We start from the raw sequence: 55,648 nt of genomic DNA on the forward strand, positions 1-55,648 counted from the left end.
GGACGCCGGGCGACCTGGACCTGATGGAAATCAACGAGGCGTTCGCGGCGCAGGCGCTGGCGGTGCACAAGCAGATGGGCTGGGACACGTCGAAGGTGAACGTGAACGGCGGGGCGATCGCGATCGGCCACCCGATCGGTGCGTCGGGCTGCCGGATCCTGGTGACGCTGCTGCACGAGATGGTCAAGCGCGACGCGAAGCGCGGGCTGGCGTCGCTGTGCATCGGCGGCGGGATGGGCGTCGCGCTCGCGGTCGAGCGCGACTGAGCAGCAGCCGACGACACGGTTCGCTTGCGGCGCGGGTCGGCGCTGCGGGCGAGCCGGGCGGTTTTCGCGCAACACAGGCAGTCAACAACAAAGCGCGGTGCCGATGCGCGACGCGTCCGCGAAGCGGGCGGGGGCTGCGCATCGAAGCGGTGGGGCGGCGGCATGTCCGATGCCGTCGCCCCGCCTTTCATCGATTACTTTTTTGTCGGTAATTCATAGTATGACTAAGCGAATTGCAGTTGTGACGGGTGGGATGGGCGGCCTCGGCGAAGCGGTCAGCATCAGGTTGAACGACGCGGGTCATCGGGTAGTCGTCACGTATTCGCCGAACAACACCGGCGCGGACCGCTGGCTGACCGAGATGCATGCGGCCGGCCGCGAATTCCATGCGTATCCGGTGGACGTGGCCGATCACGATTCATGCCAGCAATGCATCGAGAAGATCGTGCGGGACGTCGGCCCGGTCGACATTCTCGTGAACAATGCGGGCATCACGCGCGACATGACGCTGCGCAAGCTCGACAAGGTCAACTGGGATGCGGTGATCCGCACCAACCTCGACTCCGTGTTCAACATGACTAAGCCGGTCTGCGACGGCATGGTCGAGCGCGGCTGGGGCCGCATCGTCAACATCTCGTCGGTGAACGGCTCGAAGGGGTCGGTCGGCCAGACCAACTATGCGGCCGCGAAGGCCGGCATGCACGGCTTCACGAAATCGCTCGCGCTGGAGATCGCGCGCAAGGGCGTGACGGTGAACACGGTGTCGCCCGGCTATCTCGCGACGAAGATGGTTACCGCGATCCCGCAGGACATCCTCGACACGAAGATCCTCCCGCAGATTCCGGCGGGCCGGCTCGGCAAGCCCGAGGAAGTCGCGGCGCTGGTGGCCTATCTGTGCTCGGAGGAGGCCGGCTTCGTGACGGGCTCCAACATCGCGATCAACGGCGGTCAGCACATGCACTGACGCGCGGCGGCCCGCACGGCGTTCGCGCCCGGGCGGGCCGCGTTCCGCACCATTCCGTGCCGAAGCGGCAGGCGCGCCGCTTCGGCCTCGCATTCCGGAGAACGCATGGGCGACACCTGGATGGGACTCGTGATCGGCGGCTCGGCACTGGCCGTCGCGCTGACGATGGCGATCGCGCTCTACTGGCTCGAGCGGCGCCGCGCGCGGCTGCTGCGGAATTTCGATCATCGCGATTGCTGGCTCGTCGCGTACGGCAAGTGCTTCGCGCGCAGGCCGGCGCGGTCGTTGCGCCGCATGCGCGGTGCACGCTGAGCGCGGCGCCGACGCGTCGCGATCGGTGAACGCTCGATCGGCGATCGATGGGCGGTCATGCCCCGCGCGCATGCCGTCGGCCACGCGCGCGGGATGCGCGATCAGTCGTTCCTTTCGCTCTTTCCGGCCGACTCGCCCGAGTCGTTCTTGTGGAAGATCCGCTTCGTCGTGCGCTTGGTGGCTTCCCAGCCTTCGCGCGACGCATGCGCGACGCCGTGCCCGACCGCCTTCGCGGCGCTCGCGGTCGCATGGCCGAAGCTGCGCGCCGCGTCGCCGGTCTTGTGCGCGGCTTCCTTCGAATCGCGCTTGATGTCCTGCTTCACTTCCGACATGTCCGCGTGGGCGAGCGGGCCGAGCAGCGCCAGAACGAGCGCGGCGCCAATGAACTGACGAACTTTCACGACCGGTTTCCTTGAGGTAAGCCTCTTCATCGAGGATTCGTGTTGCCGGCGGGCGCCGGTTGAAACGCGCCGGCGGCCGATGCGTCGAGCATCACCGCCGCGCGGCCGGACAGCAGCACGCGCTCGCCGCAGCGCAGCGCGAAGCCGTACAGCACCGAGCGGCCGTCGCCGCTCATGCGTTCCGCGTCGACGGTGAGCGGCTGCTCGAAGGTGTCGAGCCGGTCGACGAACGCGTCGACGTTGCGCACGCTCGCGAGATAGCCGGCGCGCGGGCGCGCCTCATGCGCACCGAGCAGCGCGCCGTGTACGGCCATCGCCTGCGCCGCGTACTCGATGCCGCAGACCGACGCGAGCCGCCCGTGCGCGCGCAGCGGGTTGTGCGGATCGCGGTGGCTCGTCGCGGTGCAGCGAATTCGTTCGGCATCCCACGCATCGACCGAATCGAGCACGCACATCGTGCCGGCGTGCGGAATGTGCGCGGCAATCCACGCGTGGTCGAGCGGCGCGGTCAATACGACCGTCGTGGTCATCGCGCGCGCTCCGCGAAAGAGTCGGGCATCGCGACGTCGACCTGCACGCGCGTATCGGCCAGGTAGTCGAGCACGACGCGCGTCGATTGCCGCGTGGCGAGCGCGTCAAGCAGCGGCAGCACGCGGGCGGCCGGATTGCCGGCGCGCAGTGCGTCGAGCTCGGCATGCGCGAGCGTCGTGGCGGGCGCATCGGTGAGCTGCACGTCGATGCGGGCGAGCGTGCGTTCGCTCGCTTCCGGCGCGAACACGAGCGCGACGCCGAACGCGTCGCCGATCGGCCGCACCGCACGCAGCGGTTCCGGATAGTCGGTGTCGTACGCGATCAGCAGGCTCGGCACGCGATCGACGACGACCTGGCACAGGCTTTCGAGCAGGCCGGCGGCAAAGCTGCCGTCGTGCGCGCACAGCACGTTCGACGTCGCCATCGCGCGGGTCGCGATGCTCCAGTAGCCGGCCGGGGCGTTGTGCACCGAGTTGTGGAAGCGGGTCGGCGACAGCTGGCGATCGTCGCCGGCCAGCGTTTCGCAGATCGCGTGGCAGTTCTGGCCGTCGCCGCCGGATGCGCTGAACACGGTCGCGAGCGTCGCGGCGTCGCGGCCGCTCGCGGCCACCGCCGCGTGGCCGACCGCGAGCGCGGCGCGCACGACGGGGCCCGTGCGACGCCGCTCGGCGGACGGCAGCCCGGCGGGCGGCGGCAGTTCGGTGCGGGCGGCCGCGTAGGGCGCGCGGCCCGCGAGCACGTCGGCCGCGTGCGGCCAGTCGGTCAATCCCGGCCCGACGAGGCCGATGCTCTCGATGAACGCGGTGAGTGTCATGGCGGGCCTCAACGGCGGGCGCGACCGGCCACGTGCCGGGCGCGGCCGAGGATCAGGCTGCAATTCGTGCCGCCGAAGCCGAACGAATTGGAGAGGACGGCGCGCACGCGCGTGTCGCGGCTCGCGAGCACGTAGTCGGCGACGAGCGCCGGGTCGGGCTGCGTCGTGTTGACGCCGGCCGGCACGAACTGCTCCTGCAGCGCGAGCGCGGCGACGATCGCCTCCAGCGCACCGGCCGCGCCCAGCGTGTGGCCGGTCGCGCCCTTCGTCGAGCTGCACGGCGTGCGGGCGAACAGCGCGCCGAGCGCGCGGCTTTCCGCTGCATCGTTGCTCGGGGTCGCGGTGCCGTGCAGGTTCACGTAGTCGATATCGTGCGCGCCGAGGCCGGCGGATGCGAGCGCCTGCTCGATCGCGGCGCGCGCGCCGAGCCCTTCCGGATGCGGCGACGACATGTGATGCGCATCGCTCGATTCGCCGATGCCGAGCAGCAGGATCGCGTCGTCGTCGAGCGCAGCGGGCGGGTCGGGCACACGTTCGACGAGCGCGAACGCGGCGGCCTCGCCGATCGAGATGCCGTCGCGTGCCGTGTCGAACGGCCGGCATGGCCGGCGCGACAGCAGTTCGAGCGAATTGAAGCCGTACAGCGTCGTCAGGCACAGCGAATCGACGCCGCCGACGACGGCCGCGTCGATCAGCCCGGCCTCGATCATGCGGCGCGCGGAGCCGAACGCCTTCGCGCCGGACGAACACGCGGACGAGATCGCCATCGCCGGCCCGCGCAGCGCGAAATACGCGCGCACGAACGCGGCCGGCGAATACGGGTTGTGCGTGTGCGCATAGCGGAAATCGGCCGGCAGCGCGCCGCTCGCCGGATCGCGGCGCTGGTACGCGCGTTCGGTTTCGAGGATGCCGGCCGTGCTCGTGCCGACGAACACGCCGATGCGTGCGGCGCCGTAGCGCGCAGCGGCCGCCGCGACGCGGGCGTCGAAGCCGTCCTGCGTCAGGCCGAGTTGCGCGAGGCGGTTGTTGCGGCATTCGAAGTCGGCGAGATCGGCGCGCACGGGGTGCGCATCGACGCCGTCCACCGCGCCGATCCACGTGTCGAGATCCGCGCGCTCGAAGTTGCACGGCACGAGCCCGCCGCGGGCGCGGCGCAGCGCATCGAGGGTCGCGTCGAGGCCGCGGCCGATGCAGCTGGTGGCGGTGAAGTGCGAGAGCAGGAGAGGGTTCACGAGGGTCGCATCCGGTGGCCGGAACGGGCGCCGCAGCAGAGCTGGCAGGCGCGCCGTTCGCGGTCAGATTTTATCAAACGGGGGTGCCGGCACGCGCGGCTGGCCGGGCGGTTCGGGCGGTTCAGGCGCGAGCGCCGCGCGCAACGTGGTCCAGTGCAACTGCGCGTCGGCGGCCGCGCGCAGCACCGCGTGCAGCACGTCGAGCACGACCGGTTCGCCGCGCGCATCGCGTGCGGCATGACCGTCGTGGACCAGCAGGATGTCGCGCGCCTCGAGGCCGTGCAGCAGGCGGCGCGTGACGGTCGCGGCGTCGCGCGCCCGCGTGTCGAAGCCGCGCCGCGTCCAGCTCGCCAGTTGCAGCCCGAATTCGCACAGCACCGGTTCGAGAAACGGATTGCGCAGGCCCGCCGGTGCGCGGAAGAACAGCGGGCGCGTGCCGGCGATGTCGGTCAGCGTCTGCTGCGCGGCCGCGATCTCGCGCCGCAGTGCGGCCGGCCCCGACAGCGAGAACGTATGGCGGTGCCGCTGGCTGTGGTTCTCCACCGCGTGACCACGCGCGACGATCGCCTCGATCCACCGCGGATGGCGGCGCGCGAGATCGCCGATGCAGAAGAACGTCGCACGCGCGTCGTAACGGTCGAGCAGGTCGAGCACGCGCGGTGTGACGTCCGGGTCCGGGCCGTCGTCGATCGTCAGCGCGATGCGGCGGCCCGCGCCGGCCGGCAGGCGCGTCCAGTTCGGGCCGAGCAGCGTGCTGCGCGGCCACAGGCCCGCCGCGGTCAGCGCGAGATGCGATGCGACCGCGCCACCGACGGCCCACGGCCACGTGGCCGGTTGCGCGACCACGGCGGCGGCCGCGCCCGCGTGCAGTGCGGCGGCGCCCGCGATCAGCGGCGTCGGCTTCCAGCGGCGTGCGTCGCCGGCGTGGCGCGGCGGCATGGACGACGACGCGTTCATGCGCGGCCTCCACGTTCACCATGACCGATCGTCGCCGCGGCGCGCGGCGCGAGAATCGCCGCGAACGCGAGCGCGAGCATCGCGCCGGGGCCGACGGTCAGCCCGAAGGTTTCGAGCAGCGGCACGCGCGACAGCGCGAGCAGCCCGAAGCCGGCGACCGTCGCGAGGTTCGCGATCAGCAGCGATACCAGCGTGTACGGCGTGACGGGCTGCGCATCCGCGCGCCGGCAGAAGAACAGCGCGTAGTTCGAGCCGACCGCGACGATCAGCAGCATCCCGACCAGGTGCAGGATCGTCAGTTGCACGCCGGCGAGCGCGAAGCCGGCCGTCACGACCAGCACGGCCGCGACGAGTGGCGCAAGGGCGCGCGCGGCGCGGCGCGGCGATCGCAGCGCGATCAGCAGCAGCACGGCGATCGCGGCGAACCCCGCGAGCGACAGCCGGATGTCCTCGTGCACGTAGCTCACGTACAGGCGATCGGCTTCGGCCTTCATGTCGACGAACAGCGCATCGGGCACGCCCGCGCGCGCGACGGCGGCGCGAATCGGTGTCGCATCGAGGCTCGACGCCGGTTGCGCGGTGCGTGCGGCGTCCGGCGCACGCAGCGGCAGCATCGCGCTCCAGCGGTCGTCGCGTTCGGTCAGCAGCGCGTCGACGGCGAGCGCCATCGACGTGCCGTGCAGGTCCGCGCGTGTCAGCAGCGGCGCGTGACGCGCGGCGTCGACGTCGGTGAGGAACGGCGCGAACAGGTCGGGCTTCACCGCGATCGGCTGGTGCGCGACGGCATCGCGCATCCGCGCGGCAAGCGTGTTCGCATCCGGCAGGCTCGCCTGGCGGGCGCGCTGCGCGGCGTCGCTCGGCAGGTAGCGGGCCGGATTGTCGAAACCGCCGAGCGTGCCGCGCTCGACGAGCGGCTGCAATTGCGCGGCCACTTTTTCCGCGCCTTCGAGTGCGGCCTGTTCGGTCGGCGCGGTAATCACGACGAGGTAGCGCACGTCGGGCGCGCCGACGTCGGCGCGCAGCCGGGCGTCGAGCGCCTGCGCCGGTGCCGGTACGGGGCTGAGCGCGGCGAGCTCGCGGCTCCACAGGCCGTCGCGATGCAGCGCGAGCGTCGCGCAGGCGGCGACCACGAGCACCGCGAGCGGCCAGCGCAGCCGCGGCGCGGCGTCGGCCGCGCGCGCGAGCACGGCGCCGACGCGCGAGACGTCGCGGATCGCGACATGCTCGCCGCGCAGGTGCGGCAGCACGAAGCGCGTGACGAGCGCGGCGGCCGTCAGGCCGACGATCGAATACAGCCCGAGCTGCACGAGGCCCGGGAAGCCGGAGAACAGCATCGACGCGAACCCGCACACCGACGTCAGCACGCCGAGCCGGATCGTCGGCCAGTACGCGGCGACCCACGCGCGCTTCGCGTCGGCCGGGCGTGCCGTGCCGCGCGTACCGGCCTGCGCCGATTGCACGAACAGGTAGATCGAATAGTCGACGGCTTCGCCGATCAGCGTCGTACCGAACCCGAGCGTCAGCCCGTGGACCGTGCCGAACGCGACGCTGACCGCCGCGATCCCGGCCGCGACGCCCGTCAGCACCGGCAGCAGGCCGAGCGCGAGCGTGCGCGGCGACCGGTACAGCGTGAGCAGCAGCGCGACGATCAGCACGACGCTCGCCGTCGACAGCCGCTCGACGTCGTGCCGGATCGTGTCGCGCGTGTCGACCGAGAACACGCCGGGGCCGGTCATCGCGAGCGTGGTGCCGGCCGCATTCGGTACGGCCTGCGTCGCGGCCGCGAACGCGCGGCGCACCGCGTCGATCGCGCGGGCCTGCGCATCGGTATCGGAGCCGGCGGCGGCCGTCTGCACGACCAGCACCGCGCGCGTGCCGTCGCGCGATGCCCACACGCCGTCGCGGCTCGCCGGTTCGGCCGCGCTGTCGAGCCCGTCGACAAGCGCGGCGACTTCGCCGGTCGGGTCGCGCGGCAGCATCGCCTTCGCGACGAGGCCGGCCGACGAACTCAGCAGGTCGAGGCTGTCGCCGAGCGCCTGGTGCAGGCCGTCGGCGCTGAAGCGCTGCGGCGTGACGGCCGGGCTCAGCAGGTAGCGATGAGCGAAGACGAATTGCCGGTCGCGCGCGTCGTTCGCGGCTTCGCCGTTGTGCACGGCCGCGAACCGCGGATCGGTGCGCAGCGTGCCGGCGACGCGCCGCGACAGCGCGGCGCGCGTGCCGGCATCGCCGCCATCGATCGCGACGAGGATCAGGCGCGACACGATGCCGTCGCGCAACTGGTCGACGAGCACGCGCTGCCCGGCGCTCGGCGCATTCGGCAGGAACGCTGACAGGTCGGCGGTGAACTGCGCGCGCCCGATCGCGACGCCGCACGCGACGAGCGCGAGCAGCCACACGAGCACCGCGCGCTGCCGCCACGCGGGTGGGCGACGCGTGACGGGCGAGGGGCGCGTACGATCGTCCATCAGTTCGCGTGCGCCGCGACGGGTTGCAGGCGCATCACCGAACGATCGCCGTCGGCCTGCCGGATCGCGACGCTGCGCAACACGTCACGCGTGCCGTCGAGCGTGATCGTGCTGACGACCTTCAGCATCCGCGAGTCGAGCGGCGTGAGCGTCAGCGTCCAGTCGTCGCCGCGTCCGGCAAGGGCGACCTTGTACACCTGTTCGAGCGCGAAGCGGTTGCCGGCGAGCGTCGCGCGGATGCTGTCGATGAACGCGCCGAGTTCCGGATAGCGCGCGAGCGCGAGCGTGTATTTGCGGTTGTTGCGCTCGACGGTGAGCATGTCGCCGTCGACGACGAGGTGTTCGGGCGTCGGGCGCAGCGTGTGCTTTTCCAGATGATCCGGCGCGACGAACACCAGTTCGCCCGACGATTCGATCGGCTGCGTGGCGATCGACAGGGTCTTCGTCTCGGTGAAGGTCGCGCGGCCCGACTTGTGCTGCGCGAGCGTCGACATCAGCCGGTCGAGGGTCCAGGCCGTTCCGGTATCGGCCGCGTGCGCGGGCACGGCCAGCGCGATCGCGGCGGCGGTGGCGGCGACCACGCGGATAACACCGGCGATGCGGGGCGACGAAAACGGGAGCAGGCAGCGGCGAACGGCGGTCATGCGTCGGAATCCCTCGTGGTGGTCAGGTCGGCGCCGGCGTGCGCCGCCTCGCGGCGCGCGGTTGCGGCCGTGGCATCGCCGCCTTGCCAGAAATCGAAATAGTTGAACCAGTTGTACGGCGCCGCGCGGCAGTACCGGTCGAGCAGCGCGACGTAGCGCGCGAGCGCCGCGTCGACCGCCGCCGCGCGCGCATCGCGCCGCACGTCGGAGAAATCGGCGAGCGTCTCGAAGTGCACATCGTAGCGGTTGCCGTCGCGATAGAGGCCCGTCATGAAGATCACCGGGCGCTTCAGCATCGCGGCCATGTAAAGCGGCCCGAGCGGGAACGCGGCCGGCGCGCCGAGCAGCGGCACGCGCCGCAGCGACGCGGCCGCGTCGTCGAGCAGCGTGCGGTCGGCGAGCATGCCGACCATGCAGTTCGCGTCGAGGCGCTCGCGTACCTTCAGCATCGAGTCGACCTGGCCGAGCGGAATCACCTCCGGCTGCGCGGCCGGGTTCACCGCCGCGAGCGTCGCGTTGATCTTGCGCGCGTTCTTCTCGTACATCGTGACGACCACGCGCAGGTCCGGATGCGTGCGGCCGATCGCGCGCACGACTTCGAAGCTGCCGAGATGCGCGCCCATCAGGAACGCGCCACGTCCGCCCGCGAGCGCATCGTCGACGAGCGTTTCGCCGTGCAGCCGGATGTCGAACAGGTCGAAGCGCCCGTTCATCAGGTACACGCGATCGTGGATCGTCGCCGCGAACGTGAACACGTGCCGATAGACGTCGCGCCAGCGCGCGGGGCGCCCGAGCACGCGGCGCAGGTAGTCGCGCGACGCCGCGCACGCGGCCGGCGAGAACAGCACGAAATACGTCGCGATCAGGTGCAGCACGATACGCGCGCGCGGCCGGCCGAAGCGCAGCGAGATCCACGTCATCACGCGCAGCAAGCCCGCGTTGCTGCGCTCCTGGCGTTCGGCCCATGCGGTGCGCTTCATGGCTGCGCGCCATCCTGCACGGACGGTGGTGCGGACAGCACGCCGGTCGCGACCTCGCGCGACCCGGTGCGCACCGTGAAACGGATCGCGCCGCTGGCCGCCGCGTCGTACGCGAGATCGAGCGGTTCGCCGGGCGCGACCGGGCTCAGGAATTTCGCGGACCCGAGCCGCCACGCATGCAGCGGACGGTTCATCGCCGCGCCGATCATGTGGATCGCGTGATCGAGCAGCACGACGCCCGGCACGACCGGATGGCCGGGGAAGTGGCCGGGCAGCGCGGGGTGATCGGCGGCAATCGTGAACGCGAGCGCGGACGAGGGCGTGCGGGCCGGGTCGCGCCCGGCCGGCGGCGTGGGCGTCGCGCCCGTGGCACGCGCATGTTGCGCCACGAGCGCCGCCAGCACGTCGCGCGGCAGCTTGCCCGTTTCGTTGCGCGGCAGCGCATCGACGAACACGAGTGGGCGCGGCATGAACGCCGGATCGATCCGCTCGCGCAGCGCGCGTTGCAGATCGGCGGCCGAGAGCGTCGGCGCGACGACCAGCGCGACGAGCCGCGTGACCGGCTCGAGGGCGGTGTCGCCGTGCGCCGGCGCGGCTTCGTCCGGCATGAAGAACACGCCGTCGACCACCTCCGCGATCGCGTTGAGCTGATGGTTCAGGTACGCGAGCGACGTGCGCTTGCCGGCGATGTTGACGAGGTCGGCCTTGCGGCCGTGCAGCAGGAACCGGCCGTCGCCGAGCAGTTCGAGCGCATCGCCCATCGGCACGGGCGCCTCGACGTGCCCGCCCGATACCCACACGGTCGGCCCGCTGTCGTCGCCGTCCGGTGCGTCGCGGGCATCGAGCCGGATGTCCGGGAACCGTTCCCACGCCGCGCCTTGCGACGTGCGACGGGTCGCGATCTGACCGGTCTCGGTGCTGCCGTAGATCTCGACGAGCGGCGCGTCGAGCGCGGCCTCGGCTTCGCGCGCGAGCTTTTCCGACAGCGGCGCGGTGGCCGACAGCACCAGCGCCGCGCGCGGCAGCGCATGGCCGGCGGACAGCAGCGCGCGCAGGTGGATCGGCGACGTGACGAGCACACGCGGCTGCGGGAGCGCGTCGAGTTCGTCGCGAATGTCGCTCGGGTAGAACGGCTGGCGGTTGCTGAACGCGAGGCCGCCGATCAGCGCGAGCAGCACCGTCGACTCGAAACCGTACATGTGTTGCGCGGGCACTGTGCCGATCAGCGTCGCCGCACGGCCGTCGAGCAGCCCGAGCCGCTCGGCCGCCGCGCGCACGCAGCCGACCAGGAAGCCCCAGGTCTTGCGGTGCGGCACCGGCGCGCCGGTCGAGCCGGACGTGAACACGTAGGCCATGATCCGCGCCGCGTCGATTTGCGGGACGGCGAACGGCGCATCGGCCGCCGGTTTGCCCGGCGCGGCGTCGGGATACGCGAAGCGCGGCAGGTCGATCGCGCAGTCGGGCGCATCGTGCAGGCAGAACGCATCGGGCGCGAACGACGCGAGCTGGCGGACCATTTCCGGCGTGTGCGTCGACGGCAGCAGGCTGATCTTGCCGGCGACGAGCGCCGCGCACAGGCTGACCGCGAAGCGATAGCGGTCGCGGCACACGTTGAACACATGGCCGCCGGCGGGCAGCGCGGCGGCCACGCGCGCGACGTCGGCGACGAACGCGCGCACGGTGACGGGCGAGCCGTCGCGCCAGGCGATCGTCCGGTCGGGCGAGGAATGGAATACCAGCGGGTGAGTCGGCATAAATCGGTCAAGACGGGAACGAAGGCCGGCGCGGCCATGGAGCCGCGCCGGTCATGAATTCATCGCGAGGCCTGCGATGCGTGGGTCGACGCGCGATACGCGCGCACCGCGTCGACCATTCGCGGCCGCGGCTCGTGCGGCAGCGCGACACGCCGGCACGCATGCTCGGCGGCGAACATCACGGCGACGAGCGGCAGCGACAGGTAGTTCGCGAAGGTCGACCACGTGACGATCGGCGCGGTCGCGAACAGCAGCGTCGACACGGCGGCGGTCGCGACGAAGAACAGCGTCCACGCGAGCGTGATCCGGCGCGTGTAGCGCGCGACGGCCGGCGTGACGGTGCCGTGGATCATCGCGGCGAAGCGGGTGCACAGCGGCACGTCGCCGGCCACGAGCGTGCGGCCGAACAGCAGCGCCATCGCGACGTTGAAGCTCGCGTGCTCCAGATACAGGCCCCATTCGAAGTGCTGCGCGAGCGGCGCGCGCGCGGTCCACAACGCGGCGGCGGCCAGCAGCCATGCCGGCACGAGCCACGCGCGCCGCGGCGAGCGCAGCGCCACGCCGAGCGCGAGCAGCAGCGGCGGCACGAGCGCCATCGCGAGGCCGACGCCGTGCGCGCCCGGTGTCGCGCTCGCGTAGTGCGCGCCAACCTGGTACGCGGCCACGGCGCCGACCGCTGCGACGCCGCGCACGACGGGCAGCAGCCGGCTCATCGACGGCCTCCGGGCGCACGGCGCGCGCACCGGCCGGCGGCCGGGCTGCAGCGGCTGACGGGCGGGCGAACCGGAACGGGGCGCAAGGGCGGACGCGGCATCACTGGAAACATCGGGCGGATCGTGGCCGGACGCGGGGTCGGGCCGTCAAACATCATATGAATGGCGGCCGGGACGCGAGTCCGGGCCGATGGTCGGGCACGCACATTTTAGGGCCGCGGCGGGGCGGCTTCGGGCCGCCCGCGACCGGGTTTTGTAACCGATTGTATGGCACCGGACGAACGGTTTCGCGGGGTCGGTCCATTTCCATCCAAAGCGGCTCAAGCGTCTCGTCCATTCCCGTGCGCAACGGGCCGCGGCGCCGGCTAGCGAGTCTGTAACCATTCGCGGTATACGACCCGATACCCATCGTCTAGAATCCGCGTAACTTTTACAAACGATCCCCACATGACGCAGGCGGGGAAGCCGGCAGACGCCGGAGGGACGGAGATTTGCACGCGCCGGGCGTGCACGACGGTTGCCGTTTCCGGGCGCCTCCCGCTGCCATGGGCCGCCTGCCCGCACGCATGATGAACGCACTGGAACAAGAGCTCGCCACGCTGATCATCGGCGAACTGAATCTCGAAGACGTCCCGCTCGAAACAGTGACGGCCGACACCCCGCTGTATGGCGAAGGTTTCGGGCTCGACTCCATCGACATCCTGGAAATCGCGCTGCTGATCTCGAAGAAATACGGCTTCGAACTGCGCTCGGACAATCCGGACAACCAGACGATCTTTGCGACGCTCGGTGCGCTGGCTGCCTACGTCGCCGCGCATCGCACGAAGTGACGGCGTCGCTCGGCGGACGATGCGCGACGGCATCGATCGAGGGGAAAACGCGATGAACGGAGCAAGGCGATGCGGGCGCTCGTGACGGGCGGCAGCGGTGTGCTGGGGCAGGCGATCTGCACGGCGCTCGCGCAGGCCGGCCATGAAGTGTGGGTGCATGCGAACCGCCATCTCGCGCAGGCGGAGGCGGTCGCGCAGCAGATCGTCGCGGCCGGCGGCGCCGCGCACGCGATCGCGTTCGACGTGACCGACGCCGACGCGACGCTCGCCGCGCTGCAGCCGTTCATCGACGATGCGCCGGTGCAGATCCTCGTCAACAACGCGGGCATCCACGACGACGCGCCGATGGCCGGCATGTCGCGCCGGCAATGGCACAGCGTGATCGACGTGACGCTCAACGGCTTTTTCAACGTCACGCAGCCGTTGCTGCTGCCGATGATCCGCACGCGGCGCGGACGGATCGTCAACATCGCATCGGTGGCCGGCGTGACGGGCAATCGCGGGCAGGCCAACTACGCGGCCGCGAAGGCGGGGCTGATCGGCGCGACGAAGTCGCTGTCGCTGGAGCTCGCGTCGCGCGGCATCACCGTGAACGCGGTGGCGCCGGGCATCATCGCGTCGCCGATGGCCGAACAGGCGTTTCCCGCCGAACGCATCAAGCAGCTCGTGCCCGCGCAGCGCGCGGGCCGGCCCGACGAAGTCGCGGCGATGGTCGCGTATCTCGTGTCCGACGCCGCGGCCTATGTGACGGGGCAGGTGTTGTCCGTCAACGGCGGGCTCGCATGACGAAGCGCGCCGCGTGGGCCTGACGTAACGCAACGCGGTGCAGGGCCGCGTGATCGCGCGGCCCGTGCCGCATCGTGAGGAAATCGAAGTGTCCGTGCATCCAGTCGACGCCGAACGGCGTCCGTGTCCGATGTTGCCCGCCGCCGCGCCTGCGGCCGCGCCGTTCGCGCACGGCGGCGGCCGCGCGCTGCGGCTCGTCCAGGCGAGCCATGCGAGGCTCGTCGCGCTGCTGCACGATGCGCGCGGCCGGGCTGACGGATTCGATCGCGTGTTTCCCGGCGCGCTGGGCGCGGTGTGCATCGGCGCGGCGGGAACACCGGACGCATCGCGCGCGGCCGCCATGGCGCGGATGCTGACCGATGCCGCGCCCGGCCTGCCGGTCGCACCGGTACAGATGGCGCTGCTCGGCGCCGACGTCGCACCGGACGATGCGGTCTGCGAAGTGTGGCAATGCGATGCGCACGACCTGCGCAGCGAGCGGCGCGGTGCGCTGCACTACCGCTACAGCGAAGCGGCGGGGCTCGTGTTCGGCAGCCTCGTCGTGCACGAGACGGACGCGGCGGACGACGCGCCGCGCGACGGCGGCACGCCGCTCGAACGCGCGACGTTCGACGCGTACCGCGCGCTGTTCGAGCTGCTCGATACGCTGGGCATCCCGCATCCGCTGCGGATCTGGAACACCGTGCCGGCAATCAATGCGGTGCAGTTCGGGATCGAGCGCTATCGTCAGTTCAATATCGGCCGTCAGCAGGCGTTCGACGCGTGCCGCCGCGCACTGACGGGCGGCGTGCCGGCCGCGTGCGCGCTCGGCTCGGTCGTGCCGGTCGCCGGCGATGCGTCGCCGGCCGCGCCGCTCGCGATCCATTTCCTCGCGAGCCGCACGCCGGCCGATTCCATCGAGAATCCGCGCCAGGTGAGCGCCTATCACTATCCGGCGCAGTACGGCCCGCGCGCGCCGACGTTCGCGCGCGCCGCCGCGTGGGCCGACGGCGACGCGACGCCGGTGCTGTTCGTCTCGGGCACCGCGAGCATCGTCGGGCACCGCACCGTGCATCGCGGCGACGTCGTCGCGCAGACGCGCGAGACGGTCGCGAACCTCGCGGCGGTGCTCGAGCAGGCCGCGCGGCAGGGGCACGGCCCGTTCTCGCTCGCGGACCTCGGCTATCGCGTCTACGTGCGCGATGCAGGCGACCCCGCGGCGCTGGCCGCGATCGGCCGCGTGCTGCGCGAGGCCGCCGGTCCTCACGTGCGGCCGCTGTTCGTGCATGCGGACGTGTGCCGCGACGACCTGCTGGTCGAGATCGAGGCCAGCGCCGGTCATGCGATGGAGTGGCTGTCATGAAGCGCGAGAGCCTCACGATCCGGCCACCGGTCGGGCAGGCGGCCGGGGTCGACGAAGCGTGCCGGCGTTCGTCGGCCGGTCATACACTTTTGTCAGGATCCCCGTCTTCGTCATCGGCTGTTTCCATGTTCAAGCTGCACGCGTCGCCCACTCATCTCGTCCTGATTCCGAGCTACAACCCGGGCGCCAAGGTCGACACGACCGTGCGCCATGCGCGCGCGCAGTGGAACCCGGTGTGGGTCGTCGTCGACGGCAGCACCGACGGCAGCGCCGAACGGCTGCAGGCGATGGCCGAGCGCGATCCCGGCTTGCGCGTGATCGTGCTGCCGGAGAATCGCGGCAAGGGCGCCGCGGTGCTCGCGGGGCTCGACGCGGCGGCCGCGAGCGGCTTCACGCACGTGCTGACGATGGATTCCGACGGCCAGCATCCGGCCGACCTGATTCCCGCCTTCATGGCGGCATCGCAGGCCGCGCCCGATGCGATGGTGCTCGGCGTGCCGAAGTTCGACGCGAGCGCGCCGCAGTTGCGCGTGCAGGGGCGCCGGCTGTCGAACGCGTGGGCCGACCTCGAGACGCTGTGGGCCGGGATCGGCGATTCGCTGTACGGTTTTCGCGTGTATCCGGTCGCGCCGCTGGCGGCGATCATGCGGCGCCAGCCGTGGATGCGCGGCTTCGACTTCGATCCCGAAGCCGCCGTGCGGCTGTGCTGGGCCGGCGTGCGGCCGATCCGCATCGACGCGCCGGTGCGCTATTTCGGCCGGGACGAAGGCGGCGTGTCGCACTTTCACTACGGCCGCGACAACGCGCTGCTCGCGTGGATGCACCTGCGCCTGTTCGCCGGCTTCGCGATGCGGCTGCCGATGCTGGTCGCCCGGCGTCTGACGCGGCGGCACGACCAGACGGCCTGAGCGAAGAGCCGGCCGTTTCCTTCGCGGTCGCCGCCCCGCGTGCGGCGATTACCCTGCTTTTCGTCGCCAATCCGGTGCCGGATCGCCGCGTCATGTCAATCCACCGAGTAATGAACGTGTCATCCGATGTAAACATCTGGTAATTTTCTGCCGGATTATGCAAAATCGCCGCTCCCAAATACAACTATCGAGGGATTCCGGGATGCAACTCAAGAAAGCGGTGGCGGCGTGTGGCGTGGCGTTTCTGTTGAGCGCATGCGGCGGGGTACAGAGCCTTGACGCGAACAGCCTGACGTCGGCGGGGACCAACCTGTACAAGGCAGCGACGCTGTCGGACAGCGACATCGCCGCGCTGTCGAACGAATCGTGCAAGTCGAGCGACGCCGAATCGAAGATCGCGCCGGCGAACAGCGCCTACGCGAAGCGCCTGACGAAGGTGATGAAGGGCTTCGGCGACATGACGCTGAACGGCCAGAAGATCAACTACAAGGTCTACCTGACCAAGGACGTCAACGCGTGGGCGATGGGCAACGGCTGCGTGCGCGTGTACAGCGGCCTGATGGACATGATGAACGACGACGAGCTGCGCGGCGTGATCGGCCATGAAATGGGCCACGTCGCACTCGGCCACTCGAAGAAGGCGATGCAGACCGCATACGCGGTGAGCGCGGCGCGCAGCGCGGCCGGCGCGGCCTCGCCGGGCGTGGCGGCACTGTCGAGCTCGCAGCTCGGCGACATCACCGAGAAGTTCATCAACGCGCAGTTCTCGCAGTCGCAGGAAAGCGCGGCCGACGACTACTCGTTCGACCTGATGAAGCAGAAGGGCATGAGCCAGAAGGGCCTCGTCACCGGCTTCCAGAAGCTCGCGCAGATGGACGGCGGCCAGAGCTCGATGATGAGCTCGCACCCGTCGTCGGCGAGCCGCGCGCAGCACATCCAGGATCGCATCGCGAAGGGCAGCTGATCGCGCGGCGGAGCGCCGGCCGTTCGCGCCGGCGATCGGCAAGCGACATGAAAAACCCCACGCTCGTGGTTCGGGCGTGGGGTTTTGTTTTGGGCCGTGCCTGCGCGCCGCTTACGGCACCATCCCCGGCAGCACGTACGCCTGCACGAGCGTGATCAGCCCGACGATCACCGCGAACAGCAGGCTGTGCCGCACCGTGAAGCGGAACAGCTCGGATTCCTTGCCGACGAGGCCCGTCGCCGCGCACGCGACCGCGATCGATTGCGGCGAGATCATCTTCGCGGTCACGCCGCCCGTCGTGTTCGCGGCGACCGCGAGCGTCTCCGGCACGCCGAGCTGATGGGCGGTGGCCTGCTGCAGCGAGCAGAACAGCGCGTTCGACGACGTGTCCGAGCCGGTCAGGAACACGCCGAGCCAGCCGAGGAACGGCGAGAAGAACGGGAACGCGGCGCCGGTCCCGGCCAGCATCAGCGCGAGCGTCGACGACATCCCCGAGTAGTTCGCGACGAACGCGAACGCGAGCACGAGGCCGATCGACAGGATCGGGCGCGTCAGTTCCTTCAGCGTCTCGCCGAACGTGACGCAGGCGTCGCGCGGCTTCATCCGCAACAGCGCCATCGAGATCAGCGCGGTCACGAGAATCGCGCTGCCGACCGCCGACACGAGATCGATCTTCAGCACCGCGTCGAGCGCCTTCGGCGTCGCGGCGATCGGCGCGGTCTTCACGACGAGCTGGTCGAGCCCGGCCACGTGAAATTTCAGCACGGTCGACGCGAGCGCGCCGTGCGCGGCGAACAGCGCCTTGAACGGTGCGATGCTCCACACGGTGACGACGGCCGTCAGGATCAGGAACGGCGACCACGCGCGCACGGTCTGCGCGAGCGTGTACGGCGACGGCTGGCGGCTCGTGCCGGAGCCGTTGCCGCCTGTACCGAACCCCGCGAGCGCCGCACCGCCGCCGGACGCGACGATGCCGCCCGCCGTCTGCTTCGCGCGGCTCGGCTGCCAGACCTTCAGGAACGCGGCGAGCGCGACGAGGCTGACGAGCGACGACGTGATGTCCGGCAGCTCGGGCCCGATGTGGTTCGACGTGAAGTACTGCGTCACCGCGAAGCTGCCGCCCGCCACGAGCGCGGCCGGCCAGGTCTGCCGCACGCCGCGCAGCCCGTCCATCATGAACACGAGCCAGAACGGCACCGCGAGCGACAGCAGCGGCAACTGGCGGCCGGCCATCGCGCCGATGTGGAACGCATCGATGCCCGTCACCTGCCCGGCGACGATGATCGGGATGCCCATCGCGCCGAACGCGACCGGCGCGGTGTTCGCGATCAGGCACAGCCCGGCCGCGTGCAGCGGCTTGAAGCCGAGGCCGACGAGCAGCGCGGCGGTGATCGCGACGGGCGCGCCGAAGCCGGCCGCGCCTTCGAGGAACGCGCCGAACGAGAAGCCGATCAGCAGCATTTGCAGGCGCTGGTCGTCGGTGATCGACAGCACGGACGCGCGGATGATGTCGAACTGGCCGGTCTTCACGACGATCTTGTACAGGAACACGGCCGCGACGATGATCCACGCGATCGGCCACAGGCCGTACGCGAAGCCGAAGCCGGCGGCCGCGAGCGCCTGCGGCACGGGCATCCCGTACGCGAGAATCGCGACGCCGAGCGACAGCAGCAGCGTGATCGCGGCCGCGACGTGGCCCTTCATCCGCAGCGCGGCCAGCGCGACGAAAAAGAAGATGATCGGAATCGCGGCGACGAACGCCGACAGCCCGAGGCTGCCGAGCGGGGTGTAGATCTGGTGCCAAACCTGCATGGGTGTCTCCTCCATGGATTTATCGGGGTACGGGTTTGAAAGCGGGTGCTATTCGGGCTGGCCGCGTGCGCGCAGCAGGTCGGACAGGCTGCGCGGCGCCGGTGCGAGCGGCGTGCGGTGCTGCGTCCAGCCCATCTGTTTCGCGGGCGTCAGCGCGCGCAGGCGCGTCGCGGTCCAGCGGAAGGCGCGGTACGCACGCGGATGCGCGAACGCACCCGACCAGAAGCGCCACACGAGTTCTTCCGCGCGGTGGTAGTTCGCGCCCTGGCCGCGCAACGGATGCGCGACCGGCTCGTCGGGCTTGCGGTTCGCTTCGGTGCGCAGCCGCACGAGCAGTTGCGGGATCGGGATCCGCACCGGGCACACCTCGCCGCAGGCGCCGCACAGCGTCGACGCGGTCGGCAGGTCGGCCGTCGCGTCGAGGCCGAGCAGGTGTGGCGAGATGATCTTGCCGATCGGGCCCGGGTAGGTCGTGCCGTACGCGTGGCCGCCGATGCGCGTATAGACGGGGCAGTGATTCATGCACGCGCCGCAGCGGATGCACTGCAGCGTCGCGCGCAGTTGTTCGTCTGCGTACGCCTGCGTGCGGCCGTTGTCGAGCAGCACGAGATGCAGCTCGCGCGGGCCGTCGCGTTCGCCGTCGCGGCGCGGGCCGGAGATCAGGTTGAAGTAGGTCGTGATCGCCTGGCCGGTGGCCGAGCGCGTGAGCAGGCTCGACAGCGGCACGATGTGCTCGAGCTTCTCGACGACCTTCTCGATTCCCATGATCGCCACGTGCGTGTCGGGCACCGTCGTCGACAGGCGGCCGTTGCCTTCGTTCTCGACGAGCCACAGCGTGCCCGTGTCGGCGGCCGCGAAGTTCACGCCCGACAGGCCGATGTCGGCCTCGGCGAACGCACGGCGCAGCGCGCGCCGGCCGGTCTGGATCAGTTCGTCGACGTCTTCCGTGTAGCGCGTGCCGGGCAGGTGCGCCGCGAACAGTTCGGCGATGTCGCCGCGGGTCTTGTGGATCGCCGGCATCACGATATGCGACGGCTTTTCGCCCGCGAGCTGCACGATGAATTCGCCCATGTCGGATTCGATGCAGTCGACGCTGTGCTCCGCGAGGTAATGGTTCAGCTCGATTTCCTCGCTCGCCATCGACTTGCCCTTGATCACGCGGCGCGCCTTCTTTGCCTGCGCGATGCCGAGCACGATCGCGTTCGCGTCGGCGGCGGTCTCGGCCCAGTGCACGTGCACGCCGGCTTCGGTGAGCTTCGTCTCCAGCCGTTCGAGCAGCACGGGCAGTTGCGCGAGCGCATGCTGCCGCACGGCTTCGCCGAGATCGCGCAACCGTTGCAGCTCGGTGTCGTCGGGGAACTGCGTCGCACGCTTGCCCTGCAGGAAGTCCATCGCGCCGCGAAAGCTCTGGCGCAGCGCCGGATCGTCGAGCGCGGCGCGCGCACGGGTCTTGAAGTCGCCGGGGGCGACGAATTGCAGCGGGTGGTTGCTCATCGCGGCAGGTCCTCGCAGGCGGGGGCGGCCGGCGGCGCGGCCGAATCGGTGACGATCACGACCCACAGGCGGCGCGGGCCGTGTGCGCCATAGGCGAGCGTCTGCTGGATGTCGGACGTCTTCGACGGGCCCGATACCAGCACGAGATTGGTCGGCATGCCGGCTTGCCAGCGCTCCGCGTGCACGGCGGCGTGCAGGTCCGCGTGCAGCGTGTTCGCGTGAACGAGCGCGATGTGCAGCGGCGGCACTAGCGACACCGTGCGCGGCGTGCCGGCATCGGGCGCGAGCACGACGGTGCCGGTGGCCGCGATGCCCGAGCGCGCGACGGTGAAGCCGGCGTCGATCGTGTCGAACAGTTCGGCCTTCCATGCGTCGATCGGCCGGTCGAACGGTACGGGTGCGACCGTCTCGGGCAGCGCGCGGGCGAGGGCCGCGGATTCGGCGCGGACCGGGTCGAGCAGCAGGCGGCGCACGCCGGCGTCGGCGAGCCGCGCGGCCAGCTGCGCGGGCCATGCGTCGGCGCTCGCGCACCAGACGTCCGCGTGCGAGGCGGCGAGCGCGGTCTGCATCGTCTGCGCGAGCGCCAGAGGATCGGGCGCGACCCGCGTACGCCGTGCCGCGTAGTGTGTGTCGATGCGCGCGTCGAGTGCAGCGGCCGCGTTCGTTGCGACATCCGGGGCGGCCGCGCGCAGCCGCGCGAGGATCGCGTTGCGCGCGCTCATTGCGACTCTCCGCGCAGCGAGCCGGCGCCGGCCGTGCGGCGCCACAGGAAGCTCGCGAGATGTTCGACCGGCAGCGGCGCGCCGGCCTTGGCCGCGGCGTGGCCGATGTTCAGCAGGCAGCCGCAGTCGGCGGACACGAGCCGGTCGCAGCCGGTCGCGCAGGCCGACGCGACCTTGTCGCGCACCATCGCGCCGGAGATGTCCGGATGCTTCAGCGAGAACGTGCCGCCGAAGCCGCAGCATTCGGATTCGCGTTCGTGTTCGATGCGCGTCACACCCGGCAGCGCGTCGACGAGCGCGACGCCGTGCACGCGCGTGCCCATCTCGCGCCGCGCCGCGCACGACGTGTGCAGCACGACGCGTTCGTCGGGCCCGGCGCCGGCCGCGATCGCGTCGAGCCGTACGTCGAGCACGTGGACGAGGAATTCGGCGAGTTCGTAGGTCCGCTCCGCGATCGCGCGCGCCTTCGGGCCGTGAACGGGATCGTCGGCGAACAGCGCCGGCCAGTGGTGCCGGATCATGCCCGCGCACGAGCCGGACGGCACGATCACCGGCCACGGTTGCGCGAACAGGTCGAGCTGCGCGGCCGCGACGCGGCGCGCTTCGTCGGGGTTGCCGCTGCTGTAGGCCGGTTGCCCGCAGCAGCTCTGGCCGCGTGGATAGTGGACCGTCAGGCCCTCGCGTTCCAGCAGGCGGACCGCGTCGAGTCCCGCTTCGGGGACGAACAGGTCGACCAGGCAGGTCGCGAACAGATAGACGTGCGCGGGGGCGGTGGGGTACGGCCTTGGGTTCATGTCTCGCTCCAGAGGCGACGGCCCGGCATGCGGAGCGTCGATTTCGCTGCATAATTCCCGCGTCCGCGCCGTAGCTCAAATTGGTTGGGCCAATCGGCGCGGCACGCATTCCGCGGGGAGACGCGACGATGGCAGCGATGACGGCACGGGGCCGGACCGAAGTGGTGATGCGCAAGATCGAGACGGCGCTGCTCGACGGCACGTGGCCGGCCGGCGCGCGGCTGCCGGCCGAGCGCGTGCTCGCGCAGCAGTACGGCGTCGCGCGCAATACGGTGCGCGAGGCGACCCAGCGGCTCGTCGCGCGCGGGCTGCTGCAGAGCCGGCGCGGCGCGGGCGTCTACGCGACGGACCAGTTGCGCGCCGGCATCGCGTCGCCGTGGGGCCAGCTGGTCGCCGACCATCCGGCGCTGCGCGACGACATCCTCGAATTCCGCCGCGTGCTGGAAGGGGCGACCGCCTATTTCGCCGCGCTGCGGGCCGATGCGAACGACCGGCGCCGGATCCGCGCGCTGCTGCGCGAGCTCGAAACCGCGCACGCGAACGACGACGCGGCCGTCGAGGCCGCGACCGACGCGAAGCTGCACGAGGCGATCGCGCTCGCGTCGCACAACACGATGTTCCTGCACCTGCATACGAGCGTGATCGGAATGTTGCGCGAGCACATTTCGATCAACGTGGCCGGGATGACGATGGAGGACGAGCAGGCATCCGAGTTGCTCTTGCTGCAGCACCGGGTCGTGTGCGAGGCGATCTGCGCGCAGCGGCCCGAGGAGGCGCGCACCGCGATGCAGACGCATATCGACTATGTGCGCAGCCATTTCGAACGCAGCGGCGATACGTCGTGAGATTGGTCGGACCAGTGACGGCGGCAGCCCGCGCGGCGGCCGGTCGCGCATCGCGCGCCACCCTGCCCGGCGCGCGGTGCGGCTGCGCGGCCCGCGCGATTGACCGGTTCGTCGGGCGCCTACTAGAATCGACCGGAACCGCTTGTCAGCCGCGCGCCGCGGCGATGACGTGCCCATTGATCCGACTGTCGAGGAAGCTTCCGTGCTCACGTCCTTGATCCGGCGCGCACCGGTCGCGCTGTCGTGGCGCGCCGCCTGCCGCCAGGCCCGCGCGCTGGTCGTCTGCGCGCTGCTGCCGCTCGCCGCGTGCGCGACGCATCCGCCCGCCACCTCGCTCGATCGCCCGGTCTCCCACGCGTTGTCCGCCGATACCGCGACGCCGCTGCGCGATGCGCTGGCCGCGCCGGAAGCCGCGCATCCGGGGCAGTCGGGCTTCCGGCTGCTCGCCGACGGCGCCATCGCGTTGCAGATGCGCATCGCGCTCGCGCGAGCGGCGACGAAGACGCTCGACATGCAGTACTACATCGCGACCGAGGATACGACCGGCAAGCTGCTGCTCGGCGCCGCGCTGTACGCGGCCGATCGCGGCGTACGCGTGCGGATGCTGGTCGACGACCTGAACTTCGACGATATCGACCGCGTGATGGCCGCGCTGAATACGCACCGGAACATCGAGATCCGCGTGTTCAACCCGTTCGGCGCGTCGCAGCGCGGCATGGTCGAGCGCACGACCAACTTCTTCACGCGGATCGACAGCTTCACGCGCCGGATGCACAACAAGGCGATGATCGCCGACAACCAGATCGCGATCGTCGGCGGCCGCAATCTCGGCGACGAATACTTCAGCGCGAGCCCGACGCTGCAGTTCCGCGATCTCGACGTGCTCGCGGCCGGCCCGGTGACGAACGACATCTCGAAGAGCTTCGACGACTACTGGGCGAGCGCGAGCAGCTATCCGTTGCGCGTGCTCAATCATCAGACGTTCGATCCGAAGGATCTCGACGCGATGCGCGACGAGCTGCGCAACCACTGGCGCAAGAACGCCGATCCGTACAACGCGAAACCGCTGAACGCGACGCCGCTCGCCCGGCAGATCGCGCGCGACGAACTCGAGCTCGTGTGGGCGCCGGCCGAATTCGAGGTCGATGCGCCGGACAAGGTCGCGCGGCCGACCGGCACCTACGTGAGCCCGCCGATGCAGCGCCTGGCCGAGCTGACGCGCGGCGCGCAGAAGGAATTCCTCGCGTTCTCGCCGTACTTCGTGCCGCACGACGCCGGCGTGAAGATCCTCGGCGACACGACCGCGCGCGGCGTGCGCGTCGCGATCGTCACGAATTCGCTCGCGGCGACCGACGCGGTCGCGGTGCAGGCCGGCTATGCGCCGTATCGCGTGCCGTTGCTGCAGCGCGGCGTCGAGCTGTACGAATTCAAGTCGCAGCCGGACCAGCAGCCCGCGCGGCTGTTCGGTTCGCGCTCGCGCGCGAGCCTGCATGCGAAGGCGTACGTGATCGACCGGCAAATCCTCGTGATCGGCTCGCTGAACCTCGACCCGCGTTCCGCGTACCTGAACACCGAGCTCGCGCTCGTGATCCACAGCCCGGTGCTCGCGCAGCAGGCCGCGGCGATCTTCGCGCGCGTGACGCAGCCGGACGAAAGCTACCGCGTCACGCTCGCGAAGCGGACCGACGGCAGCCCGCCCGCGCTCGAATGGACGGGCACCGACGGCGGCCAGCCCACCACCTATCACGTCGACCCGCATGCGGGGCTGCTGCGCAACGTGATGACGGGCATCTTCACGCTGCTGCCGGTCGACGACCAGTTGTAAGGGCGGGAACGGCTCCGGCAAAACCCGCGATACCGGTGCGCGGGGAAAGGTGATATGGTTGTGCGCGCAACGATATGTGAATCGTGAGGGCGCCGCCGGTCCGCTCGCACCATGCGGGCCGGAACGCGCCGAACGGCGTGCCGCCGCACGGGCGTGTACGCACCGCGCGCGGCGCCGGCACACGATGGACGATGCGCGCCGCCATTCGCCCCGGGGCCGCGCGCCCCGCAACCGGAGTTCCTCATGCAACGTGTACCGAACCAGCCGTTCACGCGTCCCGCGCGCTTCTCCGAAGCCGAATGGCAGGCGCGGGTGCAGCTCGCGGCCGCCTACCGCATCTTCGATCATCTGGGCTGGACCGAGCTGATCTACAACCACATCTCGTTGCGCGTGCCCGGCGAGGACGGTCATTTCCTGATCAACCCGTTCGGGCTCCATTACCGCGAGGTATGCGCGTCGAATCTCGTGAAGATCGACATCGACGGCAACGTGATCGGTCACTCCGACTGGCCGATCAATCCGGCCGGCTTCACGTTCCACAGCGCGATCCATGCAGCGCTGCCCGATGCGCACTGCGTGATGCACGTGCACACGACGCCGACGATGGCCGTGTGCTGTTCGCGCGACGGGCTGTCGTTCTCGAATTTCTATTCGGCGCAGCTGTACGGGAAGATCGCGTATCACGACTTCGAAGGCATCACCGTGCATCTCGAGGAAGGCCGGCGCATCGTCGAGAGTGCGGGCGGGCGGCCCGTGCTGCTGTTGCGCAACCACGGACCGGTGACGATCGGTGCGACGCTCGCGCAGACGTTTTCGCTGATGTGGCTGCTCAACCGCGCATGCGAGGTGCAGGTCGCGACGCATGCGATCGGCGACGCATTGCCGATCGCGCCGCCGGTGCTCGAAGGGTGCGTGCGCGATTCGCTGAATTTCGATCCGAAGCATGGCGCGGGACAGGACGCGTTCGACGCGCTGCAGCGTATCGTCGACCGGATCGATCCGGGCTACCGCGCGTGACGCGGGCGGTAGCCCGGTGAGGGCGCCGGGCTAGAACCGGTAGCCGACGCCGGCCTGGATCACGTCGGTGTCGCGGTCGTAGCGCGTGACCACGCGGTTCCAGGTGACGCGCGTGAGCCAGCGGTCGGAGATCCGGTAACTGGCCGAGATCGACACGATGCCGGAGAACCGGCCGTCACCCGGGCCCGGCTGGCCTTCGCGGTTGCGCTGGTTGACGGTGAAATACGCGCCGGCGCCGGCCGACAGCGTGACCTTGTCGTTCAGGAACGCGCGCGTGAGCCACAGCTCGGACGCGATCCCGTTGCGGCGAACCGACTGCTTCGCGCCTTCGTACATCCACGTCGCGGTCCAGTCGAGCGAACGCGTGAGGCCGCGCCGGTATTCGATGCTGCCGCCGAGCGTCGACGGCGACGAGCGGCTGTTCAGAATCGTCTCGCCGAGCATCGCCGTGACTTCGTTGTGCGTGACCTTGCGCGTGCGCGGCAACGCGGTGTCGCGCGGGCCCGGCGTGTCGGGCGCATCGAGCTGATAGCCGACGCCGAACATCACCGACGTCGTGTCGGGCCCGCCGAACACCTGCGCGCGGTTGACCTGAAGCTGCGCGATCCAGCGGTGCGACGTGTAGTACGCGGCGCGCACGCTCATCAGCACGCCCCAGCCATGCGTATTCGAGTAGCCGCGGCCTTCGGCGGCCGGCACCGTGTCGAAGTAGCGATACGGGCCCGCGCCGGCCGACAGCACCAGGCGGCGGTTCGCGAGCGGCACGCGGCCCCAGAACTGCACTGCCTGGCCGTCGCGGTGATGATTCGGAATGTGCCCTTCGTTGTACCACGTGAAGCCGAGCGCGGTATGCGGGCTCAAGCCTTCCTGGTAATCGAACGCCCAGGAATACGTGCGTTGGCCGCCACCCCACAGCGGGCCGGTGAACAGCGCGAATTCCTGTGCGTCGGCGGGCGCGCCGTAGAGCGCGGCGACGGAGCAGAGACCGGCCACCAGCGGGCGGACACGGGCGGGGCGGGTCGGGCAGGGCATCGGGAGACGGGCCGGCACGGTTCACTTCTTTCCAGTCACGACAACACGCGGTCATTGTCCTGCGCACGAAAACACGTGTCGACCCGGCTGCGCGCAATAACGTATTACGCACATCGGGACAACATGCGGGTTGCGGTACTGGTCGACACGCGTTTCGATCGCGACGTGTGCGCGACGAAGCATGATTCGTCCTGCTTGATGATGAGCAGGGCCAAAGCGCGGCGTTCGCGCGCGGCATTCCGCTTGCCGTTCGAGACACGCAAAAAAAACGCGGCCGGGGTGGCCGCGTGAATACTCGCAGACTCCTTCGGACGAAGGAAACAAGCAACTGTGAAACGAAGTGTAGCGAAAGCCCGTGCACGGATTCAGGGGCCGTGCTGCAAAGGTCTCTTCCAGGTTTCGGCAGGCTGCCGGACCGGGCGCCGATCGACTACCATCACGAGTGACGCCGCCGCCCGGGCGGCGTACCACGTCGTACAAGGAGAATCCATGCTCAAGCTGCGTTTGCTCCAGGTCGCGTTATGCGCGGGCGTGCTGGCGGCCGGCAGCGCCGCTGCCGAAACGGTGCGCCTGTCCGCCAGCCTGCAGCCGTCGAGCGAAGTGCCGCCGACGGCGACCAAGGGCTCGGGCGCCGTCGCCGCCACCTACGACACGGCCACCCACATGCTGCAGTGGACGGTCACTTACGAACACCTCACGGGGCCGGCCACGGCCGCGCATTTCCACGGGCCCGCGCCGGTCGGCCAGAACGCCGGCGTGCAGGTGCCGATTCCGAAGGACGAGCTGGCGAGCCCGATCAAGGGTTCGAAGGCGCTCACCGACGCGCAGGTCACCGACCTGATGGGCGGCAAGTGGTACTTCAACATTCATACGAAGGAACACCCGTCCGGCGAGATCCGCGGCCAGGTGATGCCGGCGAACTGAGCGCCGGCGTTTGATATAGAGGCACCTGTCGAGCGACGCGGGAGCGTTCGCACGTACCATCGTCACACTGCGATGACGGAGTGCGTCCGATGAGTTGGCAAAGCAAGTTCGCCTGCTGGCTGCTGCGCTGGCAGTTTCGTCCGGAAACCATGCGCGAGGTGCTCGACCCCGCGCGCGCCCGGCGCTTCACCGACCTGCGGATGTTCGTGCCGCGCCGCCCGCCGTCGGGCTACCGGCTGCGGCAGTGCTATGGCGCCGGGGACGCGCCGCTGCGCGGCGAATGGCTCGAGCGCACCGACACGGGCGCGGGCCGCGGGCCCGGCCGCACGCTGCTGTATTTCCACGGCGGCGGTTACTACTTCTGTTCGACGAAGACCCACCGACCGCTGGTGTTCGGCCTGACGAAGCGCGCGGGCGTCCGTTCGTTCTCGCTCGACTACCGGCTCGCGCCCGAAAACCGTTTCCCCGCCGCGCTCGACGATGCGCTCGCCGCCTATCGGCAACTGCTGGCGCTCGGCACGCCGCCCGAGTCGATCGTGCTCGGCGGCGATTCGGCGGGCGGCGGCCTCGCGCTCGCGACGCTCGTCGCGTTGCGTGATCGCGGCGAGCCGCTGCCGGCCGGCGCGATCCTGTTCTCGCCGTGGACCGACCTGGCCGGCACCGGCGGCACGATGCGCAGCAACGACGGCGTCGATCCGATGTTCGCGGCCGCGGCGCTGCCGAAGGCGGCGAAGCTGTATCTCGGCGACGAGCCCGCGACGAATCCGTACGCATCGCCGCTCTACGCGGACTTCACGGGCCTGCCGCCGCTGTACATCCAGGCCGGCAGCACCGAGGTGCTGCTCGACGATTCACGCCGCGTCGCCGAGAAGGCAAAGGCGGCCGGCGTTCAGGTCGAAATCGAGGTGTGGCCCGACATGCCGCACGTGTGGCAGCTGTACGCACCGATGGTGCCGGAAGCGCGCGACGCGCTCGACCGCGCGGCCGCGTTCCTGCGCCGCGTCGCGGTCGAGCGCGCGGTTCAGCGCGTGGGCGAGGCGTCGATCGCCTGATAGGCGGCCTTGACGGCCACCGAGCCGTACTTGCGTTCGAGCCGGCGCACGGTGAAGTGGCCGTGCGCCATCTGCTGGAAGTGGTCGATGAACAGCGTGTTGACGGTCGCGCCGAGCACGGCGCCGATCGCCGGGATCGACTTCGCGGCCATCTGTTCGGTCACCTGCACCGAGAAGCGCGAGGCCACCGTCTGCACGAGCTTGAACACGGCCGCCGAGCTGTGCGCGGCGATGCCTTTCGCCGTGATGTCCGACGACGCCTTCGAGATCGCCTGCGCGAGCGCGCCGCGCAGCACGAAATAGCCGAGATCGGCGTCTTCCTCCTGCTTGTCCGGGTTGCCGCCCATGCCGAGCACGGCCAGGCACTGCAACTGCGTATCGACCGACGTCAGGTCCTCACCCTCGCTGCGCGCGATGTCGCACACCGAGCGGAAGATCAGCGTGGTCGTCACCGGCAGCTCGACCGGCAGCGCGAGGAAACCGAACGCGCCGCCCGCCGCGCCGGTCGTCGCGACCGCGAGCTTGTGCAGCAGGTTGCTGGGTTTCTCGGGCTCCGCGTCCGGCGCCTGCGGCTTGCCGAGCGTGCGCAGCGCGATGTTCAGGCACTTGCGCAGCGCGAGCTGCGTCGCGTCGTTGATCTTGCCGGTCGCGAAGTCCGGCAGCCGCGCGATCATCTTCTCGACCGGCGCGCCGAGCACGCCCGTCAGCTTCATCGTCAGCGACGGGCTTTCCAGCACCTGTTTCGCGCGCCGCAGCGCGTCCCGATCCTCCGGCGACAGCGCCGTCGCGGGGGTGATTGAAATCGGTTCCATCTTTCTCCTTGGCCTGAGCGGGCCCTGAACCATCGCCAGCCTAGATTACTCCGGCATGCTAGAATTTTGAGATTCTTTGACTCGGCAAAAGTTGCATCGACAAAAAATGGCCGTTCACACCGCCGCCCACCATTCGAGCGGGCAAGTCCTGCCGTTCCGCGAGTCGCTGCTGGCGATGATCGGGATCTCGTTCGTCACCATGCTGGTCGCGCTGGACCAGACGGTCGTCGGCACGGCGCTGCCGACCATCGTCGCCGAACTCCGCGGCTTCGACCTGTACGCGTGGGTCGCGACCTCGTACCTGCTCAGTTCCGTGATCACGGTGCCGATCTTCGGCCGGCTCGGCGACTATTACGGCCGCAAGCCGTTCGTGATCGCGTCGATCGTCGTGTTCACCGGCGCGTCGGTGCTGTGCGGGATGGCCAACGACATGCTGACCCTCGTGCTCGCGCGCGGACTGCAGGGAATCGGCGGCGGGATGCTGGTCGGCACCGCGTTCGCGTGCATTCCCGATCTGTTCCCCGATTCCGTCGTGCGGCTGCGCTGGCAGGTGCTGATGAGTTCCGCGTTCGGCATCGCGAACGCGGTCGGCCCGTCGCTCGGCGGGTTCCTGACCCAGTCGTTCGGCTGGCGCTCGGTGTTCTACGTCAACCTGCCGATCGGCATCCTGTCGCTGATTTTCGTGTGGCGCTACCTGCCGCACCTGCGCCACGTCGAACACGATCGCAAGATGCGGCTCGACTGGCCGGGCGCGCTCTTGATCGCGCTGTCGCTCGGTGCGCTGCAACTGTTCGTCGAATGGCTGCCGAAGTACGGCGTCATGAGCTGGGCGTCGCTGCTGCTCGTCGTCTCGGTCGCGGCGGGCGTCGGCCTGTGGCACTGGGAGAAACGCTGCGCGCAACCGATTTTGCCGTTCGACATGTTCGGCAACCGTGCGCTGTCGGCGCTGTTCGTGCTCGCGATCCTCGCCGGTTTCTCGATGTTCTCGCTGCTGTTCTACGCGCCGCTGCTGTTCCAGGGCGGCTTCGGGATGTCGCCGAAGGAGGCCGGGCTCGTGATCACGCCGCTCGTCGTGTTCATCACGATCGGCAGCATCATGAACGGCCGCGTCGTCACGCGCATCCGCAACCCGAACGCAATGCTGCACGTCGGCTTCGTGCTGTTCGCCGTCGCGTGCGCGGGCATCGTCGTGGCGACCCACACGACGCCGGCCTGGATGCTGATGGCGCTGATGGTCGCAGGCGGCATCGGGCTCGGTTTCGTGTTGCCGAACCTCACCGTGTTCGCGCAGCAGACGGCCGGCCGCGAGCATCTCGGCATCGCGACGGCGCTCTTGCAGTCGCTGCGGATGGTCGGCGGGATGCTGGGCACCGCGCTGACGGGCACGCTCGTCAACCAGATGTATTCGAGCGGTGTACGCAACGCGCTGTCGGCCGACCACGCGATGCAGTGGCACGCGCGGCTCGCCGATCCGCAGATCCTGATCGATCGCGCGGCGCAGGGCGGTCTCGTCGCGGAGTTGACGCGTGCCGGGCATAATGGCGCGCTGCTGCTGGAAGCGGCCCGCGAATCGCTGGTCGGCGCGATTCACCTGGGGGTCGCGATGGCGGCCGTCGTCGCCGTGGTGTCGGTGTGGCAGTGCCGTCGCGTGCCGCCGATCGCGCTGCGGCGCAAGATCGAACCGCACGTCGCGGCCGACTGACCGGTCAGGCGATCGAGCGATTCGACGACTCAACGATTCACCGGAACGAAATCAGCGCATGGAAGAACAGGACCGCGTCGCGATCTTGCAGCAATTCGGACGCACGTATCGCGCCTTCATGACCGCGTTCGAAGCGCACGTCGGGCAGCCGATGCCGCGCTGGCGCATCATGGTCGCGCTGCACACGATGGACGGGCATGCGTCGCAGAAGAAGCTCGTCGAAGTGCTGCGCATCGATCCGGGCGCGCTCACGCGCCAGTTGAAGTCGCTCGACGCGCTCGGCTGGATCGAGCGCGAATCGGACGCACGGGACAACCGCGTGACCAACGTCACGCTGACGGAAGCCGGCCGCGCGGCGTTCGACGCGTGCCTGCCGCGCCGCAAGGCGTTTCTCGACCAGACGATGGCGCAGTTGCCGGACGATGTGCTGAATGCGCTGTCGGGTGCGCTCGCGATGCTGGAATCGCGGATCGCGGACGTCGGGTCGACGCCGGTCGCGCGTTGATGCGCGGGGCCGGCGGTACTTGAGCGCCGCCGGCCGCCGCTTCATTTCATTCTGATCAGGTGACGGTTTACAGCTCGATGCGCGTGCCGAGCAACGCGAGGAACTGCGCGAGCCAGGCCGGATGCGCAGGCCACGCGGGCGCGGTGACGAACGGTGCGTCGGTCACGGCCGCGTCGACCGGGATGTCCGCGTATTCGCCGCCCGCGAGCTTCACTTCCGGCGCGCAGGCCGGGTAGGCCGAAATGCGCTTGCCGCGGATCACGTCGGCGGCCGCGAGCAGTTGCGCCGCGTGGCAGATCGCCGCGATCGGCTTGCCGGCCTCAGCGAACTCGCGCACGAGCGAGATCACCTTCGGATCGAGTCGCAGGTATTCGGGCGCACGGCCGCCCGCGATCGCGAGCGCGTCGTAGCGCGCCGCATCGACGTCGTCGAATGCCGCATTCAACGTGAACTGGTGGCCGGGCTTCTCGGTGTAGGTCTGGTCGCCTTCGAAATCGTGGATCGCGGTCTTGATCTTGTCGCCCGCACGCTTGCCCGGGCAGACTGCATCGACGTGGTGGCCGACGGCCTGCAGCGCCTGGAACGGCACCATCGTTTCGTAGTCTTCGGCGAAATCGCCGGTCAGGAACAGGATCTTCTTCGCGGCCATGGCTTTCTCCAGTGAAGCAGCGTTGAAGGCCCGGTCGCGCCGTGCATGACGGCGGCGACGGGCCCTGAGGACGAAAGCGCAGTGTACTCCGGCAGATTGAAGCGCGCGTGACGGCCGCCGCGCGCGAGCGGCAGGGCGGCGCCGCGCGCGACGTGCGTCAGAAGAACGTTTCGACGACTTCCGTCACGCGGAATTGCGGATCGAGCACGAGCACCTGGCGCCACTTGTCGAACGTCAGGCACGGGTGCGAGATGTCGAACGCGACCATGTCGCCGACCTTCACGTCCGCGCCCGGCGGAATCTGCAGGTACGCGTGCTGGTCCATCATCCCGGTGACGGCCCAGCCTTCGGTGGCGGCGACGTCGCGCGGCGCGCTGTCGCGGCCCGGGCGGAAGTGGCGCGCCGGCTCGGGCAGGCCCGCGTCGAACGCCGCGTCGCGCTTGCCGAGCGCGACGATCGCGCGATCGGGCTCCGGCACCGACTGCACGTATGCCCACAGCTGCAGCGCCGGCAGCAGCCCTTCGCCCATCGAGCGGGCGATCGGGTTGCGCGCGAACACGTCACTCTGCGCCTTCTTGTAGATGCCGACGTCGTGCGTCAGGTAGCAGCCCGGACGCAGCACGACTTCCGCGAAGCCCGCGTCGGACGCCTTCCGGAATTCTTCCGCGACCACGTCGTACCACGCCGAACCGGCGCCGGACAGGATCGCCGGCGTGCGCGCGAAGCGGCCGGCTTCGGCCAGCTCGCGCGTGAGCGCGACCGCCTGCTGCAGGAACGCGCGGATCTCGCCTTCCTCTTTCAGCACGCCTTCATAGAGCTCGATGCCGGCCAGCTTCAGCGTGTCCGGATAGCGCGCGATCGCGGCCAGCACGGCCTCGCGCTGCGCGGCATCGCGCACGCCCGCGCGGCCGCCCGGCACGCCGAGCTCGATCAGCACGTTCAGCGACTTCTGCGCGGCGCCGAAGAAGCGGCCGAGCTGGTCGACGCTCTCCGCGGAATCGACGAGACAGAAGAACTCGAAATCGGGATCGGACAGCAGCCCCGCGATGATCGTCATGTTCTGGCGGCCGACCAGCTGGTTCGCGAGCAGCACGCGCCGCACGCCGCCGTGATACGCGGCCTGCGTCTGGTGCGCGGTCGCGAGCGTGATGCCCCACGCGCCGGCGTCGAGCTGGCGGCGGAACAGTTGCGGCGCCATCGTCGTCTTGCCGTGCGGCGCGAACTTGACGCCGTATTTCTGCACGAACGCCTGCATCCAGTTCAGGTTGTGCTCGACGCGATCCTCGTAAAGCACGGCGGCCGGCAGGCTGACGTCTTCCGCGAGCAGGTTCCATTCGAGCCGGCCCGCGTCGCCGAGCGGCACGCTCGCGCTCGGCAGATTGCCCAGGCCCTTGCCGAACGGATCGATCGTCGCTTCCTGATAGTTTGTAACTTTCATGTCATCCCGCTCCATCATCACTAGGCATTGCACTGAAGTTGACATGCAGATGGTACAGAAAGTAGCATCGGCGCGGTGATGTTATTTAATAACATCCGGCCTCGCACCCTTTTCCGCAGATGAATACGCCCGCTTCCCCGTCCGCTCCGCCAGCCGCCGAGCCCTATCCGGCTCAGGCCGCTCCGCCGGTCCTCGACATCGTCGCGCGGATCGCCGAATGCGCGCCCGAGTTGCGCGAGGCCGAGCGCAAGGTCGCCGCGTTCATCCTCGCCGATCTGGCCCGCGCCGCGCATGCGAGCATCGGGGCGCTCGCGCGCGACGCGGAGGTCAGCGTCGCGACGGTCACGCGTTTCGCGAAGGCCGTCGGCTGTCGCGACGTGCGCGAACTGAAGGTGCTCGTCGCGCAGGCGGCGGCCGTCGGCCAGCGCTTCCTGGTGCCGTCCGACGACACGCCGGCCGACGACGCGAGTCCCGCGTCGATGGTCTACGACGAGATCCGCGTGGCGCTCGCCCACAATCACCAGCTGTTGCGCAACACGTCGTTCGACGCGGCGGCCGACCTGCTCGCCGGCGCGAAGATGACGTACGTGTACGGGCAGGGCGGCGGCTCGACCGCGCTCGCCGACGAGCTGCGCTTCCGGCTCGTGCGCTTCGGCCGGCCGGTCGCGAGCTACCAGGACAGCCTGCTGCAGCGGATGGTGGCCGCGACGCTGTCGGGCGACACCGTCGTCGTCGCGTTGTCGGTGAGCGGGCGCGTGCCCGAGCTGCTCGAGAGCTGCCGGCTCGCGAAGCGCTACGGCGCGAAGCTGATCGCGATCACCGCGCCGGCGTCGCCGCTCGCGAAGCTCGCCGACCACCTGATCCCGGTCGTCGCGTTCGAAACCGATTTCATTTACAAGCCGTCGACCTCGCGCTACGCGATGATGATGGCGATCGACGTGCTCGTCACCGGCGTCGCATTGCGGCTCGGCGATGCGGGCCGGGAATCGCTGCGCCGCATCAAACACGCGCTTGACGCGCACCGCGGCGGCGGCGACCGTCAACCGGTAGGAGACTGACCATGCATTCGCATCCCGAAGCGGCCGATACGCTGATCGTCGGCGCGCAACTGTACGACGGCACCGGCGCGCCGCCCGTCACGCGCGACGTCGCGATCCGCAACGGCCTGATCGCGGCGATCGGCAACCTGTCGAACTGGCTCGCGGAGCACGTCGTCGACGCGAACGGCCGGGCGCTCGCGCCGGGTTTCGTCGACGTGCATACCCACGACGACACGCACGTGATCCGTGCGCCGGAGATGATCCCGAAGATCTCGCAGGGCGTGACGACCGTGATCGTCGGCAACTGCGGGATCAGCGCATCGCCAGTGACGCTCGCGGGCGACCCGCCCGACCCGATGAACCTGCTCGGCGAGCGCGGCGCGTTCCAGTACCCGACCTTCGCCGCTTACGTCGCGGCCGTGAACGACGCGCGCCCGGCCGTGAACGTCGCGGCGCTCGTCGGCCACACGGCGCTGCGCAACAACCAGATGGACCGCCTCGACCGCGCGGCGACCGACGGCGAGATCGCCGGCATGCGCGCGCAGCTCGAGGAGGCGCTCGCGAACGGCGCGCTCGGCCTGTCGTCGGGTCTCGCGTACGGTTCCGCGTTCGCGGCGCCGACCGAGGAAGTGATGGCGCTCGCCGAGCCGCTCGCCCGCTCCGGTGCGCTGTACACGACGCACATGCGCACCGAGTTCGACGCGATCCTCGACGCGATGGACGAAGCCTATCGCGTCGGCCGTCACGCGCAGGTGCCGGTCGTGATCTCGCACCTGAAATGCGCGGGCCCGTCGAACTGGGGGCGCAGCACCGAGGTGCTCGCGTCGCTCGAAGGCGCGCGCCGCTACCAGCCGGTCGGCTGCGACTGCTATCCGTACAGCCGCAGTTCGTCGACGCTCGACCTGAAGCAGGTGACGGGCGACATCGACATCACGATCACGTGGTCGGAGCCGCACCCGGAAGTCGCGGGCAAGCTGCTGAAGGCGATCGCGGCCGACTGGGGCGTGACCGAGCAGGAAGCCGCGCAGCGCATCCGTCCGGCCGGCGCCGTGTACCACAACATGTCCGAGGACGACGTGCGCCGGATCCTGTCGCATCCGGCGACGATGGTCGGCTCGGACGGCCTGCCGAACGATCCGCTGCCGCATCCGCGGTTGTGGGGCGCGTTTCCGCGCGTGCTCGGCCATTACGTGCGCGACACCAACCTGCTGCCGCTCGAGGAGGCGATCCGCAAGATGACGTCGCTGTCCGCGCGTCGCTATGGCATCCCGAAGCGCGGCGAGGTGCATGTCGGCTATCACGCGGACCTGGTGCTGTTCGATCCGGCGAGCGTGATCGACGCCGCGACGTTCGAGAAGCCGCAGCAGCCCGCGCACGGGATCGACGCCGTGTGGGTGAACGGCGTGCTGACCTATGAAAACGGCCAACCGACCGGCGAGCGCGCCGGCGGTTTCGTCGCGCGCGGCGAGCGCGTGCCGGCCAGTGCCGATGCGGCGTTCTGAACGCACGCATTCCGATCTTCCGTGCGCGCCGCAGCAGCCGGCGCGTGCATCCGTAACCGAAATGTGAGGAGTGAAACGATGAAGCGATATGGCGTAGGCGAAGCGAAGGGCACCGGCGGCCAGGTGATGCCGTTTGCACGGGCGGTCGAGGCCGACGGCTGGCTGTACGTGTCGGGCCAGACGCCGATGGTGAACGGCGAGGTCGTCGAAGGCGGGATCGTCACGCAGTCGAAGCAGGCGATCGAGAACGTGATCGCGATCCTGAAGGAAGCCGGCTACGGCCTCGAGCACGTCGTGCGCTGCGGCGTATGGCTCGACGACGCACGCGATTTCGCGTCGTTCAACAAGGTGTTCATTTCGTACTTCGGCGAGAACCCGCCGGCGCGCGCGTGCGTGCAGTCGAGCATGGTCATCGACTGCAAGGTCGAGGTCGATTGCATCGCTTACAAGGCGCCGGCGAAGTAACGCGGCGAGGGCGATTTGTTGTGTGACGAGGCCGGCGTAGTGGTGTGCGCCGGCCTCGTTGCGTTGGCACTCGATTTTTACACTTCGAATGAGATCGTGTCGACGAGAGCGCGACACGATACGTACGTCTGGCGGGCGGTGGAAGTGATTGGCGCGTAATTCGCGACGGGCATCGTGAAATTCGAACGAGCAGATTAAGTGGATTGCTGGGTATGGTCTTCTTCCCGAACAACGATTTCGTGAAGTCGCACTATGACGAGCCATACATACCGCTACGGCGTTCATTCGGATCTCACGCCCGCCGAGCTTTTCTTTTTCGTTGCCGTAGAGGAGACGTGCGCACGGGTCGGGATCGACGATGTCGAAGCCGTGATCCTGATTCTGGCGGGCTGGCCCATTTTGCCGACACGGCAGAAATTCGGTGGCGCGACGAAAGGAACGTCCGTCGCATCTGTGATGGCGCGATCGATTTTCCGCTACCAGTTGAACAGGAATGTTTTACCCACCGTGACGCTGCAGAGTATCAAGTCGTTCCGGATTATCCTGACCCGGAAGCTCAGCGTGTTCGTCGGACGTGCCGTTCCTGGCGTGGGTTGGGCGCTGCTTGCGCGTGACGTGTTCGCGATCGTTCACGGCACGGTCTCCAGGTACAACAGCCTGGTCAAACGCGAGGATAGAGTGTTCTGATGGAAAACGTGAGTTGGGACAAAATCGAGGCGTTTGTCAGGTCGGAGGTAGGGCTCGGTCCATCGAAGCCGCTCGCCGCTGACACTCGGCTCTGGGAAGACCTGGGTCAAACCGGCGACGAAGCCAACGATTTCATCGGGCATTTTTTCGAACGGTTTGCCGTCGACACGGGTGATTTCGATTTCCACAGATATTTTCTGATGGAAGGCGAAGGGTTGCTCTATTCGTTATTCCGGCGATGGGTGCTTCGGAAGCCACATGATCTCAAGCGTGAACCGATTACGCTCGGGATGTTGCATCGTGCCGCCGTAGAAGGGAAATGGGACGCCGCGCTATTAGCCGCGCTGCCGTGAAAGATTGCACCACGGTGCGCATCGATCTACTGGCGGGCTTCAACATGCCCGCCAGCATCGCTTCATTTACTGCCGCGCCGTCCGCGCGTTGTCCGGCATCGGCTGGTTGTAGTTGGTGCGGAACGGGTTGATGTCGAGCCCGCCGCGGCGCGTATAGCGCGCGTACACCGCGAGCTTCACCGGTTTGCACGCGTGCATGATGTCGAGGAAGATCCGCTCGACGCACTGCTCGTGAAAGCCCGTGTGATTGCGGAACGAGATGATGTAGCGCAGCAGCCCCGCGTGGTCGATCTGCGGCCCGACATAGTGGATCTGCACGCTGCCCCAGTCGGGCTGGCCCGTGACCGGGCAGTTCGAGCGCAGCAGGTCGGACACGAGCGTCTCCTCGACCGGTGCTTCGTCCTCGCCGTCGGCCGCCGACAGTAGCGACGGATCGGGTTCGTACACGTCGGCGTCGAGGTCGAGCCGGTCGAGCGACAGCCCGTCGAGCTCGTCCATCTCCAGCTTGCGGAAATCGTGCGCCGACACCAGCTGGACCGACACGCTCGCGCCGCACGCGGCCGACACGTCGCGCTTCAGCACGTCGCGCACCGCGTCGACCGAGTCGAACTTCGACTGTGCGAACGAGCCGAGATACAGCTTGAACGACTTCGATTCGACGATGTTCGGCGATTCGGCCGGCACGTAGAACGTCGCGATCGCGACCTGCGGCTTGCCGCGCGCGTTGAGCCACGACAGTTCGTACGCGTTCCAGATGTCGGTGCCGAAGAACGGCAGCGCCGACGTGATGCCGAGCTGCTCGCGCGCGCCGGCGCGCGGGATCGGGAACAGCAGCGACGCATCGTACTGCGCCGCGTAGACGGTGGCCTTGCCGAGCGGGGATTGTTCGGGATTCATTGCACGCAGCCTTTACGACAGGAAGAGGCGGTAAGCCGGGTTGGCGCTCTCTTCGACATACGGATAGCCGAGCGCCGCGAGGAAGCGTTCGAATTCGGCGCGGTCGGCCTGCGGCACCTGCAGCCCGACGAGGATCGAGCTGTAGTCCGCGCCCTGGTTACGGTAGTGGAACAGGCTGATGTTCCAGTCCGGCGCCATCGACGACAGGAACTTCATCAGCGCGCCCGGCCGTTCCGGGAATTCGAAGCGGAACAGGCGCTCGTCGAGCGCGAGCGGCGAGCGGCCGCCGACCATGTAGCGGATGTGCTCCTTCGACAGCTCGTCGTGCGTCAGGTCGACGCTCTTGAAACCGTGCGACTCGAAGTTCGCGGCGATCTCCGCCGATTCGCCGCGACGGCGGATCTGCACGCCGACGAAGATGTGCGCGGACTTCTCGTCGGCGATCCGGTAGTTGAACTCGGTGACGTTGCGATCGCCGACCAGCGAGCAGAAGCGCTTGAAGCTGCCGCGTTCCTCGGGGATCGTGACCGCGAACACCGCTTCGCGCGCTTCGCCGACCTCGGCGCGCTCGGCGACGAAGCGCATCCGGTCGAAGTTCATGTTCGCGCCGGACGTGACCGCGACGAGCGTCTGGTTCTCGATGCCTTCGCGTTCCGCGTACAGCTTCGCGCCCGCGACCGCGAGCGCGCCCGACGGCTCGAGCACGCTGCGCGTGTCCTGGAACACGTCCTTGATCGCCGCGCACAGCGCGTCGGTGTTGACCGTCACGACGCCGTCGAGGAATTCGCGGCACAGCCGGAAGGTTTCCTCGCCGACGAGCTTCACCGCGGTGCCGTCCGCGAACAGGCCGACCTCGCTCAGCTCGATGCGCTCGCCCGCGTCCAGCGACTGCTTCATCGCGCACGAGTCCTCGGCCTGCACGCCGATCACCTTGATCTCCGGACGCACCGCCTTCACGTACGCGGCGACGCCGGACGCGAGCCCGCCGCCGCCGATCGGCACGAAGATCGCATGGATCGGGCCCTGGTGCTGACGCAGGATCTCCATCGCGATCGTGCCCTGGCCGGCGATCACGTACGGATCGTCGAACGGGTGAACGAACGTGAGGTCGCGCTCCTGCTGGACCTTCACCGCGTGCGCGTATGCATCGCTGTACGATTCGCCCGCCTGGATCACCTCGACGCTCGGGCCGCCGTGCGCGCGCACCGCGTCGACCTTCACCTGCGGCGTCGTGACCGGCACGACGATCACGGCCTTGATGCCCATCCGGGCCGCCGAGAACGCGACACCCTGCGCGTGGTTGCCGGCCGACGCCGTAATCACGCCGCGCGCGAGCGCATCCGTCGGAATGTGCGCCATCTTGTTGTACGCGCCGCGCAGCTTGAACGAGAACACCGGCTGGTTGTCCTCGCGCTTCAGGTAAACGGCGTTGCGCAGCCGGGCCGACAGGTTGCGGGCGGGTTCGAGTTCCGTCTCGATCGCGACGTCGTAGACGCGCGCGGTGAGGATTTTCTTCAGGTAATCGTGGGATGCCATGGGCGCTCGCGTGCAGTGCGGATGCAGACGGTAAAGGGTCAATGATAGCGCCAAGGGTCCGCCCGTACGCAAGCGGCATGCCGGGCGGCCGGCTGCGGGCGGCCGGGTGGGCGTGCCGGCAGGGGAGGCACGCCGCCGGGCGCCGCTTTTTATCGGCTTAACCGCGTGGTTACCGACCGGACGGACGGCGAATGATCGCATGAAACCGCGCCGAGCCCCGCCCGGCGCGGCTCGCGGCGATAGCCCCACGACCTGTCCGGCGTGTCACGGACCGCCCGATCATGGGTTAGAATTCCGTTTTGAATCAAGGATTCGGAAGATGCAGAGGCACCCTCGGATCGCACCGTTGAAGCCGACGCCGCGCGCAGCCAGCCCCGCGGCCGAACGGCATGCGCGCCGCGCGCGATCGTGCTGATGATCCCGAGTGCCGCCAGGCCCTGTCGCCGGCCAGGAGGGGCGAGTCGCCCGCTCCGGCCCCATGAAGGACAGCCGCGCGCCTGGTAACAGAACAGATTTCCCCAAGATTGCGCCCACGCGCTTGCCGACGCCCGTGCACGGTGTATCGGCCCTCCGAGTCGTCCGAACATGAACGCACCACAAGTTTTCGATCCGCATGGCGCGGCCGCCGCCGTCGCCGCCGACCCCGCGCCCCGCTTGCGCGAGATTCCCTACAACTACACGTCCTTCTCGGATCGCGAGATCGTGATCCGCCTGCTCGGCGAAGAGGCGTGGTCGGTGCTCGACGAGCTGCGCGCCGAGCGCCGTACGGGCCGCTCGGCGCGGATGCTGTATGAAGTGCTCGGCGACATCTGGGTCGTGCGTCGCAACCCGTACCTGCAGGACGACCTGCTCGACAACCCGAAGCGCCGCGCGCTGCTGATCGAGGCGCTGAACCACCGTCTGACCGAGATCGGCAAGCGCCGCAGCGCGGATCTCACCGAGCATCGCGACGACGCGGGCCGCGAGCGCGCGTCGCGCGTGGAGATGCTCGAGACCGCCGCGCAGCGTGCGGTCAACGAGTTCGCGGACGAATTCGACAAGATGGCCGAGCTGCGCCGCCGCGCGACCAAGGCGCTCGGCCGCTGCACGCAGAAGGACAACATCCGCTTCGACGGGCTGTCGCGCGTGTCGCACGTGACCGACGCGACCGACTGGCGCGTCGAATACCCGTTTGTCGTGCTGACGCCCGATACCGAAGCCGAGATCGCCGGCCTGATCAAGGCGTGCTTCGAGCTCGGCCTGACCGTGATCCCGCGTGGCGGCGGCACCGGCTACACGGGCGGCGCGGTGCCGCTCACGCCGTTCTCCGCGGTGATCAACACCGAAAAGCTCGAACAACTGGGCGCGGTCGAGCTGACCGAGCTGCCCGGCGTCGCGCACAAGGTGCCGACGATCTTCTCCGGCGCGGGCGTCGTCACGCGCCGCGTGACGGAAGCGGCCGAGGCGGCCGGCTACGTGTTCGCGGTCGATCCGACGTCGCTCGACGCCTCGTGCATCGGCGGCAACGTCGCGATGAACGCGGGCGGCAAGAAGGCCGTGCTGTGGGGCACCGCGCTCGACAACCTCGCCTGGTGGCGGATGGTCGACCCGGACGGCAACTGGCTCGAAGTCACGCGCCACGAGCACAACCAGGGCAAGATCCACGACATCGCGGTCGCGCGCTTCGAGCTGAAGTGGTTCGACGGCGCGTATGCGCCGGGCGAGAAGCTGCTCAAGAGCGAGATGCTCGAGATCGAAGGCCGCCGGTTCCGCAAGGAAGGGCTCGGCAAGGACGTGACCGACAAGTTCCTCGCCGGCCTGCCGGGCGTGCAGAAGGAAGGCTGCGACGGGCTCATCACGTCCGCGCGCTGGGTGCTGCACAAGATGCCCGCGCACACGCGCACCGTCTGCCTCGAATTCTTCGGCCAGGCGCGCGAGGCGATCCCGAGCATCGTCGAGATCAAGGATTACCTGTTCGAGACGTCGAAGCAGGGCGGCGCGATCCTCGCGGGCCTCGAGCACCTCGACGAGCGCTACCTGCGCGCGGTCGGCTACGCGACCAAGAGCAAGCGCAACGCATTCCCGAAGATGGTGCTGATCGGCGACATCGTCGGCGACGACGCCGACGCGGTCGCGCACGCGACGTCCGAAGTGATCCGGATGGCGAACGGCAAGAGCGGCGAAGGCTTCGTCGCGGTCAGCGCGGAGGCGCGCAAGCGCTTCTGGCTCGACCGCAGCCGCACGGCCGCGATCGCGAAGCACACGAACGCGTTCAAGATCAACGAGGACGTCGTCATCCCGCTGAACCGGATGGGCGAGTACACCGACGGCATCGAGCGGATCAACATCGAGCTGTCGCTGAAGAACAAGCTGCAGCTGGTCGATGCGCTCGAAGCGTTCTTCCGCGGCGGCAACCTGCCGCTCGGCAAGACCGACGACGCGAACGAGATCCCGAGCGCGGAACTGCTCGAGGATCGCGTCCAGCAGGCGCTGGAACTGCTCAAGCGCGTGCGTGCGCGCTGGGAATTCGTGCGCGACCGGCTCGACCAGCCACTGCGCGAGGCGCAGCACTACCTGGTGCAGCTCGGCTACGAGGCGCTCGCCGAGAAGTTCGCGGATCGTGCGGACGAACAGCCGGGCGCGACCGTGTTCCACATCACGCAGGACCGCACGGTCCGCATCTCGTGGAAGCAGGAAATCCGCGCGGAATTGCGCGCGATCTTCAACGGCGGCGCATTCAAGCAGATCCTCGACGAGGCGCAGGCGATCCACAAGCGCGTGCTGCGCGGCCGCGTGTTCGTCGCACTGCACATGCACGCGGGCGACGGCAACGTCCACACCAACATCCCGGTCAACTCCGACAACTACGAGATGCTGCAGGACGCGCACGCGTCGGTCGCCCGCATCATGACGCTCGCGCGCTCGCTCGACGGCGTGATTTCCGGCGAACACGGGATCGGCATCACGAAGCTCGAATTCCTGACCGACGACGAGATCGCCGAATTCCGCGCGTACAAGCAGCGCGTCGACCCGAACGGCCGCTTCAACAAGGGCAAGCTGCTCGACGGCGCCGACCTGCGCAACGCGTACACGCCGAGCTTCGGGCTGATGGGCTACGAATCGCTGATCATGCAGCAGTCCGACATCGGCGCGATCGCCGATTCGGTGAAGGACTGCCTGCGCTGCGGCAAGTGCAAGCCGGTGTGCGCGACCCACGTGCCGCGCGCGAACCTGCTGTACAGCCCGCGCAACAAGATCCTCGCGACGTCGCTCTTAGTCGAGGCGTTCCTGTACGAAGAACAGACGCGCCGCGGCGTGTCGATCAAGCACTGGGACGAGTTCAACGACGTGGCCGACCACTGCACGGTGTGCCACAAGTGCGCGACGCCGTGCCCGGTGAAGATCGATTTCGGCGACGTCACGATGAACATGCGCAACCTGTTGCGCAAGATGGGCAAGAAGAAGTTCAACGCCGGCAACGCGGCGGGCATGTTCTTCCTGAACGCGACCAATCCGCAGACGATCAACGTCGCGCGCGGCGTGATGATGGGCGTCGGCTACAAGGTGCAGCGCTTCGCGAACGACATGCTGAAGAAGGTCGTGACGAAGCAGACGCAGCACCCGCCCGCGACGACCGGCAAGCCGCCGGTGGTCGAGCAGGTGATCCACTTCGTCAACAAGAAGATGCCGGGCAACCTGCCGAAGAAGACGGCGCGCGCGCTGCTGGACATCGAGGACAACAAGATCGTGCCGATCATCCGCAACCCGAAGTCGACGACCGTCGATTCGGAGGCGGTGTTCTACTTCCCGGGCTGCGGCTCCGAGCGCCTGTTCTCGCAGGTCGGGCTGGCCACGCAGGCGATGCTGTGGGAAGCGGGCGTGCAGACGGTGCTGCCGCCGGGCTACCTGTGCTGCGGCTATCCGCAGCGCGGTTCGGGCCAGTACGACAAGGCCGAGAAGATCGTCACGGACAACCGCGTGCTGTTCCACCGCGTCGCGAACACGCTGAACTACCTCGACATCAAGACGGTCGTCGTGTCGTGCGGCACCTGCTACGACCAGCTCGCGGGTTACGAATTCGACAAGATCTTCCCGGGCTGCCGGATCATCGACATCCACGAGTTCCTGCTCGAGAAGGGGATGAAGCTCGACGGCGTGACGGGCACGCGCTACATGTATCACGACCCGTGCCACACGCCGATCAAGACGATCGACCCGGTGAAGCTCGTCAACGAGCTGATGGGCGCCGAGAAGGACGGCTACAAGATCGAGAAGAACGATCGCTGCTGCGGCGAATCGGGCACGCTGGCGGTCACGCGGCCGGACATCTCGACGCAGGTCCGCTTCCGCAAGGAGGAAGAGATCCGCAAGGGCGCCGCGAAGCTGCGCGCGATTCCGGTGGTCGCGGGCGACGCGCCGGCGCCGGCCGCCGCGGCCGCGAACGGCCCGGACGTGAAGATCCTGACGAGCTGCCCGTCGTGCCTGCAGGGCCTGTCGCGCTACAGCGAGGACGCGAACCTCGAAGCCGACTACATCGTGGTCGAAATCGCGCGTCAGGTGCTCGGCGAGAACTGGATGGCCGATTATGTCGCACGCGCGAACCATGGCGGGATCGAGCGCGTGCTGGTCTAATGCGGGCATGACGAGCGCCCGACCGGGCCGGGAATGAGCGGGCGCCGGCGCGGCATGCCGGCGCCCGTCCACATGGGAGCGACGATGGAATGCGTGTTTTGCCGTGAAGACGGCGGCGAGGTGCTCTGGCAGGACGATGCGCTGCGCGTCGTGCTTGCCACCGGCGAGCACGAGTATCCGGGCTTCTGCCGGGTCATCTGGGCCGCGCACGTGGCCGAGTTCTCCGATCTCGGCGAGCCCGAGCGGGCACATCTGATGCGCGTGGTCTACGCGGTCGAGCGGGCCGTGCGCCGCGTGATGCAGCCGAACAAGGTGAATCTCGCGAGCCTCGGCAACATGGTGCCGCACGTGCACTGGCACGTGATTCCGCGCTTTTCCAACGACGCCCATTTTCCGCAGCCCGTGTGGGCGCCGCGCCAGCGCAGCGTGTCCGAGGCGCTGCTGCGTTCGCGCGCGGCGCAGGCCTCGCTGCTGCACAATGCGGTGCGCGAGGAAATTCAACGCATGACCGATTCGAGGCAAGCATGAGCGGTTTGACTTCCACGACGCCGATTCCGTCCGGCGTCGTCGTGCACGCGGTGTCGCGCGTGCTCGAATTGCAGTACCCGAACGGCGAGAGTTACCGGATTCCGTTCGAGCTGATGCGCGTCTATTCGCCGTCGGCCGAGGTGCGCGGCCACGGGCCCGGCCAGGAAACGTTGCAGACCGGCAAGCGCGAAGTGACGATCACCGCGCTCGAGGGCGTCGGCAACTACGCGCTGCAGCCGACGTTCTCCGACGGCCATTCGACCGGGATCTACTCGTGGGACCTGCTGTACGAGCTGGCGACGCAGCAGGACGCGCTGTGGCGTGACTATTTCGACAAACTGAAGGCGGCGGGCGTCGAGCGCGACGCGCCGATGCAGGCGGCCGGCGCGCCGCACGGCCACTGCCACTGAAATCGACGGCGCCCGCTCGGCGCCGTCTTGCCATTTACTGAGGATCAACGCGATGAGCAAAACCCACTTCGGCTTCGAGAGCGTCGAGGAAAACGAAAAAGCGAAGAAAGTGGCGGGCGTGTTTCATTCGGTCGCGAGCAACTACGATCTGATGAACGACCTGATGTCGGCGGGCATGCACCGCGCGTGGAAGGCGTTCACGATCGCGCAGGCGAACGTGCGCCCCGGCTTCAAGGTGCTCGACATCGCGGCCGGCACCGGCGACCTGACGAAGTCGTTCGCGAAGGCGGCCGGGCCGACGGGCGAGGTCTGGCATACCGACATCAACGAATCGATGCTGCGCGTGGGCCGCGACCGGCTGCTCGACAAGGGCGTCGTGACGCCGTCGCTGCTGTGCGACGCCGAGAAAATTCCCTTCCCGGACAACTACTTCGACGTGGTCACGGTCGCGTTCGGGCTGCGCAACATGACGCACAAGGATGCCGCGCTGGCCGAGATGCGCCGCGTGACGAAGCCCGGCGGTCGCGTGATGGTGCTGGAATTCTCGAAAGTCTGGGATCCGCTGAAAAAAGCGTACGATCTGTATTCTTTCAAAGTATTACCGTGGCTTGGCGACAAGTTCGCGAAAGATGCCGAAAGTTATCGGTATCTTGCTGAATCTATCCGGATGCACCCCGATCAGGACACGCTGAAGACGATGATGGAACAAGCGGGCCTCGACGCCGTCAAATATTACAATTTGTCAGGTGGCGTGGTAGCTTTACACCTAGGGACCAAGTACTAAGGGGTTCTTTCCCTACATTTGTCTTACATTCGGAGAAGCTGATGTCTGAATCGCGTTCGTTGTTCAACCGTAGCAAGCCGTCGAAGCCGTGGGCTCGACGGGTCGGCACGCTGCTGATGGTCGGCCTGCTCACGGCCGGCACGTTCGCATCGCTCGACGCTGAAGCGAAGCGCATGGGCGGCGGGCGCAGCATCGGCCGCCAGAATTCCACCGTCACGCAGCGCCAGGCCACGCCGCCTGCGCAGCAGCCGATGCAGCAGGCCGCGCCGTCGCAGGCGCAGCGCACGAACCCGGCTGCCCCCACGCCGGCCGCGCAGCCCAACCGCTCGCGCTGGCTCGGGCCGATCGCCGGCCTCGCGGCCGGTCTCGGTATCGCGGCGCTGCTGTCGCACTTCGGTCTCGGCGGCGCATTCGCGAGCATGATGGCGAACGTCATCGTGATTGCGTTGCTCGCCATGGTCGGCATCTGGCTGATCCGCAAGTTCATGAACCGCCGTCGCCCGCAGGAGCCGGCGTATTCGGTTGGTGGCGCCGCATCATCGTCGGGCGGCTACTCGCAAAGCCCGTCGTTCCAGCAAGGCAATGCCGGCAGCAACTACGCGGGCAGCGGCAGCAGCTATGCGAACGAAGCGCAGGGCGTGTTCGGCGGCGGTGCGGCGGCCGCCGGCGCGGCTGCGGCGGCAGCGGCGCCCCTGCAGGTGCCGGCCGGCTTCGACACCGAAGCGTTCCTGCGCAGCGCGAAAGTCTATTTCGTGCGCCTGCAGGCCGCGTGGGACCAGGGCAACCTGGCCGACATCCGCGAGTTCACGACGCCCGAAATGTTCGCCGAGATCAAGATCGACCTCGATTCGCGCGGCAACGACGCGAACCAGACCGACGTCGTACAGCTCGACGCGGAACTGGTCGCGATCGAGGATCGCGGCATCGAGCAGTCGGCGAGCGTGCGCTTCCACGGCCTGATCCGCGAATCGGCGAATACGTCGGCGGCGCCGTTCGACGAGGTGTGGAACCTGTCGAAGTCGGGCAGCCAGGGCTGGCTGCTCGCGGGTATCCAGCAGATCAACACGCACTGAGCGTGGCCGGCGGCCCGCGCCGCCGGGCACCCGGGCGACGGCCGCCCCACTGCGACCGCTTGCCGCCCGGGTGTACGGTCAGGCACGGTCCGCCATCGATCCGACGTTACAATAGAAACCCGCGTGGGCGCCCGGCCTGCGCGGGTTTTTTCTTTCCCAGCCCGATGACCTTTGCCGCCAAGCCTTTTGCTGCTGCCGTCAATCACCTGCTCGCGCGCGAATCGTGGGCACGCGACCGCCTGATTCCCTATGCGGGCAAGACTGCCCAGATCGACGTGCCTCCCGTCACGCTCACGCTGCTGGTGCAGCCCGACGGTTATCTGTCGGCCGTCGACGCGCACGATGCGCAACAGGTCGACGTGTCGATCGCGCTCGCCGGCGACACGGTCGCCGCGTTCCTGCAGGGCGGCCAGGCGGCCGTGATGAAGCACGTGAAGATCGAAGGCGACGCGGAATTCGCGACGCAGATCGCGAAGCTGGCCGAGCACCTGCGCTGGGAACCGGAAGAAGATCTCGCGAAGCTGGTCGGCGACGCGGCGGCGTACCGGATCGCGACGGTCGTGCGCGACGCCGGCGCGCGCGCGCGCCGCACCGGCCGCAACGTGCTCGATTCCGTCGCCGAATACTGGCTCGACGAGAACCCGCAGGTCGTCCGGCGCGCGTCGCTCGGCGGCTTCGATGCCGAGCTGGCGCGCGCACGCGATGCGCTCGCGCGGGTCGAAAAGCGGGTCGAGCGACTCGAACAAAAAATCTGCGCGCGCACGGGCTCCGGCCCGCGCGGCGCGCACTGAGGGCCGCAGGGCATGCGCATTTTCCGTTTCATCAAGATTGTCTACACCGTCATCCGCTTTGGTCTCGACGAAGTGATGCTGTCCCGGATCGACGACCGGCGGGTGAAGCTGCTGCTGCGGATCACGACGATCGGTCGCCGCTTCTCCGATCCGCCGGCCGTGCGGTTGCGTCACGCGCTCGAAAGCCTGGGCCCGATCTTCGTGAAGTTCGGCCAGGTGCTGTCGACGCGCCGCGACCTGCTGTCGGTCGATTTCGCGAACGAACTCGCGAAGCTGCAGGACCAGGTGCCGCCGTTCGATTCGGCCGTCGCGATCGCGATCATCGAGAAGTCGCTCGGCGCGCCGGTCGACGAGCTGTTCGACGAATTCGAGCGCGAGCCGATCGCGAGCGCGTCGATCGCGCAGGTGCATTTCGCGAAGCTGAAGCAGGGCGTGCACGCGGGCAAGGCCGTCGCCGTCAAGGTGCTGCGGCCGAACATGCTGCCGGTGATCGATTCCGACCTCGCGCTGATGCGCGACATCGCGACGTGGACCGAACGCATGTGGGCCGACGGCCGGCGCCTGAAGCCACGCGAGGTCGTCGCCGAATTCGACAAGTACCTGCACGACGAGCTCGACCTGATGCGCGAGGCCGCCAACGGCAGCCAGCTGCGCCGCAACTTCGCGGGCCTCGACCTGCTGCTCGTGCCCGAGATGTTCTGGGATTTCTCGACGTCGCAGGTGCTCGTGATGGAGCGCATGACCGGCGTGCCGATCAGCCAGGTCGAGACGCTGCGCTCGGCCGGCGTCGACATCAAGAAGCTCGCGCGCGAAGGCGTCGAGATCTTCTTCACGCAGGTGTTCCGCGACGGCTTCTTCCACGCGGACATGCACCCCGGCAACATCCAGGTGAGCCTCGATCCGAACACGTTCGGCCGCTATATCGCGCTCGATTTCGGGATCGTCGGCGCGCTGTCCGATTTCGACAAGAACTACCTCGCGCAGAACTTCCTCGCGTTCTTCAAGCGCGACTACCACCGTGTCGCGACGCTCCACCTCGAATCGGGCTGGGTGCCGCCCGAGACGCGCGTCGAGGAGCTCGAAAGCGCGATCCGCGCGGTGTGCGAGCCGTATTTCGACCGCGCGCTGAAGGACATCTCGCTCGGCCAGGTGCTGATGCGCCTGTTCTCGACGTCGCGCCGCTTCAACGTCGAGATCCAGCCGCAGCTCGTGCTGCTGCAGAAGACGATGCTGAACGTCGAAGGGCTCGGCCGCTCGCTCGATCCCGAACTCGACCTGTGGAAGACCGCGAAGCCGTATCTCGAGCGCTGGATGACCGAGCAGATCGGCCTGCGCGGCTGGTACGAGCGGTTCAAGGTCGAGGCGCCGCAGTGGAGCAAGACGCTGCCGCAACTGCCGCGCCTCATCCACCATGCGCTGGCCGCGCGCCACGATGCGCCGCGCGCCGCGAGCGAGGAACTGATGCGTCAGGTCCTCGTCGAGCAGAAGCGGACGAACCGGCTGCTGCAGGCGTTGCTGATCTTCGGCCTGGCCGTCGGCGTCGGGGCGCTCGTCGCGCGCGTGCTGCTCGCGCTCGCGTACGGCGCTTGATCGAAAGGAGCACGGCGATGTCCGATCCGAAGCAACCGGCCGCACCGTCGGCCACCGATTTCGCGACACGCGACCCGGGCAGCGCGTCGTTCTGGAACGAGCGCTTCGAGCGCGGCGTGACGCCGTGGGAATTCGGCGGCGTGCCGGACGGCTTTCGCGTGTTCGCGCAGCGGCTGGCGCCGCGCGCGGTGCTGATTCCCGGCTGCGGCAGCGCGCAGGAGGCCGGCTGGCTCGCGCAGGCCGGCTGGCCGGTGCGGGCGATCGATTTCGCCGCGCAGGCGGTCGCTGCGGCGAAGGCGCAGCTCGGCGCGCATGCGGACGTCGTCGAGCAGGCCGATTTTTTCCAGTACCGGCCGCCGTTCGACGTGCAGTGGGTGTACGAGCGTGCGTTCCTGTGCGCGTTGCCGCCGAGCCTGCGTGCCGATTATGCGGCGCGGATGGCCGAGCTGCTGCCCGCGGGCGGATTGCTGGCCGGCTATTTCTTCGTGGTGGCGAAACCGAAGGGGCCGCCGTTCGGGATCGAGCGCGCGGAACTCGATGCGCTGCTCGCGCCGCACTTCGAGCTGGTCGAGGATTTGCCCGTGACCGATTCGCTGGCCGTGTTCGACGGGCACGAGCGCTGGCTCACGTGGCGTCGCCGCTGAGGCACGGGCGTCGCGGCCATTGCCGGAGCGCGCCAGGGTTTCGGCTATAATTCAAGGTTTTGCAAGCCGTTTCCAGTTTCTGCGGGAAAAATATCATGCCGATCTACGCCTATCGATGCGAAGCGTGCGGTTTCGCGAAGGACGTGCTCCAGAAGATGAGCGACGCGCCGCTGTCGCAATGCCCTGAATGCGGGAAGGATGCTTTTCGCAAACAGGTGACCGCCGCCGGTTTCCAGCTGAAGGGCTCGGGGTGGTATGTCACCGATTTCCGCGGCGGCTCGGGCGGCACCAGCGCGCCGGCGACGGCGTCGGGCGACGCGGCGCCGGCCGCACCGGCGGCTGAAGCCGCACCCGCCGCGGCCGCGCCGGCTGCGGCGAGCAGTTCGGGCAGTACCTCGACGACGAGCGCCGCGCCGGCTCCGGCCGCAGCGCCCGCCGCCGGTAGTTGACCGTCGCGGCCCGTCCGGGTCGCGACCAACCCGCGCCGCCGGCGCGGTTCATTGACGGCAGATGATGAAAAAGACGACCCTGAAAACGGTGTTCCTGACCGGCCTGCTGGTTCTCGTCCCGCTCGCGATCACGCTGTGGGTGCTCGGCCTCATCATCGGCACGATGGACCAGACGCTGCTCCTGCTGCCCGAATCGTGGCAGCCCGAGCGGATGCTCGGCTTCCATCTGCCGGGGATCGGCGCGGTGCTGACGCTCGCGTTCATCTTCGTCGTCGGGCTGGCCACGCAGAACTTCATCGGCCAGAAGCTCGTCACGTGGTGGAACGCGGTCGTGCGTCACATCCCGGTCGTCGGGCCGATCTACACGAGCGTCAAGCAGGTGTCCGACACGCTGCTGTCGAGCAGCGGCAATGCGTTCCGCAAGGCGCTGCTGATCGAATACCCGCGCCGCGGCTCGTATACGATCGCGTTTCTGACCGGCACGCCCGGCGGCGACGTGGTCAACCATCTGACGGAAGAGTACGTGAGCGTGTACGTGCCCACGACGCCGAACCCGACGTCGGGCTTCTTCCTGATGCTGCCGAAGAGCGAAGTCATCGAACTCGACATGTCGGTCGATGCCGCGCTCAAGTACATCGTCTCGATGGGCGTCGTGGCGCCTTCGGCGCCGGCTCCGGCGCCCGCCCGCCGTCCCGTCGAGCCGCCGCTGTAAGTAAAGAATCATCGCCCGGGCCGCGCGTTGCGGCGCCCGTTGATCAAACCGAACGAAAGCAAACATCATGTCGATGCGTACTGAATACTGCGGTCTCGTGACCGAACACCTGCTGGGCCAAACCGTGTCGCTGTGCGGCTGGGTGCAGCGCCGCCGCGATCACGGCGGTGTGATCTTCATCGACCTGCGCGATCGTGAAGGCCTCGTGCAAGTGGTGTGCGACCCGGATCGCGCCGAGATGTTCGCGACCGCCGAAGGCGTGCGCAACGAGTTCTGCGTGCAGATCAAGGGCCTCGTGCGCAACCGTCCGGAAGGCACGGTCAACGCCGGCCTGAAGAGCGGCAAGATCGAAGTGCTGTGCCACGAACTGAACGTGCTGAACGCGTCGGTCACGCCGCCGTTCCAGCTCGACGACGACAACCTGTCGGAAACGACGCGTCTCACGCACCGCGTGCTCGACCTGCGCCGCCCGCAGATGCAGCACAACCTGCGCCTGCGCTACCGCGTCGCGATCGAGGCGCGCAAGTACCTCGACGAGCAGGGCTTCATCGACATCGAGACGCCGATGCTGACGAAGAGCACGCCGGAAGGCGCGCGCGACTACCTCGTGCCGTCGCGCGTGAACGCGGGCCAGTTCTTCGCGCTGCCGCAGTCGCCGCAGCTGTTCAAGCAGCTGCTGATGGTCGCGAACTTCGACCGTTACTACCAGATCACCAAGTGCTTCCGCGACGAAGACCTCCGCGCGGACCGTCAGCCGGAATTCACGCAGATCGACTGCGAGACGTCGTTCCTCGGCGAGCAGGAAATCCGTGACCTGTTCGAAGACATGATCCGTCACATCTTCAAGACGACGATCGACGTCGAGCTCGACGCGAAATTCCCGGTGATGCCGTACTCGGAAGCGATGGCGCGTTTCGGTTCGGACAAGCCGGACCTGCGCGTGCAGCTCGAGTTCACCGAGCTGACCGACGCGATGAAGGACGTCGACTTCAAGGTGTTCAGCACGCCGGCCAACGCGAAGGACGGCCGGGTTGCGGCGCTGCGCGTGCCGAAGGGCGGCGAGCTGTCGCGCGGCGACATCGACGGCTACACGGAATTCGTGCGTATCTACGGCGCGAAGGGCCTCGCGTGGATCAAGGTCAACGAGAAGGCGAAGGGCCGCGATGGCCTGCAGAGCCCGATCGTCAAGAACCTGCACGATGCATCGATCGCGGCGATCCTCGAGCGCACCGGCGCCGAAGACGGCGACATCATCTTCTTCGCGGCCGACCGCGCGAAGGTCGTCAACGATAGCCTCGGCGCGCTGCGCCTGAAGATCGGCCATTCGGAATTCGGCAAGGCGAACGGTCTCGTCCAGGCCGGCTGGAAGCCGCTGTGGGTCGTCGACTTCCCGATGTTCGAATACGACGACGAAGATGCGCGCTACGTCGCCGCGCACCATCCGTTCACGAGCCCGAAGGACGAGCACCTCGAGTACCTCGAGACCGACCCGGGCCGCTGCCTCGCGAAGGCGTACGACATGGTGCTGAACGGCTGGGAAATCGGCGGCGGCTCGGTGCGTATCCACCGCGAGGAAGTGCAGAGCAAGGTGTTCCGCGCGCTGAAGATCGGTGCGGAAGAAGCGCAACTGAAGTTCGGCTTCCTGCTGGACGCGCTGCAGTACGGCGCGCCGCCGCACGGCGGTATCGCGTTCGGTCTCGACCGCATCGTCACGATGATGGCCGGCGCCGATTCGATCCGCGACGTGATCGCGTTCCCGAAGACGCAGCGTGCGCAGGATCTGCTCACGCAGGCGCCGAGCCCGGTCGACGAGCGTCAGCTGCGCGAGCTGCACATCCGTCTGCGTCAGCCGGAGCAGCCGAAGGCGTAACGCGCTTCTCGCCCCGGTCGTGTGCGTGGTCACGCGCACACGACGCCCATGAAAAAGGCGCAGTGATGCGCCTTTTTCATTTTTTGCGGTACAGTCGCAGCACTTGCCGCACGTTCGGGCGCAGGCCCGGCGCACGGCCCTGTGCCGCATGAAACAAAGATGACGAAGCCGCCGAAAATCCCCGAATCCGTTCTCGTCGTGATCTACACGCCCGACCTCGATGTGCTCGTGATCAAGCGTGCCGACCAGCCCGATTTCTGGCAATCGGTCACCGGCTCGAAGGACGCGCTCGACGAGCCGCTCGCGCTCACCGCCGCGCGCGAAGTGGCCGAGGAAACCGGCATCGCGGTCGGCACGCCGGACGTGCCGGCCAGCGCGCTCGTCGACTGGCACCACCGGATCGAATACACGATCTATCCGCAATACCTGCATCGCTATGCGCCGGGCGTCACGCGCAACGTCGAGCACTGGTTCGGCCTGTGCGTGCCGCATCGCGTCGACGTGACGCTGTCGCCGCGCGAGCATGTCGACCATGCGTGGCTGCCGTTCCGCGAGGCGGCCGCGCGCTGCTTCTCGCCGTCGAACGCCGAGGCGATCCTGCAATTGCCCGCGCGCGTGGCCCTCGCGCGTGCGCCGCACGGCTCGTCCGCATGAATGCGGAGACCCGCAAGCGCTTCGCGCAATTGCGGCAGATGTTTCTGCAGGAGCGCGGCTCCGCGTCGCGGCTCGCGTTTACGGCCGGCAACACGGTGCGGCTGTGCGAAACCGGCGGCGAATTCTTCCACGCGCTGATCGATCGGATCGATGCCGCCCGCGAGCAGGTGATGCTCGAAACCTACATCTTCTGCGACGACGCGGCCGGCCGCCCGGTGTCGGACGCGCTGATCCGCGCGGCGCAGCGCGGCGTGCGCGTGCGGGTGATCACCGACGGCATCGGCACCGCACGCCTGCCGCTGTTCGACACGTGGGCCGAGTCCGGCGTCGAGCACTGCATCTACAACCGTTTCCTGTTCGGCCGCTTCGGCTTCTCGCGCACGCACCGCAAGCTCGCGGTGATCGATCATGCGGTTGCGTTCTGCGGCGGCATCAACATCGTCGACGACTACACGCAGGGCAGCGCGACGCTGCCGTTCCCGCGCTGGGATTTCGCGGTCGAGATGGCCGGGCCCGCGGTGTCCGACGTGCGCGCCGCGTTCGAGCTGCAGTGGCACCGGATCCAGTTCGGCCACAAACCGTACGCGCAGTACGCGGCCGGGCTGCACGGCGGCGAAGCGTTCCCGGACATGTTCCGGCGCTGGATGCGCAGCCACCGGTGGATCAAGGCCGGCGCGCTGCGGGTCGTGACGGAGCCGAGCGTCGCGTTCGTCGCGCGCGACAACGTCGTGAACCGCCGCGCGATCGAGAAGGCCTATCTCGCGGCAATCGGCCAGGCGCGCCAGCGGATCCTGCTCGCGAATCCGTATTTCATGCCGGGCCGCAAGCTGCGTCGCGCGCTGACGGGCGCGGCGCGGCGGGGCGTCGACGTGCAGGTGCTGATCGGCCGCAAGGAATTCGCGGCGCTCGATACGGCCGTACCGTTCCTCTATCACACGCTGCTGCGCGCGGGCGTGCGCGTCGCCGAATACGACAAGACGATCCTGCACGGCAAGGTCGCCGTGATCGACGACAACTGGGCGACGGTCGGCTCGTCGAATCTGGACGCGCTGAGCCTGATGCTGAACAATGAAGCGAACGTCGTGCTGGTGCGCTACGATGCAGTGACGAACCAGTTGCGCGACGCGATCGCCACCGCGTTCGCCGAAGGCCGGGAGATCGATGCCGCGCACTACGCGGCGCGCCCGCGCGTCGAGCGGCTGCTGAACTGGCTCGCGTACACGACCTACCGTGTCGTGATGAAGGCGCTGACGGTCGGCGGTTACGACTGACGCCGACTAAGTATTTGCTTCAAAAAATCTGTCCGCACGTTCGTGCGGAAAAGCCGCTCCGGTCCCGCCGGAATCGCGCAAAATAGCGGCTCGGTTAGACACCGGTTTCTAATAATTTCCTTGTTTCGCGAGCGGCCGCACTCAATAATAGTACGGCCGTTCGATTTTATTCGAACCCCCGAACGGTTACAGAAATAGCTATGCGAAAAGGCGAACAGACGCGTGCCGCGATACTTGAAGCTGCTTTGGACCTCGCCAGCCGTGACGGGCTGGAGGGGCTGACGATCGGCCTGCT

General features: G+C 68.7%; 54 protein-coding genes and 1 pseudogene (1 of these 55 cut by a window edge). 35 read left to right on the top strand and 20 right to left on the bottom strand.

Annotated elements, in window-relative coordinates; translation table 11 throughout:
* The 3 genes and pseudogenes from H0X95_RS11145 to H0X95_RS11155 all read left to right on the top strand — a co-directional run.
* Positions 1–266: pseudogene (locus tag H0X95_RS11145) on the top strand (acetyl-CoA C-acetyltransferase); the annotation flags it as partial.
* A 220-nt stretch (positions 267–486) separates the two neighbouring features.
* Entirely contained in the window at positions 487–1,230 is a 744-nt protein-coding gene (gene phbB, locus H0X95_RS11150) for an acetoacetyl-CoA reductase (RefSeq protein WP_012492403.1), read from the top strand.
* 105 nt (positions 1,231–1,335) lie between these two features.
* On the top strand, positions 1,336–1,542 hold the full coding sequence (locus H0X95_RS11155) for a hypothetical protein (RefSeq protein WP_006481510.1): 207 nt from the start codon (positions 1,336–1,338) through the stop codon (positions 1,540–1,542).
* Positions 1,543–1,643: 101 nt separating this feature from the next.
* Here H0X95_RS11155 and H0X95_RS11160 read toward each other — a convergent pair whose 3' ends face one another.
* The 10 genes from H0X95_RS11160 to H0X95_RS11205 all read right to left on the bottom strand — a co-directional run bounded on the left by H0X95_RS11160 (position 1,644) and on the right by H0X95_RS11205 (position 12,033).
* Complete coding sequence (locus H0X95_RS11160; protein WP_012492404.1) at positions 1,644–1,973, bottom strand: hypothetical protein; 330 nt, start codon at positions 1,971–1,973, stop codon at positions 1,644–1,646.
* The gene (locus H0X95_RS11165; RefSeq protein WP_006481514.1) at positions 1,970–2,473 is read right to left on the bottom strand and encodes a hotdog family protein; all 504 of its coding nucleotides are present in this window, start codon (positions 2,471–2,473) and stop codon (positions 1,970–1,972) included. Before H0X95_RS11165 ends, H0X95_RS11160 begins: the two co-directional genes overlap by 4 nt.
* On the bottom strand, positions 2,470–3,288 hold the full coding sequence (locus H0X95_RS11170) for a beta-ketoacyl synthase chain length factor (protein WP_046337479.1): 819 nt from the start codon (positions 3,286–3,288) through the stop codon (positions 2,470–2,472). The genes H0X95_RS11165 and H0X95_RS11170 overlap by 4 nt, the downstream gene beginning before the upstream one ends.
* An 8-nt stretch (positions 3,289–3,296) precedes the next feature.
* The gene (locus tag H0X95_RS11175) at positions 3,297–4,520 is read right to left on the bottom strand and encodes a beta-ketoacyl-[acyl-carrier-protein] synthase family protein (protein ID WP_006497414.1); all 1,224 of its coding nucleotides are present in this window, start codon (positions 4,518–4,520) and stop codon (positions 3,297–3,299) included.
* A gap of 63 nt (positions 4,521–4,583) precedes the next feature.
* Positions 4,584–5,477: a polysaccharide deacetylase family protein gene (locus tag H0X95_RS11180; protein ID WP_006497413.1), complete on the bottom strand. Its 894-nt coding sequence runs from the start codon at positions 5,475–5,477 to the stop codon at positions 4,584–4,586.
* Entirely contained in the window at positions 5,474–7,942 is a 2,469-nt protein-coding gene (locus H0X95_RS11185) for an MMPL family transporter (RefSeq protein WP_059720732.1), read from the bottom strand. The genes H0X95_RS11180 and H0X95_RS11185 overlap by 4 nt, the downstream gene beginning before the upstream one ends.
* Positions 7,942–8,586: an outer membrane lipoprotein carrier protein LolA gene (locus H0X95_RS11190; protein ID WP_034201364.1), complete on the bottom strand. Its 645-nt coding sequence runs from the start codon at positions 8,584–8,586 to the stop codon at positions 7,942–7,944. Before H0X95_RS11190 ends, H0X95_RS11185 begins: the two co-directional genes overlap by 1 nt.
* Complete coding sequence (locus H0X95_RS11195; protein WP_006490863.1) at positions 8,583–9,566, bottom strand: LpxL/LpxP family acyltransferase; 984 nt, start codon at positions 9,564–9,566, stop codon at positions 8,583–8,585. Before H0X95_RS11195 ends, H0X95_RS11190 begins: the two co-directional genes overlap by 4 nt.
* Positions 9,563–11,320: an acyl-CoA synthetase family protein gene (locus H0X95_RS11200; RefSeq protein ID WP_059720731.1), complete on the bottom strand. Its 1,758-nt coding sequence runs from the start codon at positions 11,318–11,320 to the stop codon at positions 9,563–9,565. Before H0X95_RS11200 ends, H0X95_RS11195 begins: the two co-directional genes overlap by 4 nt.
* A 59-nt stretch (positions 11,321–11,379) precedes the next feature.
* Positions 11,380–12,033, bottom strand: coding sequence for a hypothetical protein (locus H0X95_RS11205; protein ID WP_059720730.1), 654 nt, complete (start codon positions 12,031–12,033; stop codon positions 11,380–11,382).
* A 545-nt stretch (positions 12,034–12,578) separates the two neighbouring features.
* Here H0X95_RS11205 and H0X95_RS11210 point away from each other — a divergent pair.
* The 5 genes from H0X95_RS11210 to H0X95_RS11230 all read left to right on the top strand — a co-directional run bounded on the left by H0X95_RS11210 (position 12,579) and on the right by H0X95_RS11230 (position 16,863).
* Positions 12,579–12,863 carry a phosphopantetheine-binding protein gene (locus H0X95_RS11210; protein WP_006490634.1) on the top strand — a complete coding sequence of 95 codons (285 nt, stop codon included), beginning with the start codon at positions 12,579–12,581 and terminating at the stop codon, positions 12,861–12,863.
* A gap of 69 nt (positions 12,864–12,932) precedes the next feature.
* Positions 12,933–13,649, top strand: coding sequence for a 3-oxoacyl-ACP reductase FabG (gene fabG, locus H0X95_RS11215; protein WP_006497407.1), 717 nt, complete (start codon positions 12,933–12,935; stop codon positions 13,647–13,649).
* Between the two features lie 37 nt (positions 13,650–13,686).
* Positions 13,687–14,991: a chorismate transformation enzyme, FkbO/Hyg5 family gene (locus H0X95_RS11220; protein WP_059720729.1), complete on the top strand. Its 1,305-nt coding sequence runs from the start codon at positions 13,687–13,689 to the stop codon at positions 14,989–14,991.
* 125 nt (positions 14,992–15,116) lie between these two features.
* Positions 15,117–15,899 carry a glycosyltransferase family 2 protein gene (locus tag H0X95_RS11225; RefSeq protein WP_059720728.1) on the top strand — a complete coding sequence of 261 codons (783 nt, stop codon included), beginning with the start codon at positions 15,117–15,119 and terminating at the stop codon, positions 15,897–15,899.
* 202 nt (positions 15,900–16,101) lie between these two features.
* Positions 16,102–16,863 carry a M48 family metalloprotease gene (locus H0X95_RS11230; RefSeq protein WP_006477817.1) on the top strand — a complete coding sequence of 254 codons (762 nt, stop codon included), beginning with the start codon at positions 16,102–16,104 and terminating at the stop codon, positions 16,861–16,863.
* 111 nt (positions 16,864–16,974) lie between these two features.
* Here the strand turns inward: H0X95_RS11230 and H0X95_RS11235 are convergent, their stop codons facing one another.
* Genes H0X95_RS11235 through H0X95_RS11250 form a run of 4 tightly spaced genes read right to left on the bottom strand, consistent with a single transcriptional unit; the run spans position 16,975 to position 21,685 of the window.
* The gene (locus H0X95_RS11235; RefSeq protein WP_006488730.1) at positions 16,975–18,675 is read right to left on the bottom strand and encodes a lactate permease LctP family transporter; all 1,701 of its coding nucleotides are present in this window, start codon (positions 18,673–18,675) and stop codon (positions 16,975–16,977) included.
* Between the two features lie 48 nt (positions 18,676–18,723).
* Positions 18,724–20,169 (bottom strand): LutB/LldF family L-lactate oxidation iron-sulfur protein, encoded by a 1,446-nt coding sequence (locus H0X95_RS11240; protein ID WP_196446047.1) that lies wholly within the window; start codon positions 20,167–20,169, stop codon positions 18,724–18,726.
* Positions 20,166–20,891, bottom strand: coding sequence for a LutC/YkgG family protein (locus H0X95_RS11245; RefSeq protein WP_006491603.1), 726 nt, complete (start codon positions 20,889–20,891; stop codon positions 20,166–20,168). The genes H0X95_RS11240 and H0X95_RS11245 overlap by 4 nt, the downstream gene beginning before the upstream one ends.
* Complete coding sequence (locus H0X95_RS11250) at positions 20,888–21,685, bottom strand: (Fe-S)-binding protein (protein ID WP_059720727.1); 798 nt, start codon at positions 21,683–21,685, stop codon at positions 20,888–20,890. Before H0X95_RS11250 ends, H0X95_RS11245 begins: the two co-directional genes overlap by 4 nt.
* A gap of 128 nt (positions 21,686–21,813) precedes the next feature.
* Between H0X95_RS11250 and H0X95_RS11255 the strand changes: the two genes are divergently transcribed.
* From H0X95_RS11255 to H0X95_RS11265, 3 genes are all read left to right on the top strand, one after another.
* On the top strand, positions 21,814–22,530 hold the full coding sequence (locus H0X95_RS11255; protein ID WP_012492411.1) for a FadR/GntR family transcriptional regulator: 717 nt from the start codon (positions 21,814–21,816) through the stop codon (positions 22,528–22,530).
* Positions 22,531–22,732: 202 nt separating this feature from the next.
* Positions 22,733–24,355 carry a phospholipase D family protein gene (locus H0X95_RS11260; RefSeq protein ID WP_059720726.1) on the top strand — a complete coding sequence of 541 codons (1,623 nt, stop codon included), beginning with the start codon at positions 22,733–22,735 and terminating at the stop codon, positions 24,353–24,355.
* A gap of 243 nt (positions 24,356–24,598) precedes the next feature.
* On the top strand, positions 24,599–25,372 hold the full coding sequence (locus tag H0X95_RS11265; RefSeq protein ID WP_006497398.1) for a class II aldolase/adducin family protein: 774 nt from the start codon (positions 24,599–24,601) through the stop codon (positions 25,370–25,372).
* Positions 25,373–25,402: 30 nt separating this feature from the next.
* Here H0X95_RS11265 and H0X95_RS11270 read toward each other — a convergent pair whose 3' ends face one another.
* Entirely contained in the window at positions 25,403–26,404 is a 1,002-nt protein-coding gene (locus tag H0X95_RS11270) for a hypothetical protein (RefSeq protein WP_012492412.1), read from the bottom strand.
* A 75-nt stretch (positions 26,405–26,479) separates the two neighbouring features.
* On the opposite strand from H0X95_RS11270, the gene H0X95_RS35945 reads away from it, so the two are divergent.
* The 3 genes from H0X95_RS35945 (at position 26,480) to H0X95_RS11285 (ending at position 28,380) form a co-directional block, all read left to right on the top strand.
* Positions 26,480–26,695, top strand: coding sequence for a hypothetical protein (locus H0X95_RS35945; protein WP_226245082.1), 216 nt, complete (start codon positions 26,480–26,482; stop codon positions 26,693–26,695).
* A 198-nt stretch (positions 26,696–26,893) separates the two neighbouring features.
* Positions 26,894–27,328: a CHRD domain-containing protein gene (locus H0X95_RS11280; protein ID WP_006487921.1), complete on the top strand. Its 435-nt coding sequence runs from the start codon at positions 26,894–26,896 to the stop codon at positions 27,326–27,328.
* An 89-nt stretch (positions 27,329–27,417) separates the two neighbouring features.
* The gene (locus tag H0X95_RS11285) at positions 27,418–28,380 is read left to right on the top strand and encodes an alpha/beta hydrolase (RefSeq protein ID WP_006497395.1); all 963 of its coding nucleotides are present in this window, start codon (positions 27,418–27,420) and stop codon (positions 28,378–28,380) included.
* On the opposite strand, the gene H0X95_RS11290 is transcribed toward H0X95_RS11285, so the two are convergent.
* A complete protein-coding gene (locus H0X95_RS11290) occupies positions 28,350–29,192 on the bottom strand; it encodes an EcsC family protein (protein ID WP_006497394.1) in 843 nt (280 codons plus the stop codon). The two genes, H0X95_RS11285 and H0X95_RS11290, sit on opposite strands and share 31 nt — an antisense overlap.
* 106 nt (positions 29,193–29,298) lie before the next feature.
* On the opposite strand from H0X95_RS11290, the gene H0X95_RS11295 reads away from it, so the two are divergent.
* Positions 29,299–30,894 (top strand): MDR family MFS transporter, encoded by a 1,596-nt coding sequence (locus H0X95_RS11295; protein ID WP_006497393.1) that lies wholly within the window; start codon positions 29,299–29,301, stop codon positions 30,892–30,894.
* Positions 30,895–30,952: 58 nt separating this feature from the next.
* Positions 30,953–31,399, top strand: a complete 447-nt coding sequence (locus H0X95_RS11300; RefSeq protein WP_006487928.1) for a MarR family winged helix-turn-helix transcriptional regulator — start codon at positions 30,953–30,955, stop codon at positions 31,397–31,399.
* Between the two features lie 67 nt (positions 31,400–31,466).
* Here H0X95_RS11300 and H0X95_RS11305 read toward each other — a convergent pair whose 3' ends face one another.
* Together H0X95_RS11305 and H0X95_RS11310 are read right to left on the bottom strand one after the other, a co-directional pair.
* A complete protein-coding gene (locus H0X95_RS11305; protein ID WP_006487930.1) occupies positions 31,467–32,048 on the bottom strand; it encodes a DJ-1/PfpI family protein in 582 nt (193 codons plus the stop codon).
* 157 nt (positions 32,049–32,205) lie between these two features.
* The gene (locus tag H0X95_RS11310; RefSeq protein WP_020979402.1) at positions 32,206–33,486 is read right to left on the bottom strand and encodes an amino acid deaminase; all 1,281 of its coding nucleotides are present in this window, start codon (positions 33,484–33,486) and stop codon (positions 32,206–32,208) included.
* A gap of 119 nt (positions 33,487–33,605) precedes the next feature.
* On the opposite strand from H0X95_RS11310, the gene H0X95_RS11315 reads away from it, so the two are divergent.
* The 5 genes from H0X95_RS11315 to H0X95_RS11335 all read left to right on the top strand — a co-directional run bounded on the left by H0X95_RS11315 (position 33,606) and on the right by H0X95_RS11335 (position 37,533).
* Positions 33,606–34,544: a MurR/RpiR family transcriptional regulator gene (locus tag H0X95_RS11315; RefSeq protein ID WP_006487897.1), complete on the top strand. Its 939-nt coding sequence runs from the start codon at positions 33,606–33,608 to the stop codon at positions 34,542–34,544.
* A gap of 2 nt (positions 34,545–34,546) precedes the next feature.
* Positions 34,547–36,028 carry an N-acyl-D-amino-acid deacylase family protein gene (locus H0X95_RS11320; protein WP_034201376.1) on the top strand — a complete coding sequence of 494 codons (1,482 nt, stop codon included), beginning with the start codon at positions 34,547–34,549 and terminating at the stop codon, positions 36,026–36,028.
* Positions 36,029–36,106: 78 nt separating this feature from the next.
* Positions 36,107–36,493 (top strand): RidA family protein, encoded by a 387-nt coding sequence (locus tag H0X95_RS11325; RefSeq protein WP_006497391.1) that lies wholly within the window; start codon positions 36,107–36,109, stop codon positions 36,491–36,493.
* A 252-nt stretch (positions 36,494–36,745) separates the two neighbouring features.
* Positions 36,746–37,180, top strand: coding sequence for an STM2901 family protein (locus H0X95_RS11330; RefSeq protein ID WP_059720725.1), 435 nt, complete (start codon positions 36,746–36,748; stop codon positions 37,178–37,180).
* On the top strand, positions 37,180–37,533 hold the full coding sequence (locus H0X95_RS11335) for a DUF1493 family protein (protein WP_043888285.1): 354 nt from the start codon (positions 37,180–37,182) through the stop codon (positions 37,531–37,533). Before H0X95_RS11330 ends, H0X95_RS11335 begins: the two co-directional genes overlap by 1 nt.
* Before the next feature lie 66 nt (positions 37,534–37,599).
* Here H0X95_RS11335 and queF read toward each other — a convergent pair whose 3' ends face one another.
* Entirely contained in the window at positions 37,600–38,430 is an 831-nt protein-coding gene (gene queF, locus H0X95_RS11340) for an NADPH-dependent 7-cyano-7-deazaguanine reductase QueF (protein WP_006497390.1), read from the bottom strand.
* Positions 38,431–38,442: 12 nt separating this feature from the next.
* Positions 38,443–39,966: a threonine ammonia-lyase, biosynthetic gene (gene ilvA, locus H0X95_RS11345; RefSeq protein WP_006487895.1), complete on the bottom strand. Its 1,524-nt coding sequence runs from the start codon at positions 39,964–39,966 to the stop codon at positions 38,443–38,445.
* 585 nt (positions 39,967–40,551) lie between these two features.
* On the opposite strand from ilvA, the gene H0X95_RS11350 reads away from it, so the two are divergent.
* The 14 genes from H0X95_RS11350 to H0X95_RS11415 all read left to right on the top strand — a co-directional run.
* Positions 40,552–44,577: a DUF3683 domain-containing protein gene (locus H0X95_RS11350; RefSeq protein ID WP_006487887.1), complete on the top strand. Its 4,026-nt coding sequence runs from the start codon at positions 40,552–40,554 to the stop codon at positions 44,575–44,577.
* A gap of 84 nt (positions 44,578–44,661) precedes the next feature.
* Complete coding sequence (locus H0X95_RS11355) at positions 44,662–45,105, top strand: HIT family protein (RefSeq protein WP_006487903.1); 444 nt, start codon at positions 44,662–44,664, stop codon at positions 45,103–45,105.
* Entirely contained in the window at positions 45,102–45,515 is a 414-nt protein-coding gene (locus H0X95_RS11360) for a gamma-butyrobetaine hydroxylase-like domain-containing protein (RefSeq protein ID WP_006487879.1), read from the top strand. Before H0X95_RS11355 ends, H0X95_RS11360 begins: the two co-directional genes overlap by 4 nt.
* A gap of 52 nt (positions 45,516–45,567) precedes the next feature.
* Positions 45,568–46,299 carry a bifunctional demethylmenaquinone methyltransferase/2-methoxy-6-polyprenyl-1,4-benzoquinol methylase UbiE gene (ubiE, locus tag H0X95_RS11365; RefSeq protein WP_006477837.1) on the top strand — a complete coding sequence of 244 codons (732 nt, stop codon included), beginning with the start codon at positions 45,568–45,570 and terminating at the stop codon, positions 46,297–46,299.
* Positions 46,300–46,340: 41 nt separating this feature from the next.
* Entirely contained in the window at positions 46,341–47,372 is a 1,032-nt protein-coding gene (locus tag H0X95_RS11370; protein ID WP_006487901.1) for a Tim44 domain-containing protein, read from the top strand.
* A 164-nt stretch (positions 47,373–47,536) separates the two neighbouring features.
* On the top strand, positions 47,537–48,163 hold the full coding sequence (locus H0X95_RS11375; RefSeq protein ID WP_059720724.1) for a ubiquinone biosynthesis accessory factor UbiJ: 627 nt from the start codon (positions 47,537–47,539) through the stop codon (positions 48,161–48,163).
* Between the two features lie 12 nt (positions 48,164–48,175).
* Complete coding sequence (gene ubiB / locus H0X95_RS11380; protein ID WP_006487907.1) at positions 48,176–49,753, top strand: ubiquinone biosynthesis regulatory protein kinase UbiB; 1,578 nt, start codon at positions 48,176–48,178, stop codon at positions 49,751–49,753.
* A gap of 17 nt (positions 49,754–49,770) precedes the next feature.
* Positions 49,771–50,397 carry an SAM-dependent methyltransferase gene (locus H0X95_RS11385; RefSeq protein ID WP_006487899.1) on the top strand — a complete coding sequence of 209 codons (627 nt, stop codon included), beginning with the start codon at positions 49,771–49,773 and terminating at the stop codon, positions 50,395–50,397.
* A 95-nt stretch (positions 50,398–50,492) separates the two neighbouring features.
* Positions 50,493–50,846: an FmdB family zinc ribbon protein gene (locus tag H0X95_RS11390; RefSeq protein WP_006497387.1), complete on the top strand. Its 354-nt coding sequence runs from the start codon at positions 50,493–50,495 to the stop codon at positions 50,844–50,846.
* 61 nt (positions 50,847–50,907) lie between these two features.
* Positions 50,908–51,558, top strand: a complete 651-nt coding sequence (locus H0X95_RS11395) for a DUF502 domain-containing protein (RefSeq protein WP_006477842.1) — start codon at positions 50,908–50,910, stop codon at positions 51,556–51,558.
* Between the two features lie 67 nt (positions 51,559–51,625).
* A complete protein-coding gene (gene aspS, locus H0X95_RS11400; protein WP_006477843.1) occupies positions 51,626–53,428 on the top strand; it encodes an aspartate--tRNA ligase in 1,803 nt (600 codons plus the stop codon).
* 159 nt (positions 53,429–53,587) lie between these two features.
* The gene (gene nudB / locus H0X95_RS11405; RefSeq protein WP_006485748.1) at positions 53,588–54,082 is read left to right on the top strand and encodes a dihydroneopterin triphosphate diphosphatase; all 495 of its coding nucleotides are present in this window, start codon (positions 53,588–53,590) and stop codon (positions 54,080–54,082) included.
* Positions 54,079–55,353: a cardiolipin synthase ClsB gene (gene clsB / locus H0X95_RS11410; RefSeq protein WP_059720723.1), complete on the top strand. Its 1,275-nt coding sequence runs from the start codon at positions 54,079–54,081 to the stop codon at positions 55,351–55,353. Before nudB ends, clsB begins: the two co-directional genes overlap by 4 nt.
* 200 nt (positions 55,354–55,553) lie before the next feature.
* Positions 55,554–55,648: the 5' end (the start) of a TetR/AcrR family transcriptional regulator gene (locus tag H0X95_RS11415; protein ID WP_006485742.1), read on the top strand. It continues 505 nt past the right edge of the window; the window shows 95 of its 600 coding nt (coding positions 1–95); it begins with the start codon at positions 55,554–55,556; its stop codon lies beyond the right edge, outside the window.

This window comes from Burkholderia sp. 9779_493, from assembly GCF_015712215.1.
In the GTDB taxonomy this organism is placed as follows: Bacteria; Pseudomonadota; Gammaproteobacteria; order Burkholderiales; family Burkholderiaceae; genus Burkholderia; species Burkholderia cenocepacia.

What these genes read in the sequence shown, in the direction of transcription:
- phbB (WP_012492403.1), top strand. Translation starts at nt 487, where the DNA reads ATGACTAAGCGAATTGCAGTTGTGACGGGTGGGATGGGCGGCCTCGGC.
- H0X95_RS11155 (WP_006481510.1), top strand. Translation starts at nt 1,336, where the DNA reads ATGGGCGACACCTGGATGGGACTCGTGATCGGCGGCTCGGCACTGGCC.
- H0X95_RS11160 (WP_012492404.1), bottom strand. Translation starts at nt 1,973, where the DNA reads ATGAAGAGGCTTACCTCAAGGAAACCGGTCGTGAAAGTTCGTCAGTTC.
- H0X95_RS11165 (WP_006481514.1), bottom strand. Translation starts at nt 2,473, where the DNA reads ATGACCACGACGGTCGTATTGACCGCGCCGCTCGACCACGCGTGGATT.
- H0X95_RS11170 (WP_046337479.1), bottom strand. Translation starts at nt 3,288, where the DNA reads ATGACACTCACCGCGTTCATCGAGAGCATCGGCCTCGTCGGGCCGGGA.
- H0X95_RS11180 (WP_006497413.1), bottom strand. Translation starts at nt 5,477, where the DNA reads ATGAACGCGTCGTCGTCCATGCCGCCGCGCCACGCCGGCGACGCACGC.
- H0X95_RS11185 (WP_059720732.1), bottom strand. Translation starts at nt 7,942, where the DNA reads ATGGACGATCGTACGCGCCCCTCGCCCGTCACGCGTCGCCCACCCGCG.
- H0X95_RS11190 (WP_034201364.1), bottom strand. Translation starts at nt 8,586, where the DNA reads ATGACCGCCGTTCGCCGCTGCCTGCTCCCGTTTTCGTCGCCCCGCATC.
- H0X95_RS11195 (WP_006490863.1), bottom strand. Translation starts at nt 9,566, where the DNA reads ATGAAGCGCACCGCATGGGCCGAACGCCAGGAGCGCAGCAACGCGGGC.
- H0X95_RS11200 (WP_059720731.1), bottom strand. Translation starts at nt 11,320, where the DNA reads ATGCCGACTCACCCGCTGGTATTCCATTCCTCGCCCGACCGGACGATC.
- H0X95_RS11205 (WP_059720730.1), bottom strand. Translation starts at nt 12,033, where the DNA reads ATGAGCCGGCTGCTGCCCGTCGTGCGCGGCGTCGCAGCGGTCGGCGCC.
- H0X95_RS11210 (WP_006490634.1), top strand. Translation starts at nt 12,579, where the DNA reads ATGGGCCGCCTGCCCGCACGCATGATGAACGCACTGGAACAAGAGCTC.
- fabG (WP_006497407.1), top strand. Translation starts at nt 12,933, where the DNA reads ATGCGGGCGCTCGTGACGGGCGGCAGCGGTGTGCTGGGGCAGGCGATC.
- H0X95_RS11225 (WP_059720728.1), top strand. Translation starts at nt 15,117, where the DNA reads ATGTTCAAGCTGCACGCGTCGCCCACTCATCTCGTCCTGATTCCGAGC.
- H0X95_RS11230 (WP_006477817.1), top strand. Translation starts at nt 16,102, where the DNA reads ATGCAACTCAAGAAAGCGGTGGCGGCGTGTGGCGTGGCGTTTCTGTTG.
- H0X95_RS11235 (WP_006488730.1), bottom strand. Translation starts at nt 18,675, where the DNA reads ATGCAGGTTTGGCACCAGATCTACACCCCGCTCGGCAGCCTCGGGCTG.
- H0X95_RS11240 (WP_196446047.1), bottom strand. Translation starts at nt 20,169, where the DNA reads ATGAGCAACCACCCGCTGCAATTCGTCGCCCCCGGCGACTTCAAGACC.
- H0X95_RS11245 (WP_006491603.1), bottom strand. Translation starts at nt 20,891, where the DNA reads ATGAGCGCGCGCAACGCGATCCTCGCGCGGCTGCGCGCGGCCGCCCCG.
- H0X95_RS11250 (WP_059720727.1), bottom strand. Translation starts at nt 21,685, where the DNA reads ATGAACCCAAGGCCGTACCCCACCGCCCCCGCGCACGTCTATCTGTTC.
- H0X95_RS11255 (WP_012492411.1), top strand. Translation starts at nt 21,814, where the DNA reads ATGGCAGCGATGACGGCACGGGGCCGGACCGAAGTGGTGATGCGCAAG.
- H0X95_RS11265 (WP_006497398.1), top strand. Translation starts at nt 24,599, where the DNA reads ATGCAACGTGTACCGAACCAGCCGTTCACGCGTCCCGCGCGCTTCTCC.
- H0X95_RS11270 (WP_012492412.1), bottom strand. Translation starts at nt 26,404, where the DNA reads ATGCCCTGCCCGACCCGCCCCGCCCGTGTCCGCCCGCTGGTGGCCGGT.
- H0X95_RS11280 (WP_006487921.1), top strand. Translation starts at nt 26,894, where the DNA reads ATGCTCAAGCTGCGTTTGCTCCAGGTCGCGTTATGCGCGGGCGTGCTG.
- H0X95_RS11285 (WP_006497395.1), top strand. Translation starts at nt 27,418, where the DNA reads ATGAGTTGGCAAAGCAAGTTCGCCTGCTGGCTGCTGCGCTGGCAGTTT.
- H0X95_RS11290 (WP_006497394.1), bottom strand. Translation starts at nt 29,192, where the DNA reads ATGGAACCGATTTCAATCACCCCCGCGACGGCGCTGTCGCCGGAGGAT.
- H0X95_RS11295 (WP_006497393.1), top strand. Translation starts at nt 29,299, where the DNA reads ATGGCCGTTCACACCGCCGCCCACCATTCGAGCGGGCAAGTCCTGCCG.
- H0X95_RS11300 (WP_006487928.1), top strand. Translation starts at nt 30,953, where the DNA reads ATGGAAGAACAGGACCGCGTCGCGATCTTGCAGCAATTCGGACGCACG.
- H0X95_RS11305 (WP_006487930.1), bottom strand. Translation starts at nt 32,048, where the DNA reads ATGGCCGCGAAGAAGATCCTGTTCCTGACCGGCGATTTCGCCGAAGAC.
- H0X95_RS11310 (WP_020979402.1), bottom strand. Translation starts at nt 33,486, where the DNA reads ATGAAAGTTACAAACTATCAGGAAGCGACGATCGATCCGTTCGGCAAG.
- H0X95_RS11315 (WP_006487897.1), top strand. Translation starts at nt 33,606, where the DNA reads ATGAATACGCCCGCTTCCCCGTCCGCTCCGCCAGCCGCCGAGCCCTAT.
- H0X95_RS11320 (WP_034201376.1), top strand. Translation starts at nt 34,547, where the DNA reads ATGCATTCGCATCCCGAAGCGGCCGATACGCTGATCGTCGGCGCGCAA.
- H0X95_RS11325 (WP_006497391.1), top strand. Translation starts at nt 36,107, where the DNA reads ATGAAGCGATATGGCGTAGGCGAAGCGAAGGGCACCGGCGGCCAGGTG.
- H0X95_RS11330 (WP_059720725.1), top strand. Translation starts at nt 36,746, where the DNA reads ATGACGAGCCATACATACCGCTACGGCGTTCATTCGGATCTCACGCCC.
- H0X95_RS11335 (WP_043888285.1), top strand. Translation starts at nt 37,180, where the DNA reads ATGGAAAACGTGAGTTGGGACAAAATCGAGGCGTTTGTCAGGTCGGAG.
- queF (WP_006497390.1), bottom strand. Translation starts at nt 38,430, where the DNA reads ATGAATCCCGAACAATCCCCGCTCGGCAAGGCCACCGTCTACGCGGCG.
- ilvA (WP_006487895.1), bottom strand. Translation starts at nt 39,966, where the DNA reads ATGGCATCCCACGATTACCTGAAGAAAATCCTCACCGCGCGCGTCTAC.
- H0X95_RS11350 (WP_006487887.1), top strand. Translation starts at nt 40,552, where the DNA reads ATGAACGCACCACAAGTTTTCGATCCGCATGGCGCGGCCGCCGCCGTC.
- H0X95_RS11355 (WP_006487903.1), top strand. Translation starts at nt 44,662, where the DNA reads ATGGAATGCGTGTTTTGCCGTGAAGACGGCGGCGAGGTGCTCTGGCAG.
- H0X95_RS11360 (WP_006487879.1), top strand. Translation starts at nt 45,102, where the DNA reads ATGAGCGGTTTGACTTCCACGACGCCGATTCCGTCCGGCGTCGTCGTG.
- ubiE (WP_006477837.1), top strand. Translation starts at nt 45,568, where the DNA reads ATGAGCAAAACCCACTTCGGCTTCGAGAGCGTCGAGGAAAACGAAAAA.
- H0X95_RS11370 (WP_006487901.1), top strand. Translation starts at nt 46,341, where the DNA reads ATGTCTGAATCGCGTTCGTTGTTCAACCGTAGCAAGCCGTCGAAGCCG.
- H0X95_RS11375 (WP_059720724.1), top strand. Translation starts at nt 47,537, where the DNA reads ATGACCTTTGCCGCCAAGCCTTTTGCTGCTGCCGTCAATCACCTGCTC.
- ubiB (WP_006487907.1), top strand. Translation starts at nt 48,176, where the DNA reads ATGCGCATTTTCCGTTTCATCAAGATTGTCTACACCGTCATCCGCTTT.
- H0X95_RS11385 (WP_006487899.1), top strand. Translation starts at nt 49,771, where the DNA reads ATGTCCGATCCGAAGCAACCGGCCGCACCGTCGGCCACCGATTTCGCG.
- H0X95_RS11390 (WP_006497387.1), top strand. Translation starts at nt 50,493, where the DNA reads ATGCCGATCTACGCCTATCGATGCGAAGCGTGCGGTTTCGCGAAGGAC.
- H0X95_RS11395 (WP_006477842.1), top strand. Translation starts at nt 50,908, where the DNA reads ATGATGAAAAAGACGACCCTGAAAACGGTGTTCCTGACCGGCCTGCTG.
- aspS (WP_006477843.1), top strand. Translation starts at nt 51,626, where the DNA reads ATGTCGATGCGTACTGAATACTGCGGTCTCGTGACCGAACACCTGCTG.
- nudB (WP_006485748.1), top strand. Translation starts at nt 53,588, where the DNA reads ATGACGAAGCCGCCGAAAATCCCCGAATCCGTTCTCGTCGTGATCTAC.
- clsB (WP_059720723.1), top strand. Translation starts at nt 54,079, where the DNA reads ATGAATGCGGAGACCCGCAAGCGCTTCGCGCAATTGCGGCAGATGTTT.